This is a genomic window from Mycobacterium sp. M23085, from assembly GCF_045343915.1.
Taxonomy (GTDB): Bacteria; Actinomycetota; Actinomycetes; order Mycobacteriales; family Mycobacteriaceae; genus Mycobacterium.
In genome coordinates this window covers 1601443-1659113 of sequence record NZ_CP174280.1, presented here as the reverse complement: position 1 = coordinate 1659113, position 57671 = coordinate 1601443, and the positions used below count along the sequence as shown (strand labels likewise).

Annotated in this window: 57 protein-coding genes (2 of these 57 only partly in view); 30 read left to right on the top strand and 27 right to left on the bottom strand. The window is 66.7% G+C overall.

Annotated features, from left to right (window positions below):
* The 5 genes from ACIUM1_RS07365 to ACIUM1_RS07345 form a co-directional block, all read right to left on the bottom strand.
* Positions 1-91, bottom strand: the 5' end (the start) of a protein-coding gene (locus ACIUM1_RS07365) for a hypothetical protein (protein ID WP_406816554.1). 95 nt of this gene lie to the left of the window's left edge; only the first 91 of its 186 coding nucleotides appear in the window; the start codon lies at positions 89-91; the stop codon falls past the left edge of the window.
* A gap of 42 nt (positions 92-133) precedes the next feature.
* Positions 134-1582 carry a hypothetical protein gene (locus ACIUM1_RS07360; RefSeq protein WP_406817580.1) on the bottom strand — a complete coding sequence of 483 codons (1449 nt, stop codon included), beginning with the start codon at positions 1580-1582 and terminating at the stop codon, positions 134-136.
* A 149-nt stretch (positions 1583-1731) separates the two neighbouring features.
* Positions 1732-2817 (bottom strand): IS630 family transposase, encoded by a 1086-nt coding sequence (locus tag ACIUM1_RS07355; RefSeq protein ID WP_406816264.1) that lies wholly within the window; start codon positions 2815-2817, stop codon positions 1732-1734.
* 43 nt (positions 2818-2860) lie between these two features.
* Positions 2861-5296, bottom strand: coding sequence for a glycogen/starch/alpha-glucan phosphorylase (locus ACIUM1_RS07350; protein ID WP_406817579.1), 2436 nt, complete (start codon positions 5294-5296; stop codon positions 2861-2863).
* 261 nt (positions 5297-5557) lie between these two features.
* Positions 5558-5881: a DMT family transporter gene (locus ACIUM1_RS07345; protein WP_406816553.1), complete on the bottom strand. Its 324-nt coding sequence runs from the start codon at positions 5879-5881 to the stop codon at positions 5558-5560.
* Positions 5882-5969: 88 nt separating this feature from the next.
* Between ACIUM1_RS07345 and ACIUM1_RS07340 the strand changes: the two genes are divergently transcribed.
* A complete protein-coding gene (locus ACIUM1_RS07340) occupies positions 5970-6398 on the top strand; it encodes a DoxX family protein (protein ID WP_406816552.1) in 429 nt (142 codons plus the stop codon).
* Positions 6399-6438: 40 nt separating this feature from the next.
* Here ACIUM1_RS07340 and ACIUM1_RS07335 read toward each other — a convergent pair whose 3' ends face one another.
* Positions 6439-8253, bottom strand: coding sequence for a glycoside hydrolase family 15 protein (locus ACIUM1_RS07335; RefSeq protein WP_406816551.1), 1815 nt, complete (start codon positions 8251-8253; stop codon positions 6439-6441).
* 80 nt (positions 8254-8333) lie between these two features.
* Here ACIUM1_RS07335 and ACIUM1_RS07330 point away from each other — a divergent pair, with 80 nt between their 5' ends.
* Positions 8334-9290: an LLM class F420-dependent oxidoreductase gene (locus ACIUM1_RS07330; protein ID WP_406816550.1), complete on the top strand. Its 957-nt coding sequence runs from the start codon at positions 8334-8336 to the stop codon at positions 9288-9290.
* 21 nt (positions 9291-9311) lie between these two features.
* Here the strand turns inward: ACIUM1_RS07330 and ppk2 are convergent, their stop codons facing one another.
* From ppk2 to ACIUM1_RS07305, 5 genes are all read right to left on the bottom strand, one after another.
* Positions 9312-10190 (bottom strand): polyphosphate kinase 2, encoded by an 879-nt coding sequence (gene ppk2, locus ACIUM1_RS07325; RefSeq protein WP_406816549.1) that lies wholly within the window; start codon positions 10188-10190, stop codon positions 9312-9314.
* A gap of 32 nt (positions 10191-10222) precedes the next feature.
* On the bottom strand, positions 10223-10921 hold the full coding sequence (locus ACIUM1_RS07320; RefSeq protein ID WP_406816548.1) for a nitroreductase family protein: 699 nt from the start codon (positions 10919-10921) through the stop codon (positions 10223-10225).
* Positions 10903-12420, bottom strand: a complete 1518-nt coding sequence (locus ACIUM1_RS07315; RefSeq protein ID WP_406816547.1) for an Hsp70 family protein — start codon at positions 12418-12420, stop codon at positions 10903-10905. Before ACIUM1_RS07315 ends, ACIUM1_RS07320 begins: the two co-directional genes overlap by 19 nt.
* A 182-nt stretch (positions 12421-12602) precedes the next feature.
* A complete protein-coding gene (locus ACIUM1_RS07310) occupies positions 12603-12905 on the bottom strand; it encodes a hypothetical protein (RefSeq protein WP_406816546.1) in 303 nt (100 codons plus the stop codon).
* A gap of 101 nt (positions 12906-13006) precedes the next feature.
* Complete coding sequence (locus ACIUM1_RS07305; protein WP_406816545.1) at positions 13007-15280, bottom strand: carbon starvation CstA family protein; 2274 nt, start codon at positions 15278-15280, stop codon at positions 13007-13009.
* A gap of 90 nt (positions 15281-15370) precedes the next feature.
* Between ACIUM1_RS07305 and ACIUM1_RS07300 the strand changes: the two genes are divergently transcribed.
* On the top strand, positions 15371-16648 hold the full coding sequence (locus ACIUM1_RS07300) for an ATP-binding protein (RefSeq protein WP_406816544.1): 1278 nt from the start codon (positions 15371-15373) through the stop codon (positions 16646-16648).
* A gap of 16 nt (positions 16649-16664) precedes the next feature.
* Here ACIUM1_RS07300 and ACIUM1_RS07295 read toward each other — a convergent pair whose 3' ends face one another.
* Positions 16665-18194 carry an ATP-dependent DNA ligase gene (locus ACIUM1_RS07295; protein WP_406816543.1) on the bottom strand — a complete coding sequence of 510 codons (1530 nt, stop codon included), beginning with the start codon at positions 18192-18194 and terminating at the stop codon, positions 16665-16667.
* A 111-nt stretch (positions 18195-18305) separates the two neighbouring features.
* Between ACIUM1_RS07295 and ACIUM1_RS07290 the strand changes: the two genes are divergently transcribed.
* Positions 18306-19073: an SDR family NAD(P)-dependent oxidoreductase gene (locus tag ACIUM1_RS07290; RefSeq protein WP_406816542.1), complete on the top strand. Its 768-nt coding sequence runs from the start codon at positions 18306-18308 to the stop codon at positions 19071-19073.
* Between the two features lie 134 nt (positions 19074-19207).
* The gene (locus tag ACIUM1_RS07285) at positions 19208-21385 is read left to right on the top strand and encodes an acyl-CoA dehydrogenase (RefSeq protein WP_406816541.1); all 2178 of its coding nucleotides are present in this window, start codon (positions 19208-19210) and stop codon (positions 21383-21385) included.
* Positions 21386-21391: 6 nt separating this feature from the next.
* Here the strand turns inward: ACIUM1_RS07285 and ACIUM1_RS07280 are convergent, their stop codons facing one another.
* Positions 21392-21727 (bottom strand): Zn-ribbon domain-containing OB-fold protein, encoded by a 336-nt coding sequence (locus tag ACIUM1_RS07280; RefSeq protein ID WP_406816540.1) that lies wholly within the window; start codon positions 21725-21727, stop codon positions 21392-21394.
* 59 nt (positions 21728-21786) lie between these two features.
* On the opposite strand from ACIUM1_RS07280, the gene ACIUM1_RS07275 reads away from it, so the two are divergent.
* The 3 genes from ACIUM1_RS07275 to ACIUM1_RS07265 all read left to right on the top strand — a co-directional run bounded on the left by ACIUM1_RS07275 (position 21787) and on the right by ACIUM1_RS07265 (position 25592).
* Positions 21787-22980 carry a thiolase family protein gene (locus tag ACIUM1_RS07275; RefSeq protein ID WP_406816539.1) on the top strand — a complete coding sequence of 398 codons (1194 nt, stop codon included), beginning with the start codon at positions 21787-21789 and terminating at the stop codon, positions 22978-22980.
* Between the two features lie 22 nt (positions 22981-23002).
* On the top strand, positions 23003-24460 hold the full coding sequence (locus tag ACIUM1_RS07270; protein WP_406816538.1) for a FadR/GntR family transcriptional regulator: 1458 nt from the start codon (positions 23003-23005) through the stop codon (positions 24458-24460).
* A gap of 139 nt (positions 24461-24599) precedes the next feature.
* A complete protein-coding gene (locus ACIUM1_RS07265; RefSeq protein WP_406816537.1) occupies positions 24600-25592 on the top strand; it encodes an anti-sigma factor RsbA family regulatory protein in 993 nt (330 codons plus the stop codon).
* Between the two features lie 69 nt (positions 25593-25661).
* Here ACIUM1_RS07265 and ACIUM1_RS07260 read toward each other — a convergent pair whose 3' ends face one another.
* A complete protein-coding gene (locus ACIUM1_RS07260; RefSeq protein ID WP_406816536.1) occupies positions 25662-25892 on the bottom strand; it encodes a hypothetical protein in 231 nt (76 codons plus the stop codon).
* A 412-nt stretch (positions 25893-26304) separates the two neighbouring features.
* Complete coding sequence (locus ACIUM1_RS07255) at positions 26305-26493, bottom strand: hypothetical protein (RefSeq protein ID WP_406816535.1); 189 nt, start codon at positions 26491-26493, stop codon at positions 26305-26307.
* 309 nt (positions 26494-26802) lie between these two features.
* Between ACIUM1_RS07255 and ACIUM1_RS07250 the strand changes: the two genes are divergently transcribed.
* The gene (locus tag ACIUM1_RS07250) at positions 26803-27306 is read left to right on the top strand and encodes a homocitrate synthase (RefSeq protein ID WP_406816534.1); all 504 of its coding nucleotides are present in this window, start codon (positions 26803-26805) and stop codon (positions 27304-27306) included.
* Positions 27307-27324: 18 nt separating this feature from the next.
* Here ACIUM1_RS07250 and ACIUM1_RS07245 read toward each other — a convergent pair whose 3' ends face one another.
* Positions 27325-28803 carry a cytochrome P450 gene (locus ACIUM1_RS07245; RefSeq protein ID WP_406816533.1) on the bottom strand — a complete coding sequence of 493 codons (1479 nt, stop codon included), beginning with the start codon at positions 28801-28803 and terminating at the stop codon, positions 27325-27327.
* Between the two features lie 114 nt (positions 28804-28917).
* On the opposite strand from ACIUM1_RS07245, the gene ACIUM1_RS07240 reads away from it, so the two are divergent.
* On the top strand, positions 28918-29553 hold the full coding sequence (locus ACIUM1_RS07240; RefSeq protein WP_406816532.1) for a TetR/AcrR family transcriptional regulator: 636 nt from the start codon (positions 28918-28920) through the stop codon (positions 29551-29553).
* A gap of 30 nt (positions 29554-29583) precedes the next feature.
* Positions 29584-30516: an SDR family oxidoreductase gene (locus tag ACIUM1_RS07235; protein WP_406816531.1), complete on the top strand. Its 933-nt coding sequence runs from the start codon at positions 29584-29586 to the stop codon at positions 30514-30516.
* On the opposite strand, the gene ACIUM1_RS07230 is transcribed toward ACIUM1_RS07235, so the two are convergent.
* Entirely contained in the window at positions 30451-31494 is a 1044-nt protein-coding gene (locus ACIUM1_RS07230) for a DNA polymerase IV (RefSeq protein ID WP_406817578.1), read from the bottom strand. The two genes, ACIUM1_RS07235 and ACIUM1_RS07230, sit on opposite strands and share 66 nt — an antisense overlap.
* 5 nt (positions 31495-31499) lie before the next feature.
* Positions 31500-32108 (bottom strand): helix-turn-helix domain-containing protein, encoded by a 609-nt coding sequence (locus ACIUM1_RS07225; RefSeq protein WP_406816530.1) that lies wholly within the window; start codon positions 32106-32108, stop codon positions 31500-31502.
* Positions 32109-32198: 90 nt separating this feature from the next.
* Here ACIUM1_RS07225 and ACIUM1_RS07220 point away from each other — a divergent pair, with 90 nt between their 5' ends.
* The 8 genes from ACIUM1_RS07220 to ACIUM1_RS07185 all read left to right on the top strand — a co-directional run bounded on the left by ACIUM1_RS07220 (position 32199) and on the right by ACIUM1_RS07185 (position 40763).
* The gene (locus ACIUM1_RS07220; RefSeq protein ID WP_406816529.1) at positions 32199-32753 is read left to right on the top strand and encodes an NAD(P)H-dependent oxidoreductase; all 555 of its coding nucleotides are present in this window, start codon (positions 32199-32201) and stop codon (positions 32751-32753) included.
* 504 nt (positions 32754-33257) lie between these two features.
* Positions 33258-33497, top strand: a complete 240-nt coding sequence (locus ACIUM1_RS07215; protein WP_406816528.1) for a redoxin NrdH — start codon at positions 33258-33260, stop codon at positions 33495-33497.
* Positions 33498-33548: 51 nt separating this feature from the next.
* Positions 33549-34028: a class Ib ribonucleoside-diphosphate reductase assembly flavoprotein NrdI gene (gene nrdI / locus ACIUM1_RS07210; RefSeq protein WP_406816527.1), complete on the top strand. Its 480-nt coding sequence runs from the start codon at positions 33549-33551 to the stop codon at positions 34026-34028.
* Entirely contained in the window at positions 33998-36163 is a 2166-nt protein-coding gene (gene nrdE, locus ACIUM1_RS07205; protein WP_406816526.1) for a class 1b ribonucleoside-diphosphate reductase subunit alpha, read from the top strand. Before nrdI ends, nrdE begins: the two co-directional genes overlap by 31 nt.
* A 26-nt stretch (positions 36164-36189) precedes the next feature.
* Entirely contained in the window at positions 36190-36990 is an 801-nt protein-coding gene (locus ACIUM1_RS07200) for an adenylate/guanylate cyclase domain-containing protein (RefSeq protein ID WP_406816525.1), read from the top strand.
* Positions 36991-37412: 422 nt separating this feature from the next.
* Positions 37413-38162 carry a hypothetical protein gene (locus tag ACIUM1_RS07195; protein ID WP_406816524.1) on the top strand — a complete coding sequence of 250 codons (750 nt, stop codon included), beginning with the start codon at positions 37413-37415 and terminating at the stop codon, positions 38160-38162.
* A 171-nt stretch (positions 38163-38333) separates the two neighbouring features.
* A complete protein-coding gene (locus ACIUM1_RS07190; RefSeq protein ID WP_406816523.1) occupies positions 38334-39071 on the top strand; it encodes a TetR/AcrR family transcriptional regulator in 738 nt (245 codons plus the stop codon).
* A gap of 153 nt (positions 39072-39224) precedes the next feature.
* On the top strand, positions 39225-40763 hold the full coding sequence (locus ACIUM1_RS07185) for a flavin-containing monooxygenase (protein ID WP_406816522.1): 1539 nt from the start codon (positions 39225-39227) through the stop codon (positions 40761-40763).
* On the opposite strand, the gene ACIUM1_RS07180 is transcribed toward ACIUM1_RS07185, so the two are convergent.
* Positions 40760-41407: an SDR family NAD(P)-dependent oxidoreductase gene (locus ACIUM1_RS07180; RefSeq protein WP_406817577.1), complete on the bottom strand. Its 648-nt coding sequence runs from the start codon at positions 41405-41407 to the stop codon at positions 40760-40762. The genes ACIUM1_RS07185 and ACIUM1_RS07180 overlap by 4 nt on opposite strands.
* A 14-nt stretch (positions 41408-41421) precedes the next feature.
* Positions 41422-41643 carry an SDR family NAD(P)-dependent oxidoreductase gene (locus tag ACIUM1_RS07175; RefSeq protein ID WP_406816521.1) on the bottom strand — a complete coding sequence of 74 codons (222 nt, stop codon included), beginning with the start codon at positions 41641-41643 and terminating at the stop codon, positions 41422-41424.
* A gap of 144 nt (positions 41644-41787) precedes the next feature.
* Here ACIUM1_RS07175 and ACIUM1_RS07170 point away from each other — a divergent pair, with 144 nt between their 5' ends.
* On the top strand, positions 41788-42360 hold the full coding sequence (locus tag ACIUM1_RS07170; protein ID WP_406816520.1) for a TetR/AcrR family transcriptional regulator: 573 nt from the start codon (positions 41788-41790) through the stop codon (positions 42358-42360).
* Here ACIUM1_RS07170 and ACIUM1_RS07165 read toward each other — a convergent pair.
* Entirely contained in the window at positions 42332-42877 is a 546-nt protein-coding gene (locus tag ACIUM1_RS07165; RefSeq protein WP_406816519.1) for a TetR family transcriptional regulator, read from the bottom strand. The genes ACIUM1_RS07170 and ACIUM1_RS07165 overlap by 29 nt on opposite strands.
* Positions 42861-43337 carry an SRPBCC family protein gene (locus ACIUM1_RS07160; RefSeq protein ID WP_406816518.1) on the bottom strand — a complete coding sequence of 159 codons (477 nt, stop codon included), beginning with the start codon at positions 43335-43337 and terminating at the stop codon, positions 42861-42863. The genes ACIUM1_RS07165 and ACIUM1_RS07160 overlap by 17 nt, the downstream gene beginning before the upstream one ends.
* Before the next feature lie 150 nt (positions 43338-43487).
* Between ACIUM1_RS07160 and nrdF the strand changes: the two genes are divergently transcribed.
* Positions 43488-44462 (top strand): class 1b ribonucleoside-diphosphate reductase subunit beta, encoded by a 975-nt coding sequence (gene nrdF / locus ACIUM1_RS07155; RefSeq protein WP_170879956.1) that lies wholly within the window; start codon positions 43488-43490, stop codon positions 44460-44462.
* Positions 44463-44693: 231 nt separating this feature from the next.
* Here the strand turns inward: nrdF and ACIUM1_RS07150 are convergent, their stop codons facing one another.
* Entirely contained in the window at positions 44694-44954 is a 261-nt protein-coding gene (locus ACIUM1_RS07150; RefSeq protein ID WP_406816517.1) for a hypothetical protein, read from the bottom strand.
* A gap of 424 nt (positions 44955-45378) precedes the next feature.
* Here ACIUM1_RS07150 and ACIUM1_RS07145 point away from each other — a divergent pair, with 424 nt between their 5' ends.
* Positions 45379-45807 (top strand): DUF3349 domain-containing protein, encoded by a 429-nt coding sequence (locus ACIUM1_RS07145; RefSeq protein WP_406816516.1) that lies wholly within the window; start codon positions 45379-45381, stop codon positions 45805-45807.
* Between the two features lie 21 nt (positions 45808-45828).
* Here ACIUM1_RS07145 and ACIUM1_RS07140 read toward each other — a convergent pair whose 3' ends face one another.
* Both ACIUM1_RS07140 and ACIUM1_RS07135 read right to left on the bottom strand, forming a co-directional pair.
* Complete coding sequence (locus tag ACIUM1_RS07140; protein WP_406816515.1) at positions 45829-46869, bottom strand: NAD(P)-dependent alcohol dehydrogenase; 1041 nt, start codon at positions 46867-46869, stop codon at positions 45829-45831.
* A gap of 118 nt (positions 46870-46987) precedes the next feature.
* A complete protein-coding gene (locus tag ACIUM1_RS07135; protein ID WP_406816514.1) occupies positions 46988-48094 on the bottom strand; it encodes an iron-siderophore ABC transporter substrate-binding protein in 1107 nt (368 codons plus the stop codon).
* 198 nt (positions 48095-48292) lie between these two features.
* Here ACIUM1_RS07135 and ctaD point away from each other — a divergent pair, with 198 nt between their 5' ends.
* The 8 genes from ctaD to ACIUM1_RS07095 all read left to right on the top strand — a co-directional run bounded on the left by ctaD (position 48293) and on the right by ACIUM1_RS07095 (position 56809).
* Entirely contained in the window at positions 48293-50053 is a 1761-nt protein-coding gene (gene ctaD, locus ACIUM1_RS07130) for a cytochrome c oxidase subunit I (protein WP_406816513.1), read from the top strand.
* A gap of 15 nt (positions 50054-50068) precedes the next feature.
* Positions 50069-51304: a phosphoserine phosphatase SerB gene (gene serB, locus ACIUM1_RS07125; RefSeq protein WP_406816512.1), complete on the top strand. Its 1236-nt coding sequence runs from the start codon at positions 50069-50071 to the stop codon at positions 51302-51304.
* A gap of 42 nt (positions 51305-51346) precedes the next feature.
* Positions 51347-52186, top strand: a complete 840-nt coding sequence (locus ACIUM1_RS07120) for an ABC transporter ATP-binding protein (RefSeq protein ID WP_406816511.1) — start codon at positions 51347-51349, stop codon at positions 52184-52186.
* Positions 52183-53001, top strand: a complete 819-nt coding sequence (locus ACIUM1_RS07115; RefSeq protein ID WP_406816510.1) for an NUDIX hydrolase — start codon at positions 52183-52185, stop codon at positions 52999-53001. Before ACIUM1_RS07120 ends, ACIUM1_RS07115 begins: the two co-directional genes overlap by 4 nt.
* Positions 52998-53765: an enoyl-CoA hydratase gene (locus tag ACIUM1_RS07110; protein WP_406817576.1), complete on the top strand. Its 768-nt coding sequence runs from the start codon at positions 52998-53000 to the stop codon at positions 53763-53765. The genes ACIUM1_RS07115 and ACIUM1_RS07110 overlap by 4 nt, the downstream gene beginning before the upstream one ends.
* 10 nt (positions 53766-53775) lie before the next feature.
* Positions 53776-54747: a class I SAM-dependent methyltransferase gene (locus ACIUM1_RS07105; protein WP_406816509.1), complete on the top strand. Its 972-nt coding sequence runs from the start codon at positions 53776-53778 to the stop codon at positions 54745-54747.
* 121 nt (positions 54748-54868) lie between these two features.
* The gene (locus tag ACIUM1_RS07100; protein ID WP_406817575.1) at positions 54869-56056 is read left to right on the top strand and encodes a THUMP-like domain-containing protein; all 1188 of its coding nucleotides are present in this window, start codon (positions 54869-54871) and stop codon (positions 56054-56056) included.
* A gap of 69 nt (positions 56057-56125) precedes the next feature.
* The gene (locus tag ACIUM1_RS07095; RefSeq protein WP_406816508.1) at positions 56126-56809 is read left to right on the top strand and encodes an esterase; all 684 of its coding nucleotides are present in this window, start codon (positions 56126-56128) and stop codon (positions 56807-56809) included.
* Positions 56810-56822: 13 nt separating this feature from the next.
* Here the strand turns inward: ACIUM1_RS07095 and ACIUM1_RS07090 are convergent, their stop codons facing one another.
* Positions 56823-57212 carry a DUF6264 family protein gene (locus tag ACIUM1_RS07090; protein WP_406817574.1) on the bottom strand — a complete coding sequence of 130 codons (390 nt, stop codon included), beginning with the start codon at positions 57210-57212 and terminating at the stop codon, positions 56823-56825.
* Between the two features lie 18 nt (positions 57213-57230).
* Positions 57231-57671, bottom strand: partial view of a PQQ-binding-like beta-propeller repeat protein gene (locus ACIUM1_RS07085; protein WP_406816507.1) — the 3' portion only. Its footprint extends 837 nt past the window's final position; 441 of the gene's 1278 nt are visible here — the last part of the coding sequence; the start codon falls outside the window, past its right edge — the gene reads right to left on this strand; the stop codon is at positions 57231-57233.

Here is a 57671-nt window from a genome sequence, read left to right as displayed (position 1 = left end):
TCGACGCGTGGCTGTACAGCAAGCCGTAAGCGACCGCTCCGATCACCACCATGGCGAGCAGGATGGCGCGATTGATCTTGTCTGTACTCATTGAAGGAACCTAACTTCTCGACCTCTACGGTGTCGCGGGACATCAAAACCCGAAGTCACCGCCACCGCCGGAATCGGAGCCGCCGCCGAAGTCCGATCCGCCGCTGAAATCGGAGCCGCCGGAGTCCCAACCGCCCCCGGAGTCCCATCCGCCGCCAAAGCCGACGTCACCGCCGCCGGAGTCTTGGTAGCCGCCGCTGAACCCGACGTCCGCCGGGGGGCTGTCGTAACCGGTGTCCTGTCCGCCGTCATAGCTGTAGTTGTTGGCATCCGAAACGGCGGAGTCGCGGCCGGCCTCGAAGCCGCGTTCGTAGCTGCCGCCCCAGTGGTCGTCGAGCAGCGCATCCATCAGCAGCACGTCGCCCAGCGCCCATGTCCAGCCCGGACCCCAGAACGCGTACGGGTAATACCCGGGGTAGAAGAACATCCCGTTGTGGTAGCCACCGCCGTAGTAGTACGGGTAGCCGGGCTGCGCCGTGGTGCTGTAGTTGTTGTTGTTGATGGTCACCGACTCACCGGTGTCGGGGTTCTTGGTACGCACACTGGCCTGCTTGCGGTCATCGGCCGGCACCGAAGTCACCGCGGCAACGTCGGGCGCAGGCTGCCGAGGGTCGAGCTTGCGGTTGGCCTTGGCCACCGTGGCCTCCACCACCCGCAGATGCGCCCGCGCGGCGCCGTAATCGCCTTTCTCATAAGCTTTTCGGGCGTCGTACAAACTGGAGTTGGCTTTCAGCGACTCGGCGCTGACATCGGCGCTGCCGTCGGTCAGCACCGCATTGTCCAGGTCGCTGACGTTCGACGTCGCCGCGATCAGCTCCTGTTTGATCTCCTCCCGCGCCTCGGTGTCCTTGTGGTGCTTACGATTTCGGCGCACCGCGAACCAGAGCAGGCCGGCCATGGCAAGCGCGATGCCGGAAATGACCAGCGTCACCTTCAGCCAGGCCCAATCGTCGTGCTTTTCGTGCACCACCGGAGAGGTGGTCACCGGCCCGGGGGAGACCGCGTTGGCGCTCGCCAGCTTGCCGACGAAGGCGCTCGTCGCGCCGTACGGGTCGTTGCGGTGATCTTTCGCCGACTGATTCATGAATTGATCGACGTTGGCCGCAATGGCCCTGGGCACGTTGTAGGCGCGCACGTGATAGCCGCGAGAGTCGATGACCAGGATGACCCCGCTGAACTCGGCATTGCGGCTCAGCATGGCGGCGTGCACGGCGTCGGGCGTGGTCACGCCGCTCTGGGCGGGTGACACCGCGGCCACCCAGACCGGAGGTCCCGCGCTCCACGTCCACGAGCTGGTGAGGATCTGCTGGTTGAGCTTGTCGGGATTCTGCAGCGGCGGTCTGGCCCCCGGGTCGGCCACCACGTGCGTCTGGGCGTCGAACCTGCTCACCAGCTGGTCTGTGTAGCTGTCGGCCGATGCCGACGGGGCGAGCAGCAGCGCCAGCAGCATGCTCAGCGAAGCCAGGGCAAGGCCGCGGAAGCGTAACGTCACATCTCTCCTGCCGTCGTTGCGTCGATCGTTGCGGCGGGCCGCGAAGACGTCCACTTGCGACGTGACCCTCAGCGTGAGCGCCCACCCTAGCCCGTTTCAGGCGGGTCCGCCGCATGGGTGGGTGGCGTTGGCGGTTGGGGCGGTAACCGCTAGTGTTGTGAGTCGTTAATTCGCTTGCAGTAGTTGGCGATGGATTCGAGGATTTGATCGGCGGTCTTGGTCCAGACGTAGGGGCGCGGGTTGTCGTTCCAGGTGTCGATCCAGGCGCGGATGTCGGTGTTGAGTTGGCGCACCGAGGTGTGGGTGCCACGGCGCAGTTTTTTGGTGGTCAGTTCGGCGAACCAGCGCTCGACGAGGTTGAGCCAGCTTGAGCTGGTCGGGGTGAAGTGCAACACGAAGCGTGGGTGAGCGTTCAGCCAGCGTTTGACCTGCGGTGTTTTGTGCGTGGAGGCATTGTCCAAGACGACATGGCAGTCCAAGTCGGCAGGCACCGCGGTGTCGATCTTCTTGAGGAAGGCCAGAAATTCCTGGGCGCGGTGACGCGAGTGCAGGGCACCGATGACCTGGCCGGTGGCCAGATCCAGGGCGGCATACAAGCTCGAGGTGCCATGGCGGACGTAGTCGTGGCTGGCTCGCGCCGGCGTGCCGGGCAGCATCGGGAACACCGGTGCGGTGCGGTTGAGGGCCTGGATCTGGGTTTTCTCATCCACGCACAACACCACCGCCCGCTCGGGTGGGTTCAGATACAACCCGACGACGTCACGGACCTTCTGGACAAACAGCGGGTCTTTGGACAGCTTCCACGAATCCTGTTTGTGCGGAGCCAATCCGAACGCCCGCCACACCCGCGAGACCATCGACTGGCTCAAACCCAGATGCTCGGCCATCGACCGCGTCGACCAGTGCGTGGCATCGGGGGGCGTGGTCTCTAGCGTCGCGGTGATCAACGCTTCAATCCGCTCATCACCGACCACCCGGGGCCGGCCCGGGCGCGGCTCGTCGAGCAATCCCTCCAGGCGGTCAGCGGCAAAGCGATTACGCCACTTGGTCACCATTCCCCGCGTGATACCCAGATCGCGTGCTACCGCGGTATTACTCGAATCCCCTTCGCAGGCAAGCACAATCCGCGAGCGCAAGGCCAACGCCTGGGCGCTCTTGGGGCGGCGCGCCCATCCCTGCAACTGCTCACGTTCCTCATCGGTCAACACCACGGGCACAGCAATCGGACTCGGCACACCCCAAGTCTACCCAGTGATCGCGAATTAACGACTCGCGACACTAGATCTTGACCGTCAGTGGCCAGACGTTCCAGATCTCGTCGCAGTATTCGGTGATCGCCCGGTCCGACGAGAACTTGCCGCTGCGTGCGGTGTTGAGGATCGACATCTTGGTCCAGGATTCCCGGTCCTGCCAGGCGGCGCTGACCCGCTGCTGGCACTCCAGGTAGGACGCGTAGTCGGCGCACACCAGGAAGGGGTCGTCGTAGCGCAGGTTGTCCACCAGTGGCCGGAACACTTCGGTGTCCCCGCGCGAGAATGTCCCGCCGGCAATGAGATCCAGCACCGCGCGCAGCTCGTCATTGCCGTCGATGTAGTCGGCCGGACGATACCCGTTGGCCTTGACCGCCGCGACCTGCTCCTCGGTCAGGCCGAACAGGAAGAAGTTCTCCGGCCCGACCTCGTCGCGCATCTCGACATTCGCGCCATCGAGGGTGCCGACCGTCAGCGCGCCGTTGATCATGAACTTCATGTTGCCGGTGCCGGACGCTTCCTTGCCTGCGGTCGAGATCTGTTCGGAAAGATCGGCGGCCGGGTAGATCAGGTGGGCGTTCTGCACGTTGAAGTTCGGCACGAAGGCCATCTTGAGGAACCGGTTCACCTCCGGGTCGGCGTTCACGGTTTCTCCGACCGCGTTGATCAGCTTGATGATCCGTTTGGCCAGGAAATATCCGGGGGCGGCCTTGCCGCCAAAGATGAAGGCGCGCTGCGGAATCGACAGACCGGGATTCTGCTTGAGCCGGTGGTAGAGCGCGATGACGTGCAAGACGTTGAGGTGCTGGCGCTTGTATTCGTGGATGCGCTTGACCTGGACGTCGAACATCCAGTCCGGGTTCAGTTCGACACCGGTCACCGAGTGGATGTACCTGGCCAGCCGCGACTTGTTGTTGCGCTTGATGTCGCGCCACTCGCGCCGGAAGGCGGCGTCGTCCACGAACGGCTCGAGCCCGCGCAGCCGGTCCAGATCGGTCAACCAGCCGTCACCGACGGTGCGGTCCAGCAGCTCGCGCAGCCCGGGGTTGGCCAGCGCGAGGAAGCGCCGCGGTGTCACCCCGTTTGTCTTGTTGCTGAACCGCTCCGGCCACATCTCGTAAAAGTCTTTGAGGACACTGTTTTTCAGCAGCTCGGAATGAAGGGCGGCGACGCCGTTGACGGCGTGACTGCCGACGGTGGCCAGGTGCGCCATCCGGACGTTCTTGCCGCCGTTCTCGCCGATCAACGACATCCGGGCGACCCGGTCCTCGTCGCCGGGGAAACGGCCGCGCACATCGTCCAGGAACCGGCGATTGATCTCGTAGATGATCTCGAGGTGGCGTGGCAGCGACTCAGCGAACATCTCCAGCGGCCAGGTCTCCAGCGCCTCGGGCAGCAGGGTGTGGTTGGTGTAGCCGAATGTCGCGACGGTGATCTGCCATGCCTCGTCCCAGTCCAGCTCGCGCTCGTCGACCAGCAGCCGCATCAGCTCGGCGACCCCGATCGAAGGATGAGTGTCGTTGAGCTGCAAGGCAAAGCGCTGAGGAAGTTCCTTGACGGACACGTCGGCGAGATCGTCCATGATGTGCAGCACGTGCTGCAGCGAGCAGGACACGAAGAAGTACTGCTGCAGCAGTCGCAGCCGCTTGCCGGCCTCCGGCTCGTCATTGGGATACAGCACCTTGGTGACGGTCTCGGACGTGACCTCGTCCTCGACCGCCTTGTAGTAGTCGCCGGTGTTGAAGGCCTCCAACGCAAACGATTTGACGGCGCGCGCGCTCCACAGCGTCAGCACGTTGCAGGTGTTGACGCCGTAGCCCTGGATGGGGGTGTCATAGGCGGTGCCCTTCAGCAGCCGTCCGGGCACCCAGCGGACGCGGTCGTGGCCGGTGTCATCCGTGTAATGCTCGGCGCAACCGCCCCACTTGACCAGGAAGCTGACGTCGGGTTTTGCGATCTCCCAAGGGTTTCCGTTGTCCAGCCAGTTGTCGGTCTGCTCGACCTGCCAGCCGTCGTGAATTTCCTGATCGAAGATGCCGAACTCGTAGCGGATGCCGTAGCCGATCGCCGGGCGCTCCAGTGTGGCCAGCGAGTCCAGGTAACACGCGGCGAGCCTGCCGAGGCCGCCGTTGCCCAGGCCGGGTTCCTCCTCGCAGGCCAGGACCGTGTCGAGGTTTTGGCCCATCGCCGCAAGCGCCTCGCGCGCGGCCCGCTCCATCTGAAGATTCAACAGATTGTTGCCCAGCTGCGGGCCCATCAGGAATTCGGCCGACAGATAGCAGGTCACCTTGCGGCCCAGGTCGAGCGAGGTCTGCGTCGAGGCGACCCGACGGTCTTGCATGCGGTCCCGCACCGCCAACGCGAGCGCGCGGTAGTAGTGCTCGGGCCGCCGCGCCGCCGCCGGGCGCCCGATCGAGTAGCGCAGGTGGTCGTTGATCGCCCGCTGCAGCGCGGCCGCGCTCATCCCGGTGCGCGAGTGCTCGATCAAGTCGGCCCGGGTGGGGTTGCCGGGGGGAAGTCCGTCGGAGGGCGTCTGATCGACATCGGTCATGGTGGGTCCTACTCGCTAAGGGGTGGCGGGCAGCACCGCCCCGGGCCGCTGCGACGCCCGGCGGCGACAGACCGTCAGTCTTGCAGCGATGTTTGCACATCAGACGCGCAACAGAGGTCCGAAACGTGAACGCGAGCCCACGGGTCGGCGACGGAACGGCGGCGCGGACTGTGGTCAGTGCGCGCCGGTCAGATTCAGCGTGACCACCCCCGCGATGATCAGCCCGACGCCGACGACTTTCGTCACCGATATGGGTGACCCCAAAAACAGCACGGCGATCAGCACGATGAGGGCGGTGCCGATCGCCGACCACAACGCGTAGGCCACGTCGGTCTGCATACCGCGCGAAATCGACACCGCCAGCAGCGCGAAGGAGACGGCATAACCGATCAGGCACGCCACCGTCGGCCACAGCCGGGTGAAGCCTTCGGTGCTTTTCAGCAGGCTGGTCGCTATCACCTCCGCGAAAATGGCGCCGAGGAGAAAGAGAAAGGTCAAAACGCCTCCTTGCATACCTGGGTACACGTACGTATTTACCTGAAGGATTACGCCGTCTCGCCTGGGCGGCGACCGTAACGTGTCCATCGTGAGGAATGGTCTCGACGCCCGGCTGGCCCGTTACACCCCGGCCGTGCTGAGCGTGTTTCGGTGCGTCTACGGCCTGCTGTTCGCCGCGTACGGGTCCAGGAGCCTCTTCAATTGGCCCGTCCCCTCGCCCGTCGTGGTCGAGTTCGGATCCTGGCCCGGCTGGTACGCCGGGCTGATCGAAATCGTCGCGGGCCTGCTCATCGCCGCCGGGTTGTTCACCCGCGGCGCCGCGTTCGTCGCCTCGGGGGAGATGGCGGTCGCCTACTTCTCGGTTCATCAGCCCAAGGCGCTCTGGCCCGTCGCCGATCCGCCCGCAGGCAACGGTGGGGCATTGGCAATCCTGTTCTGCTTCGCGTTTTTTCTGCTGGTCTTCTCCGGCGGCGGCGCCTACTCCCTCGATGCGCTACGCCGAACGGCGGCTCGCTGAGGCTTTCCCTCATCCAGCGAGGCACGAGCTGGCGGTCCGCTCATGACTGCAGGTCGAGCGCCGCCCCGATCAGCGCGAGGTGGCTGAGCCCCTGCGGCAGGTTGCCCAGGAAGGACCGGTCGTCGGCGTCCATCATCTCGGGCAGGACGCCGACGTCGTTGGTCAGCGCGACGAGCTCGTCCATCAGCTCCCTTGCCTCAGACGTGCGGCCCACGTGGTGCAAGGCCGAGACGGCCCAGAACGCGCATGCGACGAAAGCCCCCTCCCGTTCGTCCTCACGCGCCCCGCTGAAACGGAAAAGCAAGGGGCCGCAGCCCAATTCGCGGCGCAGCGTGTCGATGGTGGCCGACATTCGTTCGCCGCGGTCAAACCCGCTGCCGGCATGCAGCAGGATCGACGCGTCCAACCGACCGCTGCCCGGATACCATTCGTAGCTGCCCAGCTCGTCGTTCCAGCATCGCCGCCGCACCCAGTCGCTGATCCGCTCGGCCTCGCTGGCCCACCGGCCGGGATCGCCGGGTATCTGCCCTTGTTCGGCCAGATAGACCGCGCACCGCAGCGCTTGCCAGCAGCCGAGTTTGGACGTCGTGTAGTGCTCTTGTTGCGGCAGCTCCCACATGCCGGCGTCCCGATGTCGCCAGGCGTCGCACGCCCGGTCGGCGAAATCGGCAAGCAGATGGCCCGTTTCGGTATCCAGCACGTGACCGCTGTCCACGTAGAGCCGGACCGTGTCGAAGAGGTCGGCGAAGAGGCTCAGCTGCAGTTGCCCGTCGGCACGGTTACCCGTCACCACCGGGCCGATCCCGCGCCAGCCGGCCGCCTCGAATTGACGCACCGGGGGAGGCGACGACCCGTCGAGGCGATAAAAAACCCCCTCATGAGGCGTGTGACGGCGGACCGTTCGCAACAGCCAGCTGACCGCGGCATGGGTCTCTTCACGAATACCGAAGCGGCGCAAGGCCGACAGCGTATACGCGGTGTCGCGGATCCACGCGAAGCGGTAGTCCCAATTCTTGCCGCCGGAAAGCCGTTCGGGCAGTGAGGTGGTCGCGGCCGCGGCGATGGCTCCGGTCGGGCTGAAGAAGAGCAGCTTGAGCAGCAACACGCTGCGGCGCACCGCCTCGGCCCACGACTCGGGGCATTCGAACTGCCCCGACCAGTTCCGCCAGAACGCGATGGTCTTGTCCAGCCCCTCGTCGATGTCGGTAGCCGACGACAGCATCAGCGGTTCGGACTCCGACGCGACCAGGCCGATCAGCCGCCGCTGACCGGCCGTCGCGGTGAACGTGCCCGACGCCGTCTGGTCTGTCCACTCCACGTCGAGTTCCTCCGAGACGCACACGCCCATGTTGAGCGATCCGGCCCGAAGCACCGCGCCGTGCGGGGTGCGCCGCGCCCACGGCGAGGAGCAGTCGAAGCAGGTTCCCGGCGCGACGCGCCAGCGCATCAAGACGGTGCCGTCCAGACCCTCCACCCGGCGGGCCAGTTCGGTCCAGGGCAACCGGCCGCCGAACCCGATGTTCAGCGCGTCGGTGACCCGAACCCGTCCGGACTCGGTGACGAACGTGGTTTCCAGCACGTTGGTTTTCGGCAGGTAGCGCCGCTGCGTGTGAAACGGCACGGTGGGGGCCAAGTCCAACCGGCCGCCGTTGGGTTGATCGAGCAGCGCGGCGAACACCGGCAGCGAATCCAGATCCGGAATCGGGAACCAGTCGATGGCACCGTCTTCGGCGACCAGCGCCACCGTGCGGCCGTCGCCGATCGGCGCGTAGCTGTTCAGCGCCGCGAAACCGGCTGTCCGGTAGGGTGATTCGGCCGGCGCCGAGGTCTTCGGGTCAAGCTCTGGTGCCGGCACACGACAACGTGTTCCCCGGTGCGGCGCGGGTAAACGACGCGGCGGTGCATAACCGGGCTGCCAGCGGGTAGCCCGGCGTGATGACCAAGATCGGATACTTCCTCACCTGCGAGCAATTCGGCCCGAAGGAACTCATCGACCAGGCCAAGCGCGCGCAGGACGCCGGGTTCGAGGCGCTGTGGATCTCGGACCACTATCACCCCTGGAACGACGAGCAGGGCCAGAGCCCGTTCGTGTGGGGAGTAATCGGCGCGTTGTCGGAGGCGACGTCGTTGCCGGTCAGCACCGCCGTCACGTGCCCGACCATGCGGATCCACCCGGCGATCATCGCGCAGGCGTCGGCCACCGCGGCCGTGCAGCTCGACGGCCGCTTTGTGCTCGGGGTGGGCAGCGGGGAGGCCCTCAACGAACACATTCTGGGCGATCCCTGGCCGTCCGCCGGGGTGCGCCTCGAGATGTTGGAGGAGGCGGTCGCCGTCATTCGCAAGCTGCACAACGGTGGCGAAGTGAGCCACCACGGCAAGCATTACGAGGTGCAGGAGGCGCAGGTGTACACCAGGCCGGAACAACCGGTGCCGATCTACGTCTCCGCGTTCGGTCCGCAGGCCGTTGAGCTGGCGGCCCGCATCGGCGACGGATACAGCATCGCCATGCCCGACGGCGACCTGGTCAAGCAATTCCGGGAGGCCGGCGGCGGCACGAAGCCGGTGCAGGGCGGTACCAAAGTCTGCTGGGACACCGACGCCGACGCCGCGCTGAAGACCGCGCACCGGCTCTGGGCCAACGAGGGACTGCCCGGTCAGACCTCGCAAATCCTGCCCCGCCCTAAGGATTTCGCCGCCCTGCAGTCGCTGGTGCCGCCGGACGCCGTCGCTGAGAGCGTGGCCTGTGGCCCGGACCCCGACAAGCACGTCGCCCAGGTTCGCAAGTACATCGACGCCGACGTCGACGAGATCTACGTGCAGCAGATCGGTCCCGACATGGACGGGTTCTTCGCGGCATGGCAGCGCGACGTGCTGCCCCAGTTGCGTGGCTAGACTCCGCCGTCTCCCGTCACCTCAGTCGGTCAACGCCCGGCCCACGATCTGCGGATCCGGCTCGCCCACCACCTCATCGTCCTTGTCGTCGTAGTCGGCGTTGGCGAGCACGTACCGCATGGCGTTGATCCGGGCACGCTTCTTGTCGTTGCTTCGCACCACGATCCACGGAGCGGCGTCGGTGTCGGTGGCGTCGAACATCGCTTCCTTGGCGGCGGTGTAGTCGTCCCACCTGTTCACCGATTCGATGTCCATCGGGGAGAACTTCCACTGTCGCACCGGATCTACCAACCGGACGGCGAACCGGGTGCGTTGTTCGGCCGGCGAGACCGAGAACCAGAACTTGGTCAGGGTTATGCCGCTGTCGACCAGCAATCTTTCGAACGGCGGCGCCTGCTCCATGAACTCCGTGTACTGCTCGGGAGTGCAGAACCCCATCACCTTCTCAACGCCGGCGCGGTTGTACCACGAACGATCGAACAGCACCATCTCGCCGCCCGACGGCAGATGGCTGACATAGCGCTGGAAATACCACTGCGTCTTCTCTTGCTCGGTTGGCTTCTCCAGCGCCACCACTCGCGCGTTGCGGGGGTTGAGGTGCTCCATGAATCGCTGGATGGTTCCGCCTTTTCCGGCCGCGTCGCGCCCCTCGAACAAGATCACATGCCTGCCGCTGGTGCGTTTGTTGTGCTTCTGCAATTTCAACAGCTCGATTTGCAGCCGCCGCTTCAGCCGCTCGTACTCCTCGTGCGGCATCCGATGGTCGTAGGGGTAGCGCTCGCGCCAGGTTTCAAGGTGTTTGCCCTCCCGGTCGAGCAGGACTGGGTCGTCGTCGTCCCGGTCGTCGACGGTGTAGCCGTGTTCCGGGCTGGACAGAGTGTCCAGATCTATCTCGGTCATAGCTCGACGCTATCGCTGCTGTAGCGGACCCCTCAACCGTCAAAAGCCGGGCCGTCGAATCGATCTCGAGTAATGAACTCCGCGACCGGCCGGCGGCGCAGCTTGGTCAGCTGCCGCACCGGTTTTCCGAGCGGTACGACGGCGGCCACCGCGTGCCGGTCGGGAATGCCGAGCAGTCGGCGGACTTGCTCTTCGGCCGCGATGGCCATCGTGGTGATGGTGCCGCCGTAGCCCTCGCAGCGCGCGGCGAGCAGGATGTTCCAGATCAACGGATAGACCGATGCGCCACCGGCGATACCGACGCGGTCCAGATCCTGATCGACGGCGGCGACAACGGCCAGGTCCACCGAAACAACAAGGACCACAGGCGCTTTGGCGATCGGTGCGACGAACGTGTCCGGGATCTCGGTGGCGTCGATGACGTCTTGCGGCACGCCGCTGGGATGTACTGAATTCCATGGGTTTTCACCCGCCCGCAGTTGGGCGGAGTAGCGGCGGGCGGCGGGCTTGCCGAGTTCGGCGAGCCGGCGGCGCATCGTTTCGTCGCGCACCACGGTGACGTGGGCGCCTTGCCTGTTGCCGCCGCTGGGAGCGAACCGGGCGTTGTCGAAGATGCGTCCCAGCACGTCGTCGGGCAACGGGTCGTCGGTGAACTCCCGTGCCGCGAAAGTTGTTCGCATCACGTCGTATAACTGCATTGCGGGGTGGCTCATCAACTCGCGGACGCGCACCGCTCCAGGCGGAAGGTGCGTTCGAACCCGGCCGGCTGCGTCGTCAAGGTCACTTCCACCGCACCGCCGGGGGCGATGACGTAACGCTCCTCCACGTCGGGCCCGTCCTGCCACCGGCCGACCGGCTGGCGCCCGAGGTCGTCGCGGTCGCGCAGGGCGGGGTCGAACGGGAACAGCACCGGGTCGTACGGCGTGACGTCGCCGTCGGGCCGCCCGTTGACCAGGCGGCTGCACTCCACGAACCGGAAGTGGCCGATGTTGTGCGCCGCTCGGTATTTCCGCTTCACCACCAGCGGGGACTGCCCGTCGGCAGGCAGCGAAACGTCCTTGCACACGATCGGGTCGAAGACGACGCCGGCGCCGGCCTCGGCCTCCCGAAAGACCCCGAAATTTCTCGAGAAGCGTTCGGACAGGGCGAAACCGGACTCCTTGTCCAGAAAGACGGCAAGGCCGATGGCCGTGGCGGCGAAGGGGTGCGGCGAGCGTTTCACCCGCTTCTCGCCGAAGTTGCTGCGCAGCATCCGCGACACCAGGGGGAAACCCCCGGCCCCGCCGACGACATAGATGCCCGCCACCTCCGACCAGTCCACGTCCCGGCGTCCCCGCGCCGGATCGTGCAGGACACGGTTGAGCAACTCCATCGTCTGGTCGACCAACGGTGCGCACACCGAGTAGACGTCGTCGATGGGGCAGGAGAACGGCGGCCGATCGAACGGGGACAGGTCGACCAGGAAGCGTCGGGTGTGCGGTCCGACCGCCTCCTTGCGGGCGGCGCACTCCTCGGCCAGTAGGTCGCGCTTGGCGGCGTCGAGGGCGGGCAGGTTCGCGCCGTCCAGCACCAGCTCGACGATCGCCTCGTCGAAGTCGTCACCGCCGAGGCGCTGGATGCCCTCGCTGATGACGACCTCGTTGGCGTGCCCGGTCATCTTCAGCAACGACGCGTCGAAGGTGCCGCCGCCGAGGTCGTAGATGAGGACGTATTCGCGTTTGGCGGTGATGGTCGACCGGTACCGGTGGGCGTATTCCAGGCTGGCGGCGGACGGCTCGTTGAGCAGCGCGACGACCTGAAAGCCGGCGGCCACGTACGCATCCAGTGTCAGCAGGCGCTGGGCGCTCGAGGCATTGGCCGGCACGCTGATCGCGGCTTCGATGGCTTCGCCCGGGGCCAGGGTGGCATTCGAGTGCCGCTGCAGATCGGTTTTCAGCTGGGCGAGGAATCCGGTCAGCAGGTCGGCCAGCCGATAGTCGCGGCCGGCCAGGCTCACCTCGGTCTGGGGTCCGGCGTCGTTGAGCAAGCGTTTGAACGAGCGCAGCACCGACCAGCCCGGGTCATGTCGGACGGCGGCGGCCTCCGCGCCGAAGCGCAACTCCCCGGCGGCATTGGCGGCGATGAGCGACGGCCACGCGTCCACGCCCTCGAAGGAGACGACGGGATAGTTGCCCCGGTCGACGGCCGCGACGACGGTGTGGGTGGTGCCAAAGTCGATACCGACTCTCATCGCGCAAGTTTAGGACCGCGACGCGGGCTTGGGCACAACCTTTTTGTCCGGCGTGCCGCCCGCGTTCGGTCAGTCCTCGAAGTGGCGCTCGTAGTCGTTGCGCTCGAGCCACCACTGCAGGTTGTAGGTCCCCATCGCGAGCAGCACCATCGACCCGGCACAGACGACGCTGATGGTTGCGTTCACAGCCTGTCCATTTCGCGTGCCATGCGGGCGTCCTCGAGGTAGCCGTAATACCGCGGGGGATGCGGGTGGCGCGGCTTGTTCGCGTCTGCGGCCATTCGCCGCAGCACCGTGGCGATGCGGCCGGCGAGGGGGGCACGGCGCGTCCCCTGGACAACGGCGGCGCCGAAGAGCACCTGCTGGGTGGTGATGAGGACCGCGGCGGGGGCCGCCTCGACCGTGGGCGCCGCCGCGGACGGTTGGGCGATGGGCTCGTTGACGGCATCGGGTGCGGTCGGGACTCCCGTTGGCGTGACTAGCATTTCGTTCACCTTCTTCGCGCTGCGGCCGCGTTGACCAGGTAGTTCGGCCGCTGACGCCGCTACCGTACGGTCGGTGTCCGCCGGTACGCACGCGTAGTCGACTACCTGTCTGTGTGCGACTCGCTCCCGCGCTCCGCGCGCTCGTCCCATTGCCGCTGCAACTGGCGCTCGGCTGCGGTGGGGATCAGACCCGAGGGCGCGAAGAACTTCGAGGGCACCGGCTCGTCCTCGGTCAGCGGTCGGCTCAACCTGCTGGCCGGCCCGCGAACTGCCCCGAGCGCGGCCACGGCTCCGGCGATCACCACGATGACGACGGCCAAAGCGAACAAGATCGACAGCGTGCCCTGGATGAAGGTGTTCCTGATGACCTCGTCGAGCTGATGTGCGCTCCTTGCCGAACCGAATGCCGTCTTGCCGGCTTGCTTGGCCGCCAGGTACGTCGAGTGTTGGGTCCAATAGCCGACGGCGGGATCGGCGGAGAAGATCTTCTGCCACGACGCGGTCAGGGTGACCACCAGATCCCACAGCAGCGGCACCCCGGGGATCCACGCCCACTTCAGCAGGCCCTTCTTGATGACGATCACCGTGATGACGGTCAGCGCGATCGCCGCGAGCAGCTGGTTGGCGATACCGAACAGCGGGAACAGCGTGTTGATGCCGCCCAGCGGATCGGTCACGCCCATCAGCAGGATGGCGCCCCACGCCGCGACCACGGCCAGGCTGCAACCCCAGACGCCCGGGCGCCAGCTCGGATTCTGCAGCTTGGCCAGCGGCCCGCCCAGGTTGCCCAGCGCATCGGAGAGCATGAACCGCGCGACCCGGGTGCCCGCGTCGACGGCGGTCAGGATGAACAGCGCCTCGAACATGATCGCGAAGTGGTACCAGAACGCCTTGAGGCCGGCGCCGCCGAACACCCGGTTCAACACCTCCGACATGCCCACCGCCAGTGTCGGGGCGCCGCCGGTGCGGGACACGATCGACTTTTCACCGACCCCGGCGGCGGCCCGGTTCAGCTGCTCGGCGGTGGCCGGGCCGCCCGGCAGCCCGAGCCCGTTGACGTAGTGCGCCGCGGTGGCCGCGGTACCGCCGGTCTGCGCGGCGGGGGCGTTGAGGGCGAAGTAGACGTGCTGATCGAGGATCGCGGCACTGATCAAAGCCATGACGGCGACGAACGACTCGGTCAGCATGCCGCCGTAGCCGATGAAGCGCATCTGGCTTTCCTTCTCCAGCAGCTTGGGCGTCGTCCCCGACGAGATCAGCGCGTGAAATCCGGACAGCGCGCCGCACGCGATGGTGATGAACAGGAAGGGGAACAGCGAGCCGGGAAACACCGGCCCGTCGCCGCGGTGGGCGAACGGTGAGACCGCCGGCGCCTGGATGAGCGGATGAGCGAGAAAGATGCCGAGCGCCAGCAACGCGATGGCGCCGACCTTCATGAACGTCGACAGGTAATCGCGGGGCGCCAGCAGCAACCACACCGGCAGCGCCGACGCCACGAAGCCGTAGCTGATGATCAACCACGAGACCGTGACCGCGGACAGGTTCAACCAGCTTGCACCCCAGGAGGTTTCGCTGACCCAGTTGCCGCAGACCACGGCGAGCATCAGCAACGCGAAACCGATGAGCGAGACTTCACCTACCTGCCCGGGACGAAGGAAGCGCAGGTAGCAGCCCATGAAGAGGGCGATCGGGACGGTCATGGCGATGGAGAACACGCCCCACGGGCTCTGGGCCAGCCCGCGCACCACCACCAGGGCGAGCACGGCGATGATCATCACCATGATGACCAGGACGCCGACCATCGCGGCCGCGCCGCCGGTCGCGCCGAGCTCGTCGCGGGCCACCTGGCCCAGCGAACGGCCCCGCCGCCGGGTGGAGATCCACAGCACCAGGTAGTCCTGCACCGCGCCGGCGAACACCGCGCCGAAGATGATCCAGATGGTGCAGGGCAGATAGCCCATCTGGGTGGCCAGCACCGGACCGACCAGGGGCCCGGCCCCGGCGATGGCGGCGAAGTGGTGACCGAACAGCACGCGCCGGTCGGTCGGCACGTAGTCGGAGCCGTCGTCGAAGACCTCGGCGGGCGTGGCGTGGTCGTCGCGCGGCCGGACGACCTTCAGTTCGATCAGCCGGGCATAGAACCGGAATCCGATCAGGTAGGTGCAGATCGCCGCGACGACGATCCACACCGCATTCACCGTCTCGCCCCGGGCCAAGGCGATGATCGCCCAGGCGACGGCGCCGAGCACCGCAATGATCGCGAACGCGACCTTGTGCCGGCCGGCGATGGGGGAGCGGTCGACGATGGCGACGGGTGGCAGGTCCTGGTCAGTGTGGATGTAGCTGAGGCCGCTGTCGTGCTCTGTGACTGCCACGGCGGGAACCCTACGCGCGCAAAGCGAACTGCGCCTGTCCAGAAAACAGCGCCCATGGTCACAACGAAACGAGGGGATTACCGTGATCTGATGCCGTTGTGGCGACTGCGTGACTACGACGACGACGACCTGGATCAGGCCATCCAGATTTGGGACCAGAGCCGCAGTCCCGGGTCGGCGGAGCCGGTGTTCTCGGTCGCCGAGGTGATGGCTGCCGCTCGATCGGGCCAGCCAGCGGTGGTAGCCGAGATCGGCGACGAAGTGGTCGGCATGGCGGTCGCGCGGACGGACGGTGAACGTGCGTGGGTGCTCCTGGTCGCGCTGGCGTCACGGTGGCGTCAGCGCGGCATCGGCAGCGCACTGCTCGCCGATCTGGAACGACGCTTGCGGTCAGTGGGGGTGCGCAAAATCTGCACAATCGTTCCGGAGGGTGCGACCGGCTCGGCGGCACTGGAAAACTCGGGCTATACCCGCCGCGACGGGCTGGTGTACTACGAGATGATCGAACATCTGCGACCCGACCAGGCCAACATGCTCGCAGCACTGGGTGGGCGGATGCTCTCGCCAGGCCTGTGGCAGGAACTGGCCGGTATGGAGCAGGAAAAGCAAATTATCGAGCAGCGCATCATCGCTCCGTTGGCCCACCCCGACATCGCCGATCGGTATGGAGTACGTCCGCCTAAGGCGGTCATCTTGTTCGGGCCCCCTGGCACTGGCAAAACGAGCTTCGCCAAAGGTATTTCGTCGCGGCTTGGTTGGCCCTTCGTTGAGCTCTTTCCGTCCCGGCTGGCCGCGGTGGCCGAGGGCGGCCTGGCGGCGTCGCTTCGGGAACTGTTTTCGGAACTGGCCGAGCTCGATGAGCTGGTGTTGTTCATAGACGAAGTCGAGGAGATCGCTGTCGCGCGCGCCGGCGCCAGTACCCCCGAAACCGGGGTCACCAACGAGTTGCTTAAACTCATCCCGTCGTTTCGTGAGCACGACGGGCGCCTGCTGGTGTGCGCTACCAATTCGGTTCACTCGCTGGACTCGGCATTCTTGCGGCCCGGGCGCTTCGACTATGTCATTCCGATCGGTCCACCGGACCAGCTGGCTCGCATGTCCGTATGGAAACGCTATCTGGGCGAGGGTGATTCGGGTATAGATGTGGAGCAGCTGGTCGCGGCGACCGAGTTGTTCACGCCCGCTGACATCGAGTTCGCAGCCCGCAAGGGCGCGCAGGTGGCGTTTGATCGTGAGATGGAGCACGGGCGGGGGGAGCCCGCGACGACCGGAGATTATCTTATGGCCGTCGACGATGTCCGGCCGACGTTGACCGGCGCGATCCTGGCTGAATTCACCGACGACAAAGCACGATTCGCGAGGTTGTAGTTCCTGCGCGCGGGGTTCAATACAGGGCGCGCACGGCGTCGATGGTGTCGGCTTCGGCGGGGCTCTTGTCGTCGCGATAGCGCACGACGCGGGCGAACCGCAGCGCCAGCCCGCCTGGGTAGCGCGTCGATTTCTGCACGCCGTCCAGCGCGATTTCGACCACTTGCTCGGGCCGCAGACGGACGACGTACCCGTCCGTCCCACCGACCGCCAGTTCGCTGAACCGGGCGGTCTGCCACTCCAGCATGGCGTCCGTCATGCCCTTGAAAGTCTTTCCCACCATGATGAATTCGCCGCTGGCCGGATCACGCGCGCCCAGATGGATATTGGAGAGCTTGCCGCGGCGCCGCCCCGATCCCCACTCCACGGCGAGCACCACCAGGTCCAGCGTGTGCACCGGCTTGACCTTCAGCCAGCCCGCTCCGCGCCGCCCCGCCTGGTACGGCGCGTCGGGTGCCTTGGCCATCACCCCCTCGTGGCCGGCGGCCAGCGTCGCATCGAGGAAGGCGGCCGCCTGGGCGGGGTCGGCGGTGAGTAACCGGTCCACCCGCTGCGCCGCCGGCACCAACGCGTCGAGGGCGGCCAACCGGTCGCTGGTCGGCGCGTCCAGCAGGTCGACGCCGTCGCAGTGCAGGATGTCGAAGAAGAACACCGAAAGTCGTTGCGCGCCAAGCGCTGCGGCGATATCGACGGAGCGGCCGAACCGTGAGGCGGTGACCTGGAACCGGTGGGGCCGGTTATCGGGGCGCAACGCGATCGCCTCACCGTCGGCGATCAGGTCGTCGACCGGCAGCGCCAGCGTCGCCTCCACCACCTCGGGCAGCCGGGCCGTGACGTCGTCCAGGCTCCGGGTGTAGACGGTGACCTCATCACCGGCGCGATGAATCTGCACCCGCGCCCCGTCCAGCTTTGCCTCGAAAATTGTTGAGCCGCCGTGGCGTTCGATCGCGGCGGCCACATCCGTCGCGGTCTGCGCCAGCATCGGGCCGACCGGCCGACCGACCCGTAGGGTGAACGCGTCCAGCGCCGAGGCTGCACCGGAAAGGGCGGCAGCCGCCACCGCGGGCAGGTCCCCGCCCAGCATCGCGGCGCGCTGCACCGCGGCGGCCGGAATGCCGGCGGCCTTGGCCACGGCGTCGGTCATGATGCCGGCCAGCGCGCCCTGGCGCAGCTCGCCGCCGAGGAGCCGCAGCAGAAAGGTCTGCTCCGTGTCGGTAGCTGCGGCGAACAGGGTGTTCAGCAGCGCGGCGCGGCGTGCCTGCGCGCCCTTGCCTGACACGGCGCCGATCTCGGAGAAGGTGGCGTCAACGCCGTCGACGGTCAGCGAGGCGTGGCCGGCCGCCGGCGGGCGCGAGCGCAGCGCCGCCCAGCCCACGCCGATCTGGCGTTGCGGCAACTCACCGGAAAGCCACGAGACGATGATGGCGACCAGCGCGGCGTCGGGCGCGGCGCGGGTCAGCAGCTCGGCGATGTGGCCGACTTTGGTCAGCCGCGACGACGTGCTCGCGACGTCGGTAGACGTCGTTGCCACGTCGAGAAGGAGCACGGTTGCCAGCTTGGCATGGCTCGGTGACAGGCTTGCGGAACGGACACGCTAGCGTGCCTACGTAACGTTACAAATCGCAGGGATTCTGACAACCACAAAGGAGACGTCCGGATGGAGATCAGCGGGAAGAAGGTCGTCGTCATCGGCGGCGCATCGGGAATGGGTCGTGCCAGCGCCGAGCTGCTGCACGACCGCGGCGCGGATGTCGCCATCCTCGACCGCGAGGGCTCCGACGGTAAGACTGTCGCCGAGGGTGTCGGCGGTACCTTCTACCCGGTCGACGTCACCGACTTCACCGGCACCGAAGAGGCGCTGCAGGCCGCGGTCGACAAGCTCGGCGGCTTGCACGTCGTGATCACCACTGCGGGTGGCGGCATCGCCAAGCGGACGCTGACCAAATCGGGTCCGCACGACCTCGAATCGTTCCAGTCCGTGATCGACCTCAACCTGGTCGCCACCTTCAACATCAGCCGGCTGGCCGCCGCGCACATGGCCAAGAACGAGCCCGAGGACCCCGACACCGGGGAGCGCGGCGTCATCATCAACACCGCCTCCATCGCGGCCTTCGAGGGCCAGATCGGGCAGGTCGCCTACACCGCCGCCAAGGCGGGCATCGCCGGAATGTGCCTGACCATGGCCCGCGACCTGGGCTCGGTGGGCATCCGGGTGCTGGGCATCGCCCCCAGCCTGTTCGCCACGGGTCTGACCCAGGGCATTCCGGACGAGTTCGCGACGCAGCTGACCAAGGACGCGGCGTTCCCGAAGCGCCTCGGCCGTCCGGAGGAGTACGCGAAGCTGGCCGCAGCCATCATCGACAACCCGATGCTCAACGGCCAATGCCTGCGACTGGACGCCGGACAGCGGTTCGCGCCCAAGTAGACGCCCCCGCTGGGACCCTCCCCGCATTAAGTACACTCTTTAGGCAGCCGCCCCGCTTCCCCTCGAAGCGGGGCAGGCCACCCAGCTTCTGGGGCAATCACACCCGGCTGGCATGCGGCGCGAGGAGGGCCCTCATGGGTATCGCAATAACCGACGACCATCGTGAGCTCGCCGAGGTAGCCCGCGGGTTCCTGACTTCGCAGAAGGCGCGCTGGGCGGCGCGATCGCTGCTTGACGCCACCGATGAGCCGCGGCCCGGGTACTGGCAGAACCTGGTCGAACTCGGCTGGCTCGGCCTGCACGTCGACGAGGAATACGGCGGCTCCGGGTTCGGGCTGCCCGAACTCGTCGTGGTGATCGAAGAACTTGGCCGCGCGGTCGCGCCAGGGCCCTTCGTGCCGACGGTGATCGCCTCCGCCGTGATCGCCAAAGACGGTACCGCCGAACAGAAGTCGCGACTGCTGCCCGGCTTGATCGATGGAACCGTCACCGCGGGCATCGGGCTGGACGGCGGGGTGCGGGTCCACGACGGCGTGGCCGAGGGTGAGGCCGGGATCGTCCTGGGCGCCGGGCTGGCCGAGCTGCTGGTGATCGCCGCGGGCGACGACGTGTTGGTGATCGAGCGTGGCCGCGATGGTGTCTCGGTCGAGGTGCCGGAGAACTTCGATCCGACCCGCCGATCCGGCCGCGTCCGGCTGCAGAACGTGCGCGTCGGCGACGACGACGTCCTGACCGGGGCGCGCGAATCGGCGTTGGCCCGGGCCCGCACGTTATTGGCCGCCGAGGCGGTGGGCGGGGCGTCGGACTGCGTCGACACCGCCGTCGACTACGCCAAGGTGCGCCAGCAGTTCGGGCGCACCATCGCCACTTTCCAAGCGGTCAAGCACCATTGCGCGAACATGCTGGTGGGAGCGGAGTCCGGGATCGCCGCCGTCTGGGATGCCGCCCGTGCGGCGTCCGAGGACTCGTCCGAAGACGAAGCGCAATTCCGGCTGATCGCCGCGGTGGCCGCCGCGCTGGCCTTCCCCGCCTACGTGCGCAACGCCGAACTCAACATTCAGGTGCACGGCGGCATCGGATTCACCTGGGAGCACGACGCGCACCTGCACCTGCGCCGGGCGGTGGTGAGCGCGGCGCTGTTCGGCGGCGACGCACCGGCCGCCGACGTCTTCGAGCGCACCGCCGCCGGCGCCGTCCGCGAGAACAGCCTCGACCTGCCGCCGGAAGCCGAAGAACTGCGCACCAGCATCCGCGCCGACGCCACCGAGATCGCCGCGCTGGGCAAAGAGGCCCAGCGCGACAAGCTGATCGAGACCGGCTACGTGATGCCGCACTGGCCCAAGCCGTGGGGACGCGCCGCCGACGCGGTCGAGCAGCTGGTGATCGAGGAGGAGTTCCGCGCCGCCGGCATCAAGCGTCCCGACTACGGGATCACCGGCTGGGTGATCCTGACCCTGATTCAGCACGGGACGCCTTGGCAGATCGAACGATTCGTGGAGAAGGCGCTGCGCAAGGACGAGATCTGGTGCCAGTTGTTCTCCGAGCCCGACGCCGGCTCGGACGCCGCATCCATCAAGACGCGGGCCACCCGGGTGGACGGCGGCTGGAAGATCAACGGCCAGAAGGTCTGGACCAGCGGGGCACACTACTGTGCGCGCGGGCTGGCCACCGTGCGCACCGACCCCGACGCCCCGAAGCACGCCGGCATCACCACGGTGATCGTCGACATGAAGGCGCCCGAGGTCGAGGTTCGCCCGCTGCGGCAGATCACCGGCGGCTCGGACTTCAACGAGGTCTTCTTCAACGACCTGTTTGTCCCCGACGAGGACGTCGTCGGCACGCCCAACTCCGGGTGGACCGTCGCGCGCGCCACGCTGGGTAACGAGCGGGTCAGCATCGGGGGCAGCGGGTCGTTCTACGAAGGTCTGGCCGACCAACTGGTGCAGCTCACCGAGCAGCGGCCGGATCGGTTGGCGGGCGGGCGAGTTCGAGTCGGGTCGTACCTCGCCGAGGAAACCGCGCTGCGGCTGCTGAACCTGCGGCGCGCCGCGCGCAGTGTCGAAGGAGCGGGCCCCGGCCCGGAAGGCAACGTCACCAAGCTGAAGCTGGCCGAGCACATGGTGGAGGGCGCCGCGATCATGGCGGCGCTGCTGGGTCCCGAGGTCGCGCTGACCGACGGCCCCGGCGCCCTGGCCGGCCGGCTGATGATGGGGGCCCGCGGCATGGCGATCGCCGGTGGCACGTCGGAGGTGACGCGCAATCAGATCGCCGAGCGGATCCTCGGCATGCCGCGTGACCCGCTGATCAACTAGTAGGCGTCAGGCCGGCGCGAACTGCGCCGCGCCGCCGCTGCCACGTTCCGGTCGCAGGGCGACGGGCATGCCGCAGGTCACCGAATCCGGTTCGCAATCAACGATATTGGCGGCGACCCGCAGGCCGCTCTGTTCGGCGAGCTCGACGATGGCGATGACGTACGGGGTGGGGATCTGCGGGTTGTACGGGTGATGGTTGACCGTGTAGGTGAACACGGTGCCTTGCCCGGAGACTTCTCGCGCCTGCAGCGGGCCCCCGCACTCGCGGCATTCGCCGCTGCCCGGATGTACCCAGCGCGCGCAGTCGTCGCAGTACTCGATGAGCAGCGCCCCGTCTGACACGACGAATACAGTACACTCAATTGATTCGATGCGGTGTGTGGTTCTGACGGGCGGTGGACATGACGCATTTCGAAAAAGACGCGATCCTGTCCGGCATCGGGATCTCCCGGATCGGACGCCGCACCGGCATACCGGGCCTGGAGCTGACCATGGAGGCGGTGCGCGCCGCCATCGCCGACGCCGGGCTGACCGCGACCGACATCGACGGCATCGCCACGCTGGGCGACACGCCCGCAGCGGACGTCAACACCCACCTGGGCATCGACGCCGCGGACTGCGGGTCGGGGTTCGGCACCGGCGGCCTGCTTTCGCCGGTGATGTCGGCTTGCCGCGCGGTCGCCGAACGCCGCGCCCGCCACGTGGTGGTGTACCGGACGATCCAAATGCTCGGCGGCACCGTCCCGGTCAAGCAGGAGGAGAACGCACCGGCGCCGCCGCTGGCGCGGATGTTCGAGACACCCGAAGGGGAGCCGAAGCCCGCCGTCGGTGCGATGGACGACGTCAACGATCTGGTTGCGGCGCATGCCTATTCCGCCGCCAACTGGCTGGCGCTCAACTGCCGTCGGCACATGGAGCTGTACGGGACCAGCAAGGAACAGCTGGGCTGGATAGCGCTCAACGGCAGGCGCAACGCGGCGCTCAATCCCCTTGCGGTCTACCGGGATCCGATGACAATGGCCGATTACCTGGGCGCTCGGCTGGTGTCCACCCCGCTCGGGCTGCTGGACTGCGACGTCCCGATCGACGGCTCGATCGCGGTGGTGGTCTCGCACGCGGAGTACGCCGCCGACTGCCCGCACCGCGCGGTGAAGGTGGAGGCGATCGGCGGGTCCGACGGAGCCGGGGGCTGGTTTCACCGCGCGGACTACCCGAAGATGGCGATGTCGGACGCCGCGACGCAGATGTGGTCGCGCACGGCGTTGCGGCCCGCCGACCTCCAAATCGCCCAGCTCTATGACGGTTTCACCTATCTCACCCTGGCGTGGCTGGAAGCGCTCGGGATCTGCGGCGACGGCGAGGGCGGCCCGTTCGTCGAGGGTGGGACGCGGATCGCCCGCGACGGGCAGCTGCCGCTGAACACCTACGGCGGCCAACTTTCGGCGGGCCGCATGCACGGCTACTGGGCGTTGCACGAAGGGTGTCTGCAGTTGCGCGGCGAGGCGGGGGAGCGCCAGGTGTCGCGTCGCCCAGAGGTGGGTGTCGTCTCCGTCGGCGGTGGGCCCGTCGCGGGGTGCATGCTGCTGACCTGTTGAGCGAGACCGCGAACGAGCCCGGATGATCGAGGAGCCAAACAGCGGCCAGGCGGACAAACTCGCTTCGATGGTTGCCCGGGACATCGAAGCCGACATCGTCCGCCGTGGCTGGGCGGTCGGCGAGTCGCTGGGGTCCGAACAGGCCTTGCGGCAGCGCTTCGGGGTGAGCCGGTCGGTGCTGCGGGAGGCCGTCCGTCTGGTCGAACACCATCAGGTCGCGCGGATGCGCCGCGGCCCGGGCGGCGGGCTGTACATCTGCGAGCCCGATGCCGGGCCCGCCACCCGAGCCGTCGTCATCTATCTCGAGTACCTGGGCACGACGCTGGGCGATCTGCTCAACGCGCGCCTGGTGCTCGAGCCGTTGGCGGCCTCGCTCGCCGCCGAGCGCATCGACGAAGCCGGCATCGCACGGCTGCGGGCGGTACTGCAGGCCGAGCAACAGTGGAGGCCCGGTTTAGCGGCGCCCCGCGACGAGTTCCACGTCGCGCTGGCCGAGCAATCGAAAAACCCGGTGCTGCAGCTGTTTATCGATGTCTTGATGCGGCTCACCACCCGCTACGCGTTGTCGTCGCGAACGGATTCGGCAACCGAGGCCATCGAGGCGGTGGACCACCTGCACGCGCACCACTCCGCGATCGTCGCCGCCGTCACCGCCGGTGATGCCGCGCGCGCCAAGACGCTGTCCGAGCGACATGTCGAGGCCGTCACCGGCTGGCTGCAGCAGCATCACGCGGGCGACGGGAGCCGCGGGCGTAAGCGGCGCCGGCGGCTGGATTCCGATGCGCCCCGGGGCAAACTCGCCGAAATGCTGGCCGCCACCATCGGCGACGACATCGCCGCCGGCGGCTGGCAGGTGGGTTCGGTGTTCGGCACCGAGACCGCCCTGCTGGAGCGCTACCGGGTGAGCCGTGCGGTGCTCCGCGAGGCGGTGCGGCTGCTCGAATACCACTCGATCGCCCACATGCGCCGCGGACCCGGCGGCGGACTCGTCGTCGCCGAGCCTGCGGCACAGGCCAGCATCGACACGTTCGCCCTGTACCTGCAGTACCGCGACCCGAGCCGAGAAGACCTGCGCTGCGTCCGCGACGCCATCGAGATCGACAACGTCGCCAAGGTCGTCAAGCGGTTGAGCGAACCCGAGGTGACGGCGTTTCTGGTCGGCCACCGGTCCGGGCTGCCGGAAAATTCCGGGCAGACGGCCGACGACGTGCGGCGGGCGATCGCGGAGGAGTTCACCTTCCACGTCGGCCTGGCGCGGCTGGCCGGCAACGCGCTGCTGGATCTGTTCCTGCGGATCATCGTCGAGCTGTTCCGCCGGCACTGGTCGAGCACCGGGCAGGCGCTGCCGACCTGGTCGGACGTGCTGGCCGTGCGCCACGCCCACCTGCGGATCGTCGAGGCGGTGGAGGCGGCCGACGAGAGCGTCGCCTGTTATCGCCTGCGACGCCACCTCGACGCGGCCGCCTCGTGGTGGCTGTGAAGCGCGATTGTCAGCGGTCGAAATGGCCCCGCGAATGAGGCAAACCTGAATGCGATCCCTTGCGCGGTATAGCGAAGGCCCGTCTGGGGTACTGGAACGAAGGGGAGGCGTCAGCCGACCCAGCAAGGGGTTGGCGTAATTGATCGAAAGCGAGAGCGCTGAAGTGGCGGCGGGTAACGAAACCAGACAATACGGTTTCGTCCACTCGGCATCGATTTACCACTCTCAGCAGGAGTTTGTGGATTTGGTGGGCCGCTTCGTGGGCGACGGTCTGGCGCTGGACGAGGCGGTGCTGCTTGCCGTGCCTCCCGAGATGCTGGCGCTGCTGCATGACGGGTTGTACCACGGCGGTGACCTGCCCGCCGGTGTGTGCATGACCGACATCACCGAGGTGGCACGCAACCCGAGCCGATTCATGGCAATGGAGGGCGCGTTCGTCGACGAACACCCGGACCAGCGGGTCCGGATCGTCAGCCAACTCGCGTGGCCGGGCCGCAGCGAGGCGGAGTTCATCTCCTGCATCGAGCATGAGGCGCTGGTCAACGAGGCCATGGACGGCTATCCGGCGACCAGCCTGTGCCTTTACGACGCCAGTCAGCTCGACGATGCCGTGCTGGCCGATGCCCGCGCCACACATCCGCTGCTGTGGGAATGCGGTGCGCTGCAACGCAGCCCGAGCTACGCACCTGGTGACGTCCTGGAACGCTGCAATCAGCCGCTGGCCGCCGGTCCCGGGGCGGTCACCTACATGGTCCGCAAGTCGGCCGATCTTCGGCCGGCGCGGTCCTTCGCCCTCGACTACGCGGGCTGGATGGGACTGTCCCAGGAGAGCACCGAGGATCTGCAGCTGGTCGCTACCGAGTTGGCCACCAACAGCCTGATGTACACCGGAGGTGCCTGCCGGTTGGCCTTCTGGCAACACGACCGGCATCTGGTCTGCGAGGCACGCGACACCGGAAGGCTGGACGACCCCCTGGTGGGCCGCCTGGACCCCGGCCCGTGCGGTCCCGCCAGTCGCGGGCTGTATCTGGTCAACGCCATTTCGGATCTGGTGCGGACCCACACCACCAGGACCGGCACGACGATTCAGGCGTATCTGCGGTTCGAGCCTGCCGCCGGGCCGGCCGGGTAGGACGAAGCGGTCCAGGTAAGTAGCGACCCGCCGTGGCCACAGGTCCCAGCGGGTCGCTTGTCTATGTGGTCAGAGGCCGAGCGCCCCGGTGATCCCGCCTACGATTCCACCGACCGTGCCGCCGACGGTGCCGCCGACGGTGCCGCCGGTAGTGCCGCCGACGGTGCCGCCCAATGTCCCGCCGGTGGTCGCCCCGGTGGCCCCGGTCACCAAGCAGCCGGTCGGCGCGAACAACACCATGACAAATCCCGCGGCGGCCGCGGTGGCTTTAAGGACCTTCTTTATCCTCGTTGAATTCATAATCACATCCTTTCCTTTGGAGGGCATAGCCTCGCGTGTAAACCGCCCGATTTAACGCATGCTATAACGCCTATCTGGCGAAGGTAAAGACCTGATTTAGATTTGGTGACGCGCCCGCCTGCGGCGCATGTCGGGCATGAATCAGCCGGTGCAACAAGATGATTCGGAGATCAGCACACCCGCAAGGCATTGCGCATTCGACTGCGATAAATGAAGAACTGCACGCCTTGGGCTGCGTCATCAAAGCGCAATATGGCATCAATCGAGCGCCCAGGGCGAGGATAATTCCGATGCTTAACCCCAATCGAACGGGGCGTGGCATTCTTTGCGGCTTCACTTGCCGATAGATGGCACAGTGAAGAAATAGTGTCCCGCCGAGACCAAGGGTCTCCGCGGGACGCTTATTCGATCGTTAAAGGCCGATGCTGCCCAAGATTCCGCCAATACCGCCGACGCCGGAGCCGCCGGCCCCGCCGATGAGGCCCGAGCCGCCGGCGCCGCCGGTGACCGTCGTCGCGCACCCGGGTACTGCCAACACCGCGGCCACCCCGACGGCCGCTGCGGCAGCTTTGAGGGTTTTCTTGGTGCTCTTCGCCTTCATGATGGTGCCTTCCATTGAGGGGTAGTTGCACAGCCGTCTAATTGACTGCTGCTCGCTAACATACCCCCTGTTACACACGCGTAAACCAAACTTTTAGGATTATTTTCTGTATTCTTTTGTACGGTTCGTTTGTAGCCCCCAAGCCAGTTGCAGCTGCGGCGGTCGGGGTCTAATGTCAACGCTCATGCGTCTTTTCGAGCGTGGCGTAGTAGCTAGCACCCGCAGCGGGGTCTGATCTGACCGACCCCCCGCTGTGGGTCGGAAGCTATTGCCGTCGGTCGCTCCTGCTGACCAGAAAAGACCGGCACCATGACCTTTTCCGAGCGCAATCAGCTCCGAAATTTCGAACCCGCCACTGCGTGGTTCGGCGAACGCTTCGGCGTCGCATTGCCCCGCGGGCTGCGCGAACAGGCCGACACGATGTCCTGGAAGAGCTTCGTCGCGACCTATGGACGCAACGCGGGCCCGTTACGGCTGGGCCGCTGGCAATGCGCCGACGAGGATCGTGCCGTTGCCCGACTGGGCCCGCAGGCCCGCGACTTCCGGGCGGTGATCGCCGTGGGCGATCGGATCAGTACGGTCACCGCCGCCGCGGGCGGGCCGATCGCGGCGCTGACCGCGATGCTGCACGAGCGCGGGATCACGGTCGAGATCGTGAACTTCCATCAGATGCGGTCGGCCACCGGCGTTGCCACATTCGTCCGCGGCAGCGACGGCGCCCACGCCGAGTGGGCGATGGGCTGGTCGGCCGACCCGACCCGATCGGCGCTGCGCGCCGTGATCGCCTGCGCCAACCGGTTATTGGCCGCGTGAGGCTCGCGCCGCAGCGCTTTACAGTGGGCGCAGCACAATCGGCATGCCGTCCATCGGAATCGGCATGCCGCCGTAGTCCCAGTGCGGCTGGTAGCCCGGCCGGGCCAGCTCGAGGCGGTAGCGGCGCAACAGCCGGTGCACCACGGTCTTGACCTCCAGTTGACCGAACACCATGCCGATGCACTTGTGTGCACCGCCGCCGAACGGCGCGAACGCGTACCGGTGCTTCTTGTGCTCCGAGCGGGGTTCGGCGAACCGGTCCGGATCGAATCTGTCTGGCTCCGTCCACAATTCGGACAACCGGTGGTTCATGCCGGGCCAGATGGTGATGTTGGTTCCGGCCGGGATGTAGTGTCCCAGCAGCTCGGTGTCGCGCACCGCCATCCGCATGTTGAACGGCAGCGGCGTCACCATGCGCAGCGACTCGTTCATGATGAGTTCGAGTGTCTCCAGCTTCTCGAGCGACTCGATATCCAACGGCCCATCGCCCAGGCGCGCCGACTCCTCGCGCGCCCGTTCCTGCCACTCCGGGTTGGCGGCCATGTTGTAGACCATCGTGGTGGTCGTCGAGGTGGACGTGTCGTGGGCGGCCATCATCAGGAAGATCATGTGGTTGACGATGTCGGAGTCGGTGAAGCTGTTGCCGTCGTCGTCCTCGGTATGGCACAGGACGGTGAGCATGTCGTTGCCGGTGGCGTTGCGGCGGTCCTTGACCCGCTCGATGAAGTAGTCCTCGAGCAACTTGCGGGCCTTCAGGCCGCGCCACCACTTGAACGGTGGGATCGGCTGCCGGATGATCGCACCACCGGCGCGGGTGGTGGTGGTGAACGCCTGGTTCACCTTGGTGACCAGGTCATGGTCGGACCCCGGCTCGTGGCCCATGAACACCAGGGACGCGATGTCCAGGGTGAGTTCTTTCATCGCCGGATGGAACAGGAAGCGCCCGTCGTTGGTGGGCCAGTTGGCGACGATGTCGGTGGCGACGCGATCGATGTGCTCGACGTAGCCGGTCAGCCGGCTGCGGGTGAAGGCCTCCTGCATGATCCTGCGGTGGTACATGTGCTCGTCGAAGTCGAGCATCATCAGGCCCCGGTTGAAGAACGGGCCGATCACCGGGTGCCAGCCCTTCTGTGAGAAGTCCTTGTTCCGGTTGGAGAAGACGGCCTGGGTGGCGTCGGGCCCCAGCGCGGTGACCGCCGGCATGATCGGCGAGTCCAGGTAGATCAGCGGACCATGGTTGCGGTAGAGGTGCAGCGCGTAGTCCGGGCCGCCGCGGAACAGCTCGATGATGTGGCCGAGGATCGGCAGCCCGGCGTCGCCCAGCACAGGTTTGAGGTCGCTGCCGGCCGGCGGTTCGGCCAGGACTTTGGTCTGCCATTCGTGGGCGAGTAGGCGCTTCTCGATCGCCCCCATCCCCGGAATCGTCTGCAGCGTCGGGGTGAACCGGCGCCGCGCCTGGTCCAGCAGGTACTCCCGCGTGCTGATGGTGGCGGTCATTAACGCTCCTTTGCGTGCCCTCCCGGTGACGGCCGTCACTGGTTTATAACCTTCGCTGAAAAACTTGACGGCTGTCAAGTTTGCTTTTTGCGCGGCGTGGTGCAAGGTCAGGTAGTGACCAGCCACCCCGCCACTCCGGAGCCGGGCGCCCGACGGCGTGGGGACAAACAACGCCAGGCGATCGTGCAGGCGGTGCGGGAACTGCTGCAGGAAAAGCCATTTGCTGAGTTGTCGGTCAGCACCATCAGCTTGCGGGCCGGGGTGGCACGGTCCGGCTTCTACTTCTACTTCGACTCCAAATACGCGGTGCTGGCACAACTCATGGCCGAGGCCGCCGAGGAACTCGAGGAACTCACCGAGTACTTCGCCCCCCGACAGGCCGGCGAATCACCCGAGGAGTTCGCCAAGCGGATGGTCGGCAGCGCCGCGGCCGTCTACGCGCACAACGACCCCGTGGTGACCGCCTGCAACGAGGCCCGCAACACCGACGTGGAGATTCGCGAATTGCTGGATCAGCAGTTCGAGGTGGTGCTGGGTCAGATCGTCGGGATCGTCGAGGCCGAGATGAAGGCCGGGACGGCCAGCCCGATCAGTGACGACCTGCCGACGCTGATCCGCACCCTGGCCGGCACCACCGCGCTGGTGCTGACCGGCGACCCGATCCTGACCGGGCGCGACAGCGACCCTGACCGGCGGGTGCGCGTCCTCGAGCAGTTGTGGCTGCATGCGCTGTGGGCCGGCCGTCCCTAGGGCGGTGGTACCGCCGGTATCGTCTCCGCCATGGCGCAGAGGGGATCCGGGCGATCTTTTGCGGGAAAGCGGTGCCTGGTCACCGGTGCGGCGAGCGGCATCGGTCGCGCCACGGCATTACGGCTGGCCGCGCAGGGCGCCGAACTCTATCTGACCGACCGCGACCGCGACGGTCTCGAACAGACCGTGGCCGACGCCCGGGCGCTGGGCGCGCAGGTCCCCGAGCACCGGGCACTGGACATCGCCGACTACGGCCAGGTGGCCGCGTTCGCCGCCGATATCCATGCCGCACATCCGAGCATGGACATCGTCCTCAACATCGCCGGCGTGTCGGCCTGGGGCACCGTCGACCGGCTGACCCATGACCAGTGGAGCAAGATGATCGCGATCAACCTGATGGGCCCGATCCACGTCATCGAGACTTTCGTCCCGGCGATGGTGGCGGCCAAGCGCGGCGGACATCTGGTCAACGTGTCCTCGGCGGCCGGGTTGGTGGCCCTGCCGTGGCATGCCGCCTACAGCGCCAGCAAGTACGGATTGCGTGGCCTGTCGGAGGTGTTGCGCTTCGACCTGGCCCGGCACCGCATCGGGGTGTCGGTTGTGGTGCCGGGCGCGGTGAACACCCCGCTGGTGAACACCGTGGAGATCGCCGGGGTGGACCGGGAAGACCCCAGCGTCGCACGGTGGGTGCGGCGGTTCGCCGGCCACGCCGTGTCGCCGGAAAAGGCGGCCGACAAGATCCTGGCCGGCGTGGCCAAGAACCGCTACCTGATCTACACGTCGGCCGACATCCGCGCGCTGTACGCGTTCAAAAGGCTTGCGTGGTGGCCCTATAGCGTGGCCATGCGCCAGGTCAACGTGATCTTCACCCGCGCGCTGCGACCCAGCCCGGCGCAGCTAGTCCGGCATGACCAGCTCGAGACGCACCCCGAGCAGACGGACCGGCCGGTCGAGCTCGAATAGGTCGAGAACGCGAAGCGCCGCGGCCACGATGACGTCGCGATCGGTGCTGGCCGCGTCGAGCTTGCGAACCTTGTTGCGGGTGTAGAAGGTTGCCGTCCGCACGGTGACCGCCACCCGGGTCACGACTCGGCCCGCCGCCAGCACATCCGTCAGTGCCCGCTCGGCCAAATCTGTTACGGCAGCCTCCATTTCGGATCGATCGGTGAGATCGCGAGGAAAGGTGACGACGTGGCTGCGGGAGCGCGGAACCCAGGGCTCGGCGGTGACGTGACTGTCGCCGCCGCCCTTGGCCAACAGCAGCAGCCACAGCCCGGTGCGGGGGCCGAACGTGGCCGTCAGCAGCTCCGCGTCGCAGTGGGCCAGCTGCCAAACTGTCGTGATATCAAGTTCCGCAAGCTTTTTCGCCGTCTTGGGGCCCACGCTCCACAACGCGTCGACCGGGCGGTCGGCCATCAGCGGCATCCAGTTCGCATCGGTGAGCATGAAAATGCCGCCCGGTTTCGCGAAGCCGGTGGCAACCTTGGCGCGCTGCTTGTTGTCGCTGATGCCCACGGAGCAGGACAACCCGGTTTCCGAGGTGATCACGCTGCGAATCTGTTGAGCGACGTCGCTCGGGTCCGCCGCCGTCACCGCGACGTAGGCCTCGTCCCAACCCCACACTTCGACCGGGTGCCCCAGGTCGCGCAGCACCCCCATCACCTGATCGGACGCCTCGTCATAGGCGGCCGGGTCGGACGGCAGGAAGGTCGCCTCCGGGCAGCGCCGGGCGGCGGCGCGCAGCGGCATGCCCGCCCGCACACCGAACTCCCTGGCCTCATAGGAGGCGCAGGTGACGACCTTGCGCGGTTCGTTCGGATCGCCGCTGCCGCCGACAATCACTGGCAGTCCGGCCAATTCGGGGTGCCGGCGCAACTCGACCGACGCCAGGAACTGGTCGAGGTCCACGTGCAACACCCAGTGCGGTGCCGCCGCGGGCACGTCGTTCACCGCCCGCAAAGCTTGCGCGCCAGGCTTTCCCATGCGTCGGCCAGACTCGCCAGGGTGTGACCGCCCTCGGCCAGTTGGTGCTCGACGTAATCCACGTCCAGCAGCGCCAGCAACGCGTCGGTCTGTGCGTCGAGGTCGCCGGTGGAGTCGGCCGCCTTGAGCAGCATCCGCACGTGCGTGCGCAGCACCATGGCCGGTGCGTTGTGCCGGTTTTGCGGGTCGCGGTTGGCCGCCGACAGCAGCTCGCAATGGTCGTGGGCGAACCGGATCCGCTCCCGGCCGAAGGCCGCCAGCCGGTCGGCCGGCGGCGCGCCGGGCCCCAACGGCGGCGGGCCGAACAGGAACGCCTGCTGAACGGCTTGTTCGTCCTCGTCCAGCAACACCATCATCAGGCCGGCCCGGCTGCCGAAGCGGCGGAACAGCGTGCCTTTGCCGACCCCGGCGGCGGCCGCGATGTCGTCGGTGGTGACGGCGTCGGCGCCGCGCTCGGCGATCAGATTTCGGGCAGCCTTGAGGAGCAGGGCGCGGTTGCGCGCGGCATCTCCCCGTTCCTGGTGCACCACCTGGGGGGCGAACACGTGCAACTCACCCGTCCGCTCGCTCACTCCTGCACTTTAACGCTGCCGGAATAAATCGGACTATAGTCCGGTTAGCTCGTGCGAGGATGTACCCAACGACCGAAGGGAACTCGGACAGTGGCAATCAAAATCTTGGCGTTAGTGGGAAGCCTGCGGGCGGCGTCGATCAACCGCCAGATCGCCGAGTTGGCGGCCGCGGTCGCCGCCGACGACGTGACCGTCACGATCTTCGAGGGGCTCGGTGAGCTGCCGTTCTACAACGAAGAGATCGACGACGCGATGAACACCGACGCGCCACCGCTGGCCCCGGTTGCCGCGCTGCGCGCGGCGGCGGCCGACGCGGACGCCGCCCTGGTGGTCACCCCGGAGTACAACGGCAGCTACCCGGCCGTCATCAAGAACGCGATCGACTGGCTGTCCCGACCGTTCGGCGACGGCGCGCTCAAGGGCAAGCCGCTGGCGGTCATCGGTGGATCCTTCGGCCAGTACGGCGGGGTGTGGGCGCACGACGACACGCGCAAGTCCTTCGCCATCGCCGGCGCGCGCGTCGTGGAGGCGATCAAACTGTCGGTGCCGTTCAAGACGCTGGAAGGCAAGCCGCCCGCCGAACACGCCGAGGTGTCGGCGAACGTGCGCGACGTGGTGGGCAAGCTGGCCGCCGAAGTCGGCTGATTGGCAGAAGTCAACAAGCCGCTCGCCGGCCGACCAGCGCGGTTGGCACCACCGAATAGCAGAAGCCGCCAGCTCCGGCTGGCGGCTTTGCTAGCTCCGGGCGGTCCGATCGCCGTCGGCGGGCATGTCGGTGGTCGCTGCTATATCCATACGTGGAGGCGTCCACGCCTCGGCGTGTGACCTGCGACACGCCGAGCGGGTGGTCGGGTTCCGTCGCGGCAGGGCTCACGACCAGGGAATTTCAAAATTGTTATTCAGAACATCTTGTATCCGGACAACTTGTCAGCCACTAGGTGTAGTGTTTCGTGCACCGCCAGATCCCAGGACCACCAAGCAAGCCAGACTCGGTGAACCCCCCGAAATCGGCACCCACAGGTCGCTCGACCGTGACCGCCGCACGACGGGAATCAGGGGGCCTGACGGATCGCTGAACCTAGCAAGACGCAGTTCAAAAGTAGTTGCCAGTCCGTTGGGTCCCCCTCTTCCGCAAAGGAGCGGCATTCTATGAGCATCACCGTGTACACCAAGCCGGCATGTGTGCAGTGCAGCGCCACCTACAAGGCGTTGGACAAGCAGGGCATCGCCTACGAGAAGGTCGACATCTCGCTCGACGCAGAGGCGCGTGACTACGTGATGGCCCTGGGATACCTGCAGGCTCCAGTGGTGGTGGCGGGCACCGAGCACTGGTCGGGGTTCCGGCCGGACCGCATCAAGGCGCTCGCCAAGGCGGAACTCAGCGCGTAAGGCAGAACGTCAGGTAAGGAGGTTGCGGTGCAGTCGCGCAACCCAGGTTGGATGAGTGACGACCCGCTTCGCCCGGCTGCGCCGCGCTTGCGATCGTCACTGGTCTATTTCTCCTCGGTGTCGGAGAACACCCACCGCTTCGTGGAGAAGCTGGGGATCCCCGCCACGCGGATACCGCTGCATGGCCGCATCGAGGTAGACCAGCCCTACGTCCTCGTCCTGCCCACCTACGGCGGCGGCCGGGCCACACCGGACCTCAACGCCGGCGGCTACGTCCCCAAGCAGGTCATCGCCTTCTTGAACAATGAGCACAACCGGTCGTTGATCCGCGGCGTCATCGCCGCGGGCAACAACAACTTCGGCGCTGAATTCGCGTACGCGGGCAATGTGATCTCGCGTAAGTGCGGCGTCCCGTATCTCTACCGCTTCGAACTAATGGGAACCCAGGACGACGTGGATGCCGTCCGTGCGGGCTTGGCCAATTTTTGGAAGGAACAGACGTGTCACCAACCGTCGCTGCAGAGCCTGTAACCACCGGAGCCCACGCGTTGCCGGGGGAGACGGATTACCACGCGCTCAACGCGATGCTGAACCTCTACGACGCGGACGGCAAGATCCAGTTCGACAAGGACCGCGAGGCCGCGCATCAGTACTTCCTGCAGCACGTCAACCAGAACACGGTGTTCTTCCACAATCAGGACGAGAAGCTCGACTACCTGATCAAGGAGAACTATTACGAGCGTGAGGTTCTCGACCAGTACAGCCGCAACTTCGTCAAGACGCTGCTGGACCGCGCCTACGCCAAGAAGTTCCGGTTCCCGACGTTTTTGGGCGCGTTCAAGTACTACACCTCCTACACGCTGAAGACGTTCGACGGGAAGCGTTACCTGGAGCGCTTCGAGGACCGCGTCGTCATGGTCGCACTGACGCTGGCCGCCGGTGACACCGTCCTGGCCGAGAAGCTCGTCGACGAGATCATCGACGGCCGGTTCCAGCCGGCCACCCCGACGTTCTTGAACTCCGGCAAGAAGCAGCGCGGCGAACCGGTGAGCTGCTTTCTGCTGCGCATCGAGGACAACATGGAGTCGATCGGGCGATCCATCAACTCCGCCCTGCAGCTGTCCAAGCGCGGCGGGGGAGTCGCGCTGTTGCTCAGCAACATTCGCGAGCACGGCGCCCCGATCAAGAACATCGAGAACCAGAGCTCGGGCGTCATCCCGATCATGAAGCTGCTCGAGGACTCGTTCTCCTACGCCAACCAGCTGGGGGCCCGTCAGGGCGCGGGCGCGGTGTACCTGCACGCGCACCACCCCGACATCTACCGGTTCCTGGACACCAAGCGCGAAAACGCCGACGAGAAGATCCGCATCAAGACGCTGAGCCTAGGCGTGGTGATTCCCGACATCACCTTCGAGCTGGCCAAGAAGAACGAGGACATGTACCTGTTCTCGCCGTACGACGTGGAGCGGGTCTACGCCCTGCCGTTCGCCGACATCTCGGTCACCGAGAAGTACTACGAGATGGTCGATGACGCCCGCATCCGCAAGACGAAGATCAAGGCGCGCGAGTTCTTCCAGACACTGGCCGAGTTGCAGTTCGAATCCGGTTACCCCTACATCATGTTCGAGGACACCGTGAACCGGGCCAACCCGATCGACGGCAAGATCACCCACTCGAACCTGTGCTCGGAGATCCTGCAGGTCTCCACGCCGTCGGTGTTCAACGACGACTTGTCGTATGCCAAAGTAGGCAAGGACATTTCGTGCAACCTGGGGTCGCTGAACATCGCCAAGGCGATGGACTCGCCCGACTTCGCGCAGACGATCGAGGTGGCGATCCGCGCGCTGACGGCGGTGAGCGACCAGACCCACATCACCTCGGTGCCCTCGATCGAGCAGGGCAACAACGAGTCCCACGCGATCGGCCTCGGGCAGATGAACCTGCACGGCTACCTGGCCCGCGAGCGCATCTTCTACGGCTCCGAAGAAGGCATCGACTTCACCAACATCTACTTCTACACCGTGCTCTACCACGCGCTGCGGGCGTCGAATCGCATCGCGATCGAGCGGGGAATCAAGTTCGGTGGTTTCGAGAAGTCGAAGTACGCCTCGGGTGAGTTCTTCGACAAGTACACCGAGCAGGTGTGGGAGCCGGCCACCCCGCGGGTCCGGGAGATCTTCGCCGAGGCGGGCATTCGCATTCCGACGCAAGAGGATTGGCAGCGGCTGAAGGAATCGGTGCAGCAGCACGGCATCTACAACCAGAACCTGCAGGCCGTCCCGCCGACGGGGTCGATCAGCTACATCAACCACTCGACCAGTTCGATCCACCCGGTGGCGAGCAAGATCGAGATCCGCAAGGAAGGCAAGATCGGCCGCGTCTACTACCCGGCGCCGTATCTGACCAACGACAACCTGGAGTATTACCAGGACGCCTACGAGATCGGTTACGAGAAGATCATCGACACCTACGCCGCGGCCACCCAGCACGTGGACCAGGGGCTGAGCCTGACGCTGTTCTTCAAGGACACCGCCACCACGCGCGACGTGAACAAGGCGCAGATCTATGCCTGGCGCAAGGGAATCAAGACGCTGTACTACATCCGCCTTCGTCAGATGGCTTTGGAGGGAACAGAGGTCGAGGGCTGCGTGTCCTGCATGCTGTAAACCCCGCGGTTTGTGAAAGAAAGATGATGGAATACACGACTAGCCAATTTGGCGACGCCGTAATGCGCGATTTTCGGCGCCGCCAGTTGGTCCAGCAACGATCTGTTACGGCTTCGACTGGCGCTGAACTAGAAGCGAAGGCACTCGGGCACCCGGCCTTTGAAAATCTCGTGGTGGGTGAAAGTCGGGCAACATCGCTTGTTGCGGTCTTTCTTGATCTCACGGACTTTACTGGCCGAACCTTTTGGGATGACGAAACCGAAGTTGCTAATCTCGCGCACGCGGTGTTGAGCGGGTTCGTTTCGGTTGTGTGTGCGTTTGGAGGTTATCCGCTGGGGTTACGGGGCGATGGGCTATTCGCGGGTTTCGGTCCTGGCGACCCTCGGGTTGATTCAGTTTGCGCACTGAGCGCCTGCGCCTTCGCGCTGAACGCGGTTGAAAATGGCCTTAACCCACAGCTGGATAAGGCCGGAATCCACCGTGTGCAAGCCCGAGCGGGTCTTGACTATGGCCGCATCACCTTCGTGCGTACAGGTAGTCGACTGCACAACGAAGTAAACGCGATTGGGTTCGCCGCGAATTTTGCTGCAAAATGCGAAAAGAAGGCCAAGTCCTGGGAGATTATTATCGGACAAAATATCGCCGAGCAATTACCCGATGCGGCGGCCTTCAGCGAGCACGAAAAGTCGCCCAAGCCTTACCAGCGAAACTATGAGCGTCGTTACTACAAGTTCTATGATTATTGGTGGCGCACCACGCTGCCGTATCTCCCTGGGGCGATCGAACAAATCAATGGCAATCCGACCTCCACAATCGCTATAAATTGAAACGGATAACAAGATATGACCATTGCCGCCCTCCTTCATCATCATGGAGTCCACGTTCCCAGATTCGTCACCGTGAACGGGCAAATCGTGTTCGACGGGGTGCGAGACACATCGTCGGGCTTCGAACACGCGACTTTCGGTTCGGTCACACCCGTGGCCAATCATAAATTTCACGGTGGCTGCGCAGAGCCCACTGACGCACCCGAGAGCGGCCGGGCGTGGTGGCACGATGACTCACGCCTCCATCGCAATATTTCGGCGATGGAGCGCTCGTTCCCAGGGTTTATATATTTGCCGCCTGAAAATGGCGTCTGCCCGGCCTGGGGAGGTGTAATCAACACGGGCAGGGGTCATTTCAAGACCCTGATTATGCCACGAAGAGATGAGGGATTGCCGCGTGTAACAGTTCTAGGTTTTGAGGCTTGGTGTTCATGCAGGCCGACGGTGGGTCCCTTCGCCACATCTTTATCGCAACGGAAACTTGTGTATTGCTGCAGAAAATGATTGGTCTCCAGAGCATCACACCGTTGCAACCGCCACGGCGTGGACGGCTCACTGGCTGGCCGCTTACACCGAATGGCGGATCACCCGAAGGTGGCCTACGGAGGGCGTCAACAGCATTGCGGCGTAAGCACGAAAGTCCGCCAGACCAATCGAATTTGGTGACAGGCGCGCCGAGCGATGGAAGTCTTGAGTCCATTGACCAGATGGCCAGCTGGGTACGGTTTGCAGATACGAAAGCCACGATCCTCGCCGCCGGACTTGGGGTGGTGGCGACGATGCTCGCAAGCAATGTGAAAACCGTTGTGAAGGCGATAAGTGAAGGATGTCTGGCCACTTTATTGGTCGGCGGGCTAAGTGTCGCAACAGTTTTGGCTTTCCTGTGGACTTTAGGTTGGTTGACTTGGGCGATTGTGCCGCGGAGCAGGGTGCGCTACAACCACTTGAACCGGTTTGCATGGCCTTCACTTGTAGGCGCGACGGTTCAGGAACTTCTCGCACATACAGCTCGCGTCGACGTGCAGACGGATGCATGGCAGCAGGTGCTCGATTTGTCCCAGGTCGCTTCCCGCAAGTACAGCGCGTGTGCGAAGGCGGTTTACGGGTTTGCCGCTCTGATTCTCGTTGGACTCGTATGCATCTCCACCGCAACATCGTTCGCGCCTCGCTGACACATCACGGCCCATCCCGAATAGGCGTCGACGTCGACTCGCGATACGTTGCGAATCTCTGCCACGGTCAAATCGTCCCGCCCGACCATCATGCGGCCTGATCCGACTCCGTGAATTGCGAAGTGGGCAGTCTGCCCAGGTCAGAAGCGGCCACGAGGTAAAGTGCGTGACGTGGTGAGAATTCCTCGACCTGCTAGGCCCCACCCGGCTGTCAAGCCCGGGGCCAAGGTCGACGCGCGCAGCGAACGCTGGCGTGAGCACCGCAAGAAGGTGCGCAACGAAATCGTCGACGCGGCGTTCCGGGCCATCGACCGGCTCGGACCCGAACTTTCGGTGCGAGAGATCGCCGAAGAGGCCGGCACCGCCAAACCGAAGATCTACCGACATTTTCACGACAAGTCCGACCTGTTCCAGGCGATCGGGGAACGGCTGCGCGACATGTTGTGGGCGGCGATCTTCGCGTCCATCGACCTGAAAACCGACTCGGCCCGTGAGGTGATCCGGCGCAGCGTCGAGGAGTACGTCAGCCTGGTCGACCAGCACCCCAACGTGCTGCGGGTGTTCATCCAGGGGCGCTCGGCGGCCAGCCCCCAGATCCTTGACGAGGGACGCGGCATCACCCTGGCGGTAGCCGACATGTTCGACAGCGAGCTGCGCGAGATGGAGCTCGACCATGCGGCGGTCGAACTGGCCGGGCACGCCGCGTTCGGCTGCGCCGCGTCGGCCACCGAATGGTGGCTGGGCCCCGAGCCGGAGAGCCCGCGGCTGATGTCGCGCGAGCAGTTCGTCGCGCACCTGACCACCATCATGATGGGGGTCATCGTCGGCACCGCCGAGGCGCTGGGCATCACGATGAATCCTGACCTGCCGATACACGACATGGTGGCCGGCAACCCGGCCGCGAGCTGAGCACGCCGCGGCGTTGACAACCGCCGCGGCCATCGATAACACTCGTCCCAACCGATACCCTGGGTACTGGGTATCTGCGTCAGCCGGGGCCGTAGCCGAAGACGCCAGCTAACGCCGACCCGAGACAGGCCTGGATAGAAGGACCGATCGACCGTGACCGACGTCGTGACACAAACCGAGGCAATTCCGGCGGCCACCGCCTCCAAGCCCGTGCACACGCGTGCCGTCATCATCGGGACCGGGTTCTCCGGTCTGGGGATGGCCATCGCGCTGCAAAAGCAGGGCGTCGGGTTCGTCATCCTGGAAAAGGCCGGCGACATCGGCGGCACCTGGCGAGACAACAGATACCCCGGGTGCGCCTGCGACATCCCGTCGCACCTGTACTCGTTCTCGTTCGAGCCCAAGCCGGACTGGAAGAACCCGTTTTCCTATCAGCCCGAGATCTGGGACTACCTTAAAGGGGTCACCGAGAAGTACGGGCTGCGCCGCTACATCGAGTTCAACTCGCTGGTGGATCGTGCCCACTGGGACGATGACGAGAACCGCTGGCACGTGTTCACCGCCGACGGGCGCGAGTACGTCGCACAGTTTTTGATCTCCGGTGCCGGCGCGCTGCACATCCCATCGATGCCCGACATCGAGGGCCGCGACGAATTCCGCGGCGCCGCTTTCCATTCCGCGGAGTGGGACCACAGCGTCGACCTGACCGGCAAGCGCGTGGCGGTGATCGGGACCGGCGCCAGCGCGATCCAGATTGTGCCGGAGATCGTCGGGCAGGTCGCCGAACTTCAGCTCTACCAACGCACCCCGCCGTGGGTGGTGCCGCGGTCCAACCCTGAGATCGCGCCGGCGGTGCGCCGGGCCATGGAGAACGTGCCCGGGCTGCGCGCGCTGGTCCGCCTCGCGATCTACTGGGGGCAGGAAGCGCTGGCCGTCGGTATGACCAAGCGGCCGAACCTGCTCAAGTTCATCGAGGCCTACTGCAAATACAACATCCGCCGGTCCGTCAAGGATAAGGAGTTGCGGCGCAAGCTGGTTCCCAACTACCGCATCGGCTGCAAGCGAATCTTGAACTCCTCCACCTATTACCGCGCGGTCGCCGACCCCAAGACCGAACTGGTCACCGACCACATTGCGCGGATCACCGCCGACGGCATCGACACCGTCGACGGCACCCACCGGGGAGCCGACGTGATCGTGTACGCCACCGGCTTCCACGTCACCGACTCGTACACATACGTCCAGATCAAGGGGCTGCACGGCGAGGACCTGGTGGACCGGTGGAACCGCGAGGGCATCGGCGCGCACCGCGGCGTCACCGTCGCCGACGTGCCCAACCTGTTCTTCCTGCTGGGCCCCAACACCGGGCTGGGCCACAACTCGGTGGTGTTCATGATCGAGTCCCAGATCCGTTACGTCGCAGACGCGATCGCCACCTGTGACCGGCTCGGTGCACAGGCGCTGGCGCCGACCCGCGCCGCCCAGGACAAGTTCAACGACGAGCTGCAGCGCAGGCTCGGGCCGTCGGTGTGGAACAGCGGCGGCTGCAGCAGCTGGTATCTGGACGAGCACGGTAAGAACACCGTGCTCTGGGGCGGCTACACCTGGGAGTACTGGCGGGCGACTCGCTCGGTCAAGCCGGAGGAATACCAGTTCTACGGCGTGAACATGGGCAGGGCCGCGGCAGTCTAGGCGGCGCCGCGCGAAGTCGTTGCGGCGCTTCGTTGTTCGCCGGACCGGGACTTCTTGATGAAGGACCGCAGGTTCTGCCGCACGATGCGGTCCAGCACCCGGTCGGATACCACGCGGTTGATCCACAACAAGATCGCGGCGTCGCGACCGATGGTGTAGCGAGTGCGGGGCCGCGATGCGGTCGCGGCCTTGGCGATCACTTTCGCGGCGTATTCGGCCGAGACGCCGTCCTCGCCGAACGACCGCGCCTGTGCCGTGACGCCCGCCACGAGGTCGCGGTAGCGGGCGAGTTGGGCATCGGTCAGGGTCGCCACGAGCCCCTCGGCGGTGGTGATTCCGCGCTCGGCCATGTCGGTCCGGACCGCGCCCGGTTCGACGACGACCACCTTGATCCCGAGCTCGGCGACCTCACGCCGCAACGCGTCACTGGCGGCCTCCAGGGCGAACTTCGAACCGGCGTATGCGCCGTACGTCGGCAACACCACCTTGCCGCCGACGGAGCTGATATTCACGACGGTGCCCGAGCTGAGCAGCAGGGCCGGCAGCAGCGCCTGGGTCATCGCGATGTGGCCGAAGAGATTCACTTCGAACTGCCGGCGCCACTGGTCCAGCGGCAGCGTTTCGACCGGAGAGTTGACCGCTATCCCGGCATTGTTGATCAGCGCGCGCAGTGGGCGGTGCTGCGGATCGCGCGCGCGACCCGGTCGGCGATCGCGGCGACGTCCGCTTGCCTCGTGATGTCCAGGATGTACGGCTCGATGCCGTCGGTGCGCAGCGCGTCGGCATCGACCTCGCGGCGCACGCCGGCCAACACGTGAAAACCCTTGCGAGCCAGTTCCTTAGCCGTGGTCGCCCCGATCCCGGTGGAAGCGCCGGTCACGATGATTAGCTCTCGGCGGGCGGCGGGAATTCGAGGGATTCATGACGGTCTCCATCCGGTGGGAATCCATAGAGTTAACGCTGTCAACTGAAACTAAGTGTTTGAGTTAACGCTGTCAACTGGATGCTGGCTTATGCTCGGCGGGTGACGACACGAGCGGAGAGTGCCGCGGCCACCCGCTGCGCGCTGCTCGAAGCCGCGGGAGTGTTACTCGACCTCGGCGGAGTCGAAGCGGTCACGTTGCGCGAGGTGGGCGCTCGGGCGGGCGTCTCGCACTCCGCGGCGTATCGCCACTTCGCCGATAAGGAATCGCTGCTCGCGGTCCTGGCCACCAATGCACTGAGCGAACTCGGCGACCTACTCGAGACTTTGGTCAAGAGCGACGATGCCCCCGAGGATTCTCTGCGCTCCGGCCTACTTTCGCTGATCGAGCTGGGCCGCAGCCGACCTCACCTGTACCGGCTGATGTTCACCCCGCCGGCGGGGGACCCGACCGAGGCGATGCGGGCCGCCGAGCGTGCACAGGATTTGTTCCTCGCCATCGTGGGTGGCATTACGGGTCCCGGGCAGGCGCGACGTTACGGAGCGCTCCTGTTGACCAGCGCCCACGGCATCACGGGCTTGGATCTCAGTGGCCACATGGATCTGGGCAAGTGGCACACCAGCGCCGAGGAGCTCGTCGACACGCTCATCTCGGTGTTGCCAAAAGCTGGATGAAAGCCTGTGCGGCCGCGTCCACGCCGGCCTCGTCGCTGGTGGCAACGAGATCCAGCAGCAGGCCTCGGGTGACCGCCAGCCCCAGCCGAACCAGCGCGGGGTCGACCGAGTTCCCGGCGACCGCTTCGGCCTCGGCGAGCCAGCCCTCGACGGCCCCGGGAAGCATTCGGGCAAAAGGCTTTTCGCCCGCGGCAGCGCGGGCGTAGCACTCGAAGAACAGGCGCTCGGATTCGCGGAGTTCGGGTCGACGGAGGTCGGCCCACATGACCGCAAAGCTTTCGGCCGGGTCGGCCGGCAATTCGTGCAGCAGTCGCATCTGGCGTCGCTCGATCTCCTCGACGATCGCCACGAGCAGGCCTTCGCGGGACCCGAAGTGGTGCAACAGCATCCGGTGACTGGTGCCAACCGCGGCGGCCACCTCGCGCAGCGGCCGGTCGCCGATGCCGCCGGTGGCGAACTCGGTTGTCAGCGCATCGAGAAGCCGCCGGCGCCGCTCGGTGTCAGGAGTGCGCGCCATCGGCGCGGCTGCGCTGCTCGGACAGCGCCTTGAGGCCCTGGGCCTCGAGTCGCAGGAAGCGCTTGGTCCTGCCGGCCATCAACCGCCCGACGAGGGCGCCGAGTGCACCGCGCTGATCGAGTTGCTGGCGCACCAGCGTGCGGCCGCCGGGCCGGGCGATGACGTCGTGCCGGGCGGTCACCCGCACCCCGGGCGAGCTGTGCACCCAGGTCCACGACCGGTCGGGATCGATCTCGGTGACCTTCCAGACCAGCTTCGACATGCCGGGCTGCTTGATCGCGAACCGCCTGCCGGCAGCAAGGCTCGAACCATCAAGGCCGACAAGTGAAGTCACCGACGCGGTCCACTCGGGCCAGTGCTCGACGTCGGTGAAGGCATCCCAGACGAGTTGGGGCGCTGCGTCGATCTCGACGCCGTCTTCAATAAACATGTACCAAATGGTACATGTTTGGCGCGCCATACTGGAGGTTGGATCGAAATCCGGTGGCGGCCGGACGCATGGGCGACACGTAATCACAAGTTGTTGTGTTGCCGTTGCTTGTCGTACCCCAGGGGTAGTGTCTGGGGCCTGAGGTCTGTCCGGCAAAACGGTGTGTGAAGTGGGGTTCTGGTGAGCGAAAACATGAAGCTGATCGACCGCGTTTCGGCGATCAACTGGAACCGGCTGCAAGACGAAAAAGACGCCGAGGTCTGGGACCGGCTGACCGGTAACTTCTGGCTGCCCGAGAAGGTGCCGGTGTCCAATGACCTCCCGTCCTGGGGCACCCTGACGGCCCACGAAAAGCAGATGACCATGCGGGTGTTCACCGGCCTCACGCTGCTGGACACCATTCAGGGCACCGTCGGCGCGGTCAGCCTGATCCCCGACGCGCTGACCCCGCACGAAGAGGCCGTCTACACCAACATCGCCTTCATGGAGTCGGTGCACGCGCGCAGCTACAGCAACATCTTCTCCACGCTCTGCTCGACCGCCGAGATCGACGACGCCTTCCGCTGGTCGGAGGAAAACCCCAACCTGCAGCGCAAGGCCGAGATCGTCATGCAGTACTACAAGGGCGACGAGCCGCTCAAGCGCAAGGTCGCCTCCACGCTGCTGGAGAGCTTCCTGTTCTACTCCGGCTTCTACCTGCCGATGTACTGGTCGAGCCGGGCCAAGCTGACCAACACGGCCGACATGATCCGGCTGATCATCCGTGACGAGGCCGTGCACGGCTACTACATCGGCTACAAATATCAGCGCGGCCTGGCGCTGGTCGACGACGCGCGCAAGCAGGAACTCAAGGACTACACCTACGAGCTGCTCTTCGAGCTCTACGACAACGAGGTGGAGTACACCCAGGACCTCTACGACGAGGTCGGGCTGACCGAGGACGTCAAGAAGTTCCTGCGCTACAACGCCAATAAGGCGTTGATGAACCTCGGCTATGAGGCGCTGTTCCCGCGCGACGAGACCGACGTGAACCCGGCCATCCTGTCGGCGCTGTCACCCAACGCCGACGAGAACCATGACTTCTTCTCCGGGTCGGGGTCGTCGTACGTGATCGGCAAGGCCGTCGTCACCGAGGACGAGGACTGGGACTTCTAAGCGGACAGGCCAGCGGGCCGCTGCAAAACGGTTAAGAACCGGACCGGCCACGCGCGTCGGGGGGGAGGGACTGGGGCCGGCCCGGTCCCCTCCAGAACACCGGCCGGGCCGGTTTTCTTCCCGGGCGCCGCGCCGTTTCCGACGCGACCATCCCGGACGAACAAGACGACTCCGAGGATGCACCGCCCGCGGGCGGGTGAGTCCCGGCCGCCGACTCGAAAGGCGGCCTGACTATGCGCTCTGCCGATGTTGCTGGCGGGTCTGATTCACGAGGTTGACGCCGACCGCGACGCCGCCCAATATTGCTGCGGGAAGGGCAATCTCAAGCTGGCCGGTCGTCGCGCCGATGGTCGCCAGCAGGCCGAAACCCCCGGCGACCATGTTGAGGTTGCCGGCGACCCTATTCGTGCGCTGATGCTGGTAGGCCCCGACCACGATCTCACCGACTCCGAGCACGCCGGAGACGATCAGCGGCGCGCCGGTCGCGCTCATGGCGGTGGCGATTACGTCGAATTGCACTTGTCTCCCAAATGATTACGGCTGAGCAGCAGTTGCTTCTACAAACCTTGCATACCCAATAAGTCAGGCCGGTATGGAAGTCGCCGGCATCAGCCCGCCGCAGGTTCGTCGGGGCGGCCAGGCACCGAATGCCGCTAACTGACCCGCGCTTACCGTCGGCCGCCGGTGACGCATCCGATCGGTTCGGTCGCCGCTGGGCCCGAATCTGCACATCTAGGATTTCGCATATCGGCTTTTGCCGGCGCGTCCTTGTTCGTTTGATGGCCGCCGCCGGACATGCGGCAACGGGTTTCATGTGGGTGGGCAAACGTGTTCGCGTGGTGAACGGCTTATGAATTGTGCGCACGGCGCGACCGCCCGCTGGCGCGGTCGATACGGCTGCCCTGACACTGTTGAGGTGACGAATACCGCCGCCTCCGCCACCACCAACTTCTGCCGTTCAGTGCTGCGCTGGCTGCGCGCCGGCTACCCCGAGGGCGTTCCGGGGCCCGACCGCGTGCCGCTGCTCGCGCTGCTGCGCAGCACCCCGCTGACCGAAGACCAGATCGCCGAGGTGGTGCACAACATCACCGCAAAGGAGGGATCGCCGGAGACGGTCGATCATCCCATCGACCGCGACGAGATCGCCCACTTCATCTCCGACATGACGCACTACGACGCGGGACCGGAGAACATCATCCGGGTGGCCGCCACGCTGGCCGCCGTCGGATGGCCGCTGGCCGGCATCGACGTCAGCGAAGTCATCCCCGGTGACGAGTGGGGAGAGGCCGCCGAGATCGCCGCGCGCAGCGCGCCATCCGAAACCGCTCCGGGCGCCGCACTGTAGGGACTGAAGGGCGTTGGCGCCCTACAGCTTTGAGATATCGATGACGAAGCGGTAGCGCACGTCGCTGGCCAGGACACGCTCGTAGGCTTCGTTGATGTAGTCGGGCTCGATGAGCTCGATTTCCGGCGTCACGTTGTGCTCGGCGCAGAAGTCCAGCATCTCCTGAGTCTCCGCGATGCCGCCGATGTTCGACCCGGACAGGCTGCGGCGCGCCAGCGCCAACGGGAACGCGCCCACCTCCATGGGGTGCTCGGGAATGCCCAATTCCACCAGCGTGCCGTCGACGTCGAGCAGGCTCAGATAGTCGTTGAGGTTCAGGTTCGCCGAGACGGTGTTGAGGATCAGGTCGAAGCTGTTGCGCAATTTCTTGAAGGTCTCGCGCTCGGCGGTGGCGTAGTAGTGCTTGGCGCCCAGCCGCAGCCCGTCCTCCATCTTCTTCAGCGACTGCGACAACACCGTCACCTCGGCGCCCATCGCCGCGCCGAGCTTGACGCCCATGTGACCGAGCCCGCCCAGGCCGATGATCGCCAGGCGGGTGTCCTTGCCGGCCTTCCAGTGCCGCAGCGGCGAGAACAGCGTGATGCCCGCGCACAGCAGCGGCGCGGCCTTGTCCAACGGCAACGACTCGGGGATGCGCAGGACGAAGTTCTCGTCGACGACAATCGCCTGGCTGTAACCGCCCTGGGTCACCGTGCCGTCTTTGTCAATGGCGTTGTAGGTGAAGGTCGCACCGTTTTTGCAGTAGTTCTCCAGCCCAGCCTGACAACTACTGCACTGGCCGCAAGAGTTCACCATGCAGCCGACCCCGACGTGGTCGCCCACCTTGTGCTTGGTGACGGCGGAGCCGACCGCCGTCACGACGCCGGCGATCTCGTGGCCCACCACCAGGGGGTAATTCGGTGTGCCCCATTCGCCTTTGGCGGTGTGGATGTCGGAGTGGCAGATTCCGGCGAACTTGATGTCGATGGCCACGTCGTGCGGGCCCGGGTCGCGCCGTTCGATGGTGGTCTTGGTCAGTGGTGCCGTCGGCGAGGTGGCCGCGTACGCAGAAACTGTGCTCATGGACATCCCTCTTCGATTCGATACGTCATCAAGAAGTTTAGCTAAGGTAAAAGTTCTTCCGCCAACGGGCGAGGCGAACATCACGTTATGACGATTTGCGCGTTTTTGCTGACCGCCGTCAGTTGATCGGGGCGTTCACCAAGCGCAGATCGTCGACGATGCCGCGCGCCGCGATCAGGCCCTCGCCGGTTTGCCATATTTCGTCGTTGACGACGTAGACCCGATTGTCGCGGTTCGCCGACAGCTTGCGCCACGGGTTGCTGTCCAGAATCGTTGCGGCCCGATCGGCGGCTGCCGGGGTGGCGCAGGAGACGTACACCACGTCGGCGTCGGCGATCGACAGGTCCGGATTCTTCGCCAGGTCGGCGTCGCCGGCAGCAATCTCGACGTAGGGCTTGTCGGTGAAGCGCTGGGTGGCCGGTCGGTCCACGCCGACCGCACCGAGCACGCTGGCCGGGAAGTTGTTGGCACCGTAAACCCGGATGGTCCCGGCGGTCAGCTGCACGATCGACGCCTGATAGTGGGAGGCGTCATGCCGCGCGCCGATGTCGGTCGCCCGCTGGGAAAAGGCAGTGATCAACCCGTCCATCGCGGCGCTGCGACCGGTCGCGGCACCGACCGCGCGCAGGTTGTCCTGCCAGGCGGCACCGGGTGCCGCCGTGAACACCGTCGGGGCGATCGCGGTCAGCTGCGGGTACAACGTGGGCGTCAACCCCTGCGATCCCAGGATCAGATCGGGGTGGGCGGCCGCGATCGCTTTCACATCCGGTTGGGATCGGGTGCCGGCGCCGGGCACGTTGTGCACCGCGCCGCCCAGATAGGCGGGCTGACCAGAGGAGCCGTCGGGCAACGCGGCGGCGACCACCCGCGCTTGGAGCCCCAGCGCGCACAACGCATCGAGCTGGTCGCCGGAGAGCACCACGATGCGCTGCGGGTCGGCGGGCACCTGCACCGTGGCGGGATCGACCCCCGCCGCGTTGTGAACTTGCCGTTTCGCGGTCCCCGGATCGGGCCCGGCGGCATCGCGCGCGCACGATTCGTCCGGACGGCGGTCGTTTCCCAGCACGCCGGCCCCGGCGATCTGGGTGGTGGGCGTGACCAGAGAACGGGTCGGCGTCCTGGCGGCGGGATTGTCGGATCCGCAGCCGCCGCAGGCCAGGATGAGCGCCGTCGCCACCGCGCCCACCCCGGCCAGCCGGGCGGGTCCGATCACGCCGAATGACACGCGTCAGACGCTAACATCCGGCCAGCTCGAAGGCGCCGCGCTCCGACCCGTTCGGCGCCGCGCCAACGGACACGGCGCACCTGGAAGCCATTTACGACAGTTTGTAGGACCAGCCCTGACGTCGCCATGATCGACGGCTAAGATTCCTCTCAATACTGTTTTTGGGCCAGTGTCCGATCCGGATGTTTGGAGAAGCTGTTGACAGCCGAAGCGCCCCCTTTGGGACAACTCGAGGCCGTTCGTCCGTACCCGGACCGGGTGGGCCCCAAAGGGAACCTCGTCTACAAACTGATCACGACGACCGATCACAAGATGATCGGCATCATGTACACGGTCACGTGCTTCGCCTTCTTCTTCATAGGCGGGTTGATGGCGTTGCTGATGCGCACCGAGCTGGCCGCTCCCGGGCTGCAGTTCCTGTCCAACGAGCAGTTCAATCAGCTGTTCACCATGCACGGCACGATCATGCTGCTGTTGTACGCCACACCGGTGGTGTTCGGTTTCGCCAACCTGGTGCTGCCGCTGCAGATCGGTGCGCCCGATGTGGCCTTCCCGCGGCTGAACGCCTTCTCGTTCTGGCTGTTCCTGTTCGGCGGGCTGATCGTGGCGTCCGGCTTCATCGTCCCGGGCGGGGCCGCCGACTTCGGCTGGACCGCCTACACGCCGCTGTCTGACGCCGTTCACTCACCCGGCGCCGGCGGAGACCTGTGGATCACCGGCCTGATCGTCGCCGGTCTGGGCACCATCCTGGGTGCGGTCAACATGATCACCACCGTGGTGTGCATGCGCGCTCCGGGCATGACGATGTTCCGGATGCCGATCTTCACCTGGAACATCCTGGTGACCTCGATCCTGATCCTGATCGCGTTCCCGATCCTGACCGCGGCGCTGTTCGGACTGGCCGCCGACCGACATCTGGGGGCCCATGTCTACGACGCCGCCAACGGCGGAGTCCTGTTGTGGCAACACCTGTTCTGGTTCTTCGGCCATCCCGAGGTGTACATCATCGCCCTGCCGTTCTTCGGCATCATCACCGAGATCATCCCGGTGTTCTCGCGCAAGCCGGTCTTCGGTTACACCACGCTGGTGTACGCGACCCTGTCGATCGCCGCTTTGTCGGTCGCGGTGTGGGCGCACCACATGTTCGCCACCGGAGCCGTTCTGCTGCCGTTCTTTTCGTTCATGACGTATCTGATCGCGGTGCCGACCGGGATCAAATTCTTCAACTGGATCGGCACGATGTGGAAGGGGCAGATCACTTTCGAGACGCCGATGCTGTTCTGCGTGGGCTTCCTGATCACCTTCCTGCTGGGTGGTCTGACCGGCGTGATGCTGGCCAGCCCGCCACTGGACTTCCACGTCACCGACAGCTACTTCGTCGTCGCGCACTTCCACTACGTGCTGTTCGGCACCATCGTGTTCGCCACCTTCGGCGGGGTGTACTTCTGGTTCCCCAAGATGACCGGCCGGCTGCTCGACGAGCGGCTGGGCAAGCTGCACTTCTGGCTGACCTTCATCGGGTTCCACACCACGTTCCTGGTGCAGCACTGGCTGGGTGATTTGGGCATGCCGCGCCGCTACGCGGACTACCTGCCCAGCGACGGCTTCCAGCCCTACAACGTGGCCTCGACGGTGGGCGCCTTCATCCTGGGCGCGTCGATGTTCCCGTTCGTCTGGAACGTCTTCAAGAGCTGGCGCTACGGCGAGGTCGTGACGGTCGACGACCCGTGGGGTTACGGCAACTCGCTGGAGTGGGCGACCAGCTGCCCGCCGCCGCGGCACAACTTCACCGAGCTGCCCCGAATCCGTTCGGAGCGGCCGGCATTCGAGTTGCACTACCCGCACATGGTCGAGCGGCTCCGCGCCGAGGCGCACGTGGGGCGCCACGCCACGGCTTTCGAATCGCCGAAGGGTTTCGGCCCGCGGACCGAACCCGATCGCTCGACTCCTGAGCAGTAGCGGCGGCAGTCGGGAGTGAGCTCACCACCCAAGGTGTCGGTGCTGATCACCGTCACCGGCGTGGATCAACCAGGCGTGACGGCGAGCCTGTTCGAGGCGCTGTCACGGCACGGGGTCGAGCTGCTCAACGTCGAACAGGTGGTGATCCGGCACCGTCTGACGCTGGGCGTGCTGGTGTGCTGCCCGGCCGAGGTCGCCGACAGCGCGCAGTTGCGCGATGACGTCGAATCGGCCATCCGCAGGGTGGGCCTCGACGTCAGCATCGAGCGCAGCGACGACGTGCCGATCATGCGGGATCCCTCGACCCACACCATCTTCGTGCTGGGCCGGCCCATCACCGCCGGCGCGTTCGGCGCGGTGGCCCGCGAGGTGGCGGGCCTGGGCGTCAACATCGACCTGATCCGCGGAGTCTCCGACTACCCGGTGATCGGCCTGGAGCTGCGGGTGTCGGTGCCGCCGGGCGCCGACGGGGCGTTGCGGACCGTCCTGAACCGGGTGTCCAGCGAGGAACAGGTCGACATCGCGGTCGAGGACTACAGCCTGGAACGACGGGCCAAGCGGCTCATCGTGTTCGACGTCGACTCGACGCTGGTGCAGGGCGAGGTCATCGAGATGCTGGCGGCCCGGGCCGGCGCCGAGGGCAAAGTCGCCGCCATCACCGACGCCGCGATGCGCGGCGAGCTGGACTTCGCGCAGTCGCTCGAGCAGCGGGTGGCGACGCTGGCGGGCCTGCCCGCCAGCGTGATCGACGAGGTCGCCGAGCAGCTGGAGCTGATGCCCGGCGCCCGCACCACGCTGCGGACCCTGCGGCGCCTCGGTTACGCCTGCGGCGTCGTGTCCGGCGGCTTCCGCCGGATCATCGAGCCGCTGGCCGAGGAGTTGATGCTGGATTACGTCGCGGCCAACGAGCTGGAGATCGTCGACGGCACGCTCACCGGGCGGGTGATCGGCCCCATCATCGACCGGGCCGGAAAGGCCACAGCGCTAAGGGAATTCGCCAGCCAGGTGGGGGTGCCGATGGCGCAGACCGTCGCCGTGGGCGACGGCGCCAACGACATCGACATGCTGGCCGCGGCCGGCTTGGGCATCGCGTTCAACGCCAAGCCGGCGCTGCGTGAGGTCGCCGACGCGTCGCTGACCCACCCCTACCTGGACACCGTGCTGTTCCTGTTGGGGGTGACCCGCGGTGAAATCGAGGCCGCCGACGCGGTCGACGGCGAGGTCCGCCGGGTAGAGATCCCGCCCGAGTAACCCGGCACGTATTCGAGCGTCGCGGTACGGCACGATAGTCGGGTGCCCGACACAAGCGATGCAGCCGACCCCGATCTGCTGCTCGACTTCAGGCAGGTGTCGCTGCAGCGCGGCGGCAACGTCCTGGTGGGGCCGCTGGATTGGGCGGTCGAACTCGACGAACGCTGGGTGATCGTCGGGCCCAACGGGGCCGGCAAGACCTCGCTGCTGCGGATCGCCGCGGCGGCCGAACATCCCTCATCCGGTGTGGCTTTCGTGCTCGGCGAGCGGCTGGGCCGCGTCGACGTCACCGAGTTGCGGTCCCGGATCGGGCTGAGCTCGTCCGCCTTGGCGCAGCGGATCCCCACCGACGAGGTGGTGCGCGACCTCGTCGTCTCGGCCGGCTACGCGGTGCTGGGCCGGTGGCGGGAGCGCTACGAGGACGTCGACTACCAACGCGCGATCGACATGCTGGAGAGCCTGGGCGCCGAGCACCTCGCGGACCGCACCTACGGAACGCTGTCGGAAGGCGAGCGCAAGCGGGTGCTGATCGCCCGCGCGCTGATGACCGATCCCGAACTGCTGTTGCTCGACGAGCCCGCCGCCGGCCTGGATCTGGGCGGCCGCGAGGAGCTGGTGGCTCGGCTGGCCGACCTGGCCGCCGACCCCGACGCGCCCGCCCTGGTGCTGGTCACCCACCACGTCGAGGAGATTCCGCCCGGGTTCAGCCACTGCATGCTGCTCTCGGAAGCGCGGGTGGTCGCCGCCGGATTGCTGACCGACGTGCTGACCGCCGAGAATCTGTCCACCGCGTTCGGCCAAGCGATCGCCCTCGACGTCGTCGACGGGCGCTATTTCGCGCGGCGCGTCCGTAACCGCGCAGCCCACCGGAGGCCGTTATGACATCACCCGACCAAGCCCCCCTGGTCCCGCGCCCGGCCGCGACCGTGATGCTGGTCCGCGAGACGCGCAAGGGCATCGCCGTGTTCCTCATGCGCCGGCACGCACAAATGGAGTTCGCCGCGGGCACGGTGGTGTTTCCCGGCGGCGGCGTCGACGACCGCGACCGCAACGCCGACATCGCCTGGGCCGGCCCGTCGCCGCAGTGGTGGGCTCAGCGCTTCGGCGTCGAACCCGACCTGGCCGAGGCGCTGGTGTGCGCCGCCGCCCGCGAGACCTTCGAGGAATCCGGTGTGCTGTTCGCCGGGCCCGCCGACGACCCGGACAGCATCGTGGGCGACGCCTCGGTGTACGGCGAGGCCCGGCACGCGCTGGCCGAACGGTCGCTGTCGTTCGCCGACTTTCTGCGCCGGGAAAATCTGGTGCTGCGCTCCGACCTGCTGCGGCCGTGGGCCAACTGGGTCACCCCGGAAGCCGAGCGCACTCGCCGCTATGACACCTACTTCTTCGTCGGCGCCCTCCCGGAAGGCCAGCGCGCCGACGGCGAGAACACCGAATCCGACCTGGCGGGCTGGACGACGCCGCGGGCCGCGATCGACGACTTCGAGGCCGGACGCCTATTCCTGCTGCCCCCGACGTGGACGCAGCTGGACTCGCTGGCCGGGCGGACGGTCGCCGAGGTGCTGGCCGTCGAGCGCCAGATCGTGCCGGTGCAGCCGCATCTGGAAATCCAGGGTGACAACTGGGTGTTCGAGTTCTTCGATTCGGACCGCTACCACCAGGCGCGGGAGGCGGGCGGCCTGGGATGGCGGCATTGAGCGAGTTCGTCAGCGTGGTGGTCAGTGACGGCTCGCAGGACGCCGGGCTGGCGATGTTGCTGCTGTCACGCCCACCGACCAACGCGATGACCCGCCAGGTCTACCGGGAACTCATCGCGGCCGCCGAGGAATTGGGGCGGCGCGACGACGTCGCCGTGGTGATCCTGTTCGGTGGTCACGAGATCTTCTCCGCGGGCGACGACATGCCCGAACTGCGCACCCTGCGGGGCTCCGAGGCCGAGAGCGTGGCGCGGGTCCGGCAGGAAGCCGTCGACGCCGTGGCGGCGATCCCCAAGCCGACCGTCGCCGCGATCACCGGCTACGCGCTGGGCGCCGGTCTCACCCTGGCCCTGGCCGCCGACTGGCGGATCAGCGGGGACAACGTCAAGTTCGGCGCGACGGAGATCCTGGCCGGCCTGGTGCCCGGCGGCGACGCGATGGCCCGGCTGACCCGGGTGGTGGGCGCGAGCAAGGCCAAGGAGCTGGTGTTCAGCGGCCGTTTCGTCGACGCCGAGGAAGCCCTGGCCCTGGGCCTCATCGACGACATGGTGGCCCCCGACGACGTGTACGACGCCGCCGCCGGGTGGGCGCGCCGTTTTCTCGACGGGCCGCGGCACGCGCTGGCCGCAGCCAAGGCCGGAATCAACGACGTCTTCGACCTGGACACCGTGGAGCGGCGCGCCGCCGCACGCCGGCGTTACGTCGAGGTGCTCTCCGCCGCTGGTCAGGGCGGTGACGAAATGGCGGATCCCGACGGCCGTTAGGCTGCCCTGCATGACCAGTTCGACCGACGCCGTTCCGACGCCCCACGCCACCGCCGAGCAGGTGGAAGCCGCCCGGCACGACAGCAAGCTGGCCCAGGTGCTCTACCACGACTGGGAAGCCGAGACTTACGACGACAAGTGGTCGATCTCCTATGACCAGCGCTGCATCGACTACGCCCGGGGCCGCTTCGACGCCATCGTGCCGGACCAGGTGCAGCGCGAGCTGCCCTACGACCGGGCCCTCGAATTAGGCTGCGGCACAGGATTTTTCCTGCTCAACCTGATCCAGTCCGGGGTCGCCCGGCGCGGATCGGTGACCGACCTGTCGCCCGGCATGGTCAAGGTCGCCACCCGCAACGGGCAGTCGCTGGGCCTGGACATCGACGGCCGGGTCGCCGACGCCGAGGGCATCCCGTACCAGGACAACACCTTCGACCTGGTCGTCGGGCACGCCGTGCTGCACCACATTCCCGATGTGGAGCTGTCGCTGCGCGAGGTGATCCGGGTGCTGCGCCCCGGCGGCCGGTTCGTCTTTGCCGGTGAGCCGACCAGCGCCGGCGACGTCTACGCCCGCGAGTTGTCCACCCTGACCTGGCGCATCGCCACCAACGTCACCAAGCTGCCTGGCCTGGGTGGCTGGCGGCGCCCGCAGGCCGAGCTCGACGAATCCTCCCGGGCCGCGGCGCTGGAGGCGATCGTCGACCTGCACACCTTCACGCCCGGTGACCTGGAGCGGATGGCCGCCAACGCCGGTGCCACCGAGGTGCGGACCGTCAGCGAAGAGTTCACCGCCGCGATGTTCGGCTGGCCGGTCCGCACCTTCGAGGCGTCGGTGCCGCCCGGGCGGCTGGGCTGGGGCTGGGCGAAATTCGCCTTCAACGGCTGGAAGACGCTGAGCTGGGTGGACGACAACGTGTGGCGCCGCGTGGTCCCGAAGGGCTGGTTCTACAACGTGATGGTGACCGGGGTCAAACCCTCCTGAGCGTCGGACTGCGCTTCAGCACGGTGACGATGCAGGCCGCGTAGCGGCGTGAGGAGGAGCCGCGATCAGGTTCAGCACGGTGACGATGCAGGCCGCGTAGCGGCGTGAGGAGGAGCCGGCCATCAGGTTCAGCACGGACGACGTCGGCTATCTGCGGTCGCACGCGGGCGCTGCGGCGCTGGCGGACGTTGCCCGGCTCGAGCTGACCGACGCCAACCTGCTCGCCGACATTGCCGCGGCGCGCGCCCGATTCGGCGATCGAGCGGCGGCGCTGGTCGAGACGGTCCAGTTGCGCCGCCGCGCACTGGACAAACTGGGCGAGCTGGGCCCGGAAGTGTCGGATTGGCTGTTCACCGACGAGGCGCTGCAGCAGGCTACGGCGGCGCCGGTGGCCTTGCACCGGGCCAACCGGCTGGCCCGGCATGGCAGCGTCGTCGTGCACGACGCGACCTGTTCGATCGGCACCGAGCTGGCCGCGCTGAGCGGCCGCGGGATCGCCGTGGTAGGCAGCGACATCGATCCGGTGCGGCTGGCGATGGCGCGCCACAACGTGGGGGAGTCGGCCTGGATCTGCCGCGCCGACGCGCTGCGCCCGGTCACCCGCGACGCAGTGCTCGTCGTCGACCCGGCCCGGCGCGTCGAGGGCCGGCGCCGGTTGCGCATCGACGACTACCAGCCCGCCCTTGGCACGTTGCTCGACACCTACCGCGACCGAGAGTTCGTCGTAAAGTGCGCCCCCGGTATCGATTTCGATGAGGTGCGACGCTTGGGCTTCGCCGGGGAAATCGAGGTGACGTCGCATCGCGGCTCGGTCCGGGAAGCCTGCCTGTGGTCGGCCGGGCTGGCCCAGCCGGGTGTGGGTCGGCGGGCGAACCTGCTGGATCGCGATGAGCAGCTCACCGACAACGACCCCGACGACTGCCCGGTGCGCCCGGCCGGGCGCTGGATCGTCGACCCGGACGGCGCCGTGGTCCGGGCCGGGCTGGTGCGCCATTACGCCGCGCGGCACGGGCTATGGCAGCTCGACCCCGAGATCGCCTACCTGTCCGGCGATCGGCTGCCCGCTGCCGACCGCGGGTTCGAGGTGCTCGAACAGCTGGTCTTCGACGAGCGCCGGCTCCGCCAGAGGCTGTCGACGCTGGACTGCGGATCGCTCGAGGTGCTGGTGCGCGGGGTGCGGGTGGACCCGGACGCGCTGCGCAAACGGATGCGTTTGCGCGGGAGCCGATCGCTGTCGGTGGTCATCACCCGCATCGGTGCCCGAACCTCCAGCCGCACGATCGCGTTCGTTTGCCAACCCTCCCGATAGGGCCGGTACGCTGGCGGCGTCACTTCTCCGGGTCGCCGGCCCTGGCTAGTTTGCGAGGACCATTCCACGATGCGTTATCTGATAGCCGCTGCGCTGCTCGCGGCCGCGGTCTCGGTGGGGTGGCCGGCCGCGGCCGAGCCGCCGTCGTGTGCCGGCCTGGGCGGTAGCGTCGACGCCGGCCAGATGTGTCATCTGCACGCCACCGGCCCCAACTACACGCTCAACATGACCTTTCCCGCCGACTATCCGGACGGACAGGCGCTGGCCGACTACATCACCCAGAACCGGGACGGCTTCGTCGCCGTCGCGCAGAGTTCCGGGGGGCGCGACCAGCCCTATCAGCTGGAGGCCACCACCGAGCAACACTTCGCCGGACAGCCGCCGCACAACACCCGCAGCGTCGTGCTCAAGTTCTTCCAGGACGTCGGGGGGGCGCACTCGTCCATCTGGTACAAGGCGTTCAACTACAACCTCGGGACCAAGCAGCCCATCACGTTCGACAACCTGTTCCCGCCGGGCACGACGCCGCTGGACGCCATCTTCCCGATCGTGCAGCGCGACCTGGAACACCAAACCCCGTTGGGCGCCGCGATTTTGCCGTCGACCGGACATGACCCGACGCACTATCAGAACTTCGCTATCACCGACGATCAACTGATCTTCTACTTCGCCCCGGGCGAGATGCTGCCGGCGTTCGTCGGGCCGATGCAGTCCCAGGTGCCGCGCAACGCCATCCCGCCGCTGGCCATCTAGTCCTGAAGGAGCCTCAGACCGGGCCGGCCCGCAACTCCATGGCCACCGCGGCGAGCATCAGCGCCACCTGCGCGACGCAACCGATGAGCGGGACGAAGAAGGCCCGCCTGCGACGCACCAGGAAGTACACGGCGACCGCGATGTCGGCGACCAAGAGGGCGGCGCCGCCCCAGGTGCCCAGGTTCATCGCCCGGTCGATCCAGGCGGGATCGCCGCATTTCCGGGAACCGCAGGCGTCGGTGCTCATCACCAGCAGGCCGAGCAGCGCAAAGCTCGCCGCGTACAGGCCGCCGTGGATGACCAGCAGGACGGACGTCGCCACGGTGTCGGCGGTGCCGCTGCGCGGGGTTGCGGTGGTGGGTGTTGTCGCGGCGCCTGGCGCCGCCGGCTCGTGGATCGGCACCACAGCAGGATGTCCCGGTCAGGCCGGCGCGAAACCGTAAACCTGGCCGTCGCTGGTGGCCGCCACCACCCGGCGATCGGTGCCGACCGACACCCCGACCGGATAGCCGGTGGCCGCGGGCATCGGGTAGCTGCCCAGGGTGCGGCCGCTGCCCGGATCGAAGATCAGCAGCGACATGCCGGGAGCGCCGTTCGCCGGCGGCCCGCTGGCCACGGTGTAGCCGACGCCGCTGCCGGCCAGGCTCGACGTCGACAGCGGCAGGACGTCGTCACGGCGCCACACCTGATCGGCGTGATCACCGGCATCCTTGAACGCCGCCAGCTTCGTGTCGGGCCCGCCGCCGGCCACGATCAGCCCCTGCGGAGTGACCGCGGGCGGCGTCTGCGCCAGGAAGCCCAGCGGCGCCGACCATTTCACCTTCGCGTCGGCGGCGCGCAGTGCCCAGAGTCGTTGGTCGCG

Excerpts from the sequence above, each read along its gene's own strand:
- ppk2 (WP_406816549.1), bottom strand. The coding sequence starts at position 10,190 with ATGACCGAGATAGATCTGGACACTCTGTCCAGCCCGGAACACGGCTAC.
- ACIUM1_RS07350 (WP_406817579.1), bottom strand. The coding sequence starts at position 5,296 with ATGAGCGCGGCCGCGCTGCAGCGGGCGATCAACGACCACCTGCGCTAC.
- ACIUM1_RS07260 (WP_406816536.1), bottom strand. The coding sequence starts at position 25,892 with ATGAATTCAACGAGGATAAAGAAGGTCCTTAAAGCCACCGCGGCCGCC.
- ACIUM1_RS07275 (WP_406816539.1), top strand. The coding sequence starts at position 21,787 with ATGACGCATTTCGAAAAAGACGCGATCCTGTCCGGCATCGGGATCTCC.
- ACIUM1_RS07200 (WP_406816525.1), top strand. The coding sequence starts at position 36,190 with ATGGAATACACGACTAGCCAATTTGGCGACGCCGTAATGCGCGATTTT.
- ACIUM1_RS07315 (WP_406816547.1), bottom strand. The coding sequence starts at position 12,420 with ATGAGAGTCGGTATCGACTTTGGCACCACCCACACCGTCGTCGCGGCC.
- ACIUM1_RS07290 (WP_406816542.1), top strand. The coding sequence starts at position 18,306 with ATGGAGATCAGCGGGAAGAAGGTCGTCGTCATCGGCGGCGCATCGGGA.
- ACIUM1_RS07140 (WP_406816515.1), bottom strand. The coding sequence starts at position 46,869 with ATGAGCACAGTTTCTGCGTACGCGGCCACCTCGCCGACGGCACCACTG.
- ACIUM1_RS07115 (WP_406816510.1), top strand. The coding sequence starts at position 52,183 with ATGACATCACCCGACCAAGCCCCCCTGGTCCCGCGCCCGGCCGCGACC.
- ACIUM1_RS07235 (WP_406816531.1), top strand. The coding sequence starts at position 29,584 with ATGGCGCAGAGGGGATCCGGGCGATCTTTTGCGGGAAAGCGGTGCCTG.
- nrdI (WP_406816527.1), top strand. The coding sequence starts at position 33,549 with ATGAGTGACGACCCGCTTCGCCCGGCTGCGCCGCGCTTGCGATCGTCA.
- ACIUM1_RS07215 (WP_406816528.1), top strand. The coding sequence starts at position 33,258 with ATGAGCATCACCGTGTACACCAAGCCGGCATGTGTGCAGTGCAGCGCC.
- ACIUM1_RS07330 (WP_406816550.1), top strand. The coding sequence starts at position 8,334 with ATGACCAAGATCGGATACTTCCTCACCTGCGAGCAATTCGGCCCGAAG.
- ACIUM1_RS07150 (WP_406816517.1), bottom strand. The coding sequence starts at position 44,954 with ATGAGCGCGACCGGCGCGCCGCTGATCGTCTCCGGCGTGCTCGGAGTC.
- ACIUM1_RS07255 (WP_406816535.1), bottom strand. The coding sequence starts at position 26,493 with ATGAAGGCGAAGAGCACCAAGAAAACCCTCAAAGCTGCCGCAGCGGCC.
- ACIUM1_RS07095 (WP_406816508.1), top strand. The coding sequence starts at position 56,126 with ATGCGTTATCTGATAGCCGCTGCGCTGCTCGCGGCCGCGGTCTCGGTG.
- ACIUM1_RS07245 (WP_406816533.1), bottom strand. The coding sequence starts at position 28,803 with ATGACCGCCACCATCAGCACGCGGGAGTACCTGCTGGACCAGGCGCGG.
- ACIUM1_RS07270 (WP_406816538.1), top strand. The coding sequence starts at position 23,003 with ATGATCGAGGAGCCAAACAGCGGCCAGGCGGACAAACTCGCTTCGATG.
- ACIUM1_RS07160 (WP_406816518.1), bottom strand. The coding sequence starts at position 43,337 with ATGGCGCGCCAAACATGTACCATTTGGTACATGTTTATTGAAGACGGC.
- ACIUM1_RS07285 (WP_406816541.1), top strand. The coding sequence starts at position 19,208 with ATGGGTATCGCAATAACCGACGACCATCGTGAGCTCGCCGAGGTAGCC.
- ACIUM1_RS07300 (WP_406816544.1), top strand. The coding sequence starts at position 15,371 with ATGCCGTTGTGGCGACTGCGTGACTACGACGACGACGACCTGGATCAG.
- ACIUM1_RS07165 (WP_406816519.1), bottom strand. The coding sequence starts at position 42,877 with ATGGCGCGCACTCCTGACACCGAGCGGCGCCGGCGGCTTCTCGATGCG.
- ACIUM1_RS07105 (WP_406816509.1), top strand. The coding sequence starts at position 53,776 with ATGACCAGTTCGACCGACGCCGTTCCGACGCCCCACGCCACCGCCGAG.
- ACIUM1_RS07250 (WP_406816534.1), top strand. The coding sequence starts at position 26,803 with ATGACCTTTTCCGAGCGCAATCAGCTCCGAAATTTCGAACCCGCCACT.
- ACIUM1_RS07310 (WP_406816546.1), bottom strand. The coding sequence starts at position 12,905 with ATGCTAGTCACGCCAACGGGAGTCCCGACCGCACCCGATGCCGTCAAC.